The sequence below is a fragment of the Acinetobacter sp. YH12251 genome (assembly GCF_013417465.1).
Taxonomy (GTDB): domain Bacteria; phylum Pseudomonadota; class Gammaproteobacteria; order Pseudomonadales; family Moraxellaceae; genus Acinetobacter; species Acinetobacter amyesii.
Genome location: NZ_VPDZ01000020.1, coordinates 1 through 48,152 on the forward strand (window position 1 = coordinate 1; position 48,152 = coordinate 48,152).

The 48,152-nt window shown below is 36.3% G+C and carries 28 protein-coding genes and 5 pseudogenes; 26 read left to right on the forward strand and 7 right to left on the reverse strand.

Features of this window, described 5'->3' with window-relative positions:
• Window positions 1–635: pseudogene (locus tag FTV27_RS15360) on the reverse strand (IS3 family transposase); the annotation flags it as partial.
• Window positions 636–811: 176 nt separating this feature from the next.
• A complete protein-coding gene (locus FTV27_RS15365; RefSeq protein ID WP_104442428.1) occupies window positions 812–1,990 on the reverse strand; it encodes a replication initiation protein in 1,179 nt (392 codons plus the stop codon).
• Between the two features lie 943 nt (window positions 1,991–2,933).
• On the opposite strand from FTV27_RS15365, the gene FTV27_RS15370 reads away from it, so the two are divergent.
• From FTV27_RS15370 to FTV27_RS17390, 12 genes and pseudogenes are all read left to right on the forward strand, one after another.
• A complete protein-coding gene (locus FTV27_RS15370) occupies window positions 2,934–3,710 on the forward strand; it encodes a ParA family protein (protein WP_078194342.1) in 777 nt (258 codons plus the stop codon).
• Between the two features lie 11 nt (window positions 3,711–3,721).
• On the forward strand, window positions 3,722–4,633 hold the full coding sequence (locus FTV27_RS15375) for a ParB/RepB/Spo0J family partition protein (protein ID WP_104442427.1): 912 nt from the start codon (window positions 3,722–3,724) through the stop codon (window positions 4,631–4,633).
• A 233-nt stretch (window positions 4,634–4,866) separates the two neighbouring features.
• A pseudogene (locus FTV27_RS15380) lies at window positions 4,867–5,079 on the forward strand (IS5/IS1182 family transposase); the annotation flags it as partial.
• 33 nt (window positions 5,080–5,112) lie between these two features.
• A pseudogene (locus tag FTV27_RS15385) lies at window positions 5,113–7,526 on the forward strand (DUF2345 domain-containing protein); the annotation flags it as partial.
• 8 nt (window positions 7,527–7,534) lie between these two features.
• A complete protein-coding gene (locus FTV27_RS15390; protein ID WP_180079214.1) occupies window positions 7,535–8,599 on the forward strand; it encodes a hypothetical protein in 1,065 nt (354 codons plus the stop codon).
• Window positions 8,554–8,898: a hypothetical protein gene (locus tag FTV27_RS15395; protein WP_180079215.1), complete on the forward strand. Its 345-nt coding sequence runs from the start codon at window positions 8,554–8,556 to the stop codon at window positions 8,896–8,898. Before FTV27_RS15390 ends, FTV27_RS15395 begins: the two co-directional genes overlap by 46 nt.
• Before the next feature lie 146 nt (window positions 8,899–9,044).
• Window positions 9,045–9,356 carry a hypothetical protein gene (locus FTV27_RS15400; protein WP_180079216.1) on the forward strand — a complete coding sequence of 104 codons (312 nt, stop codon included), beginning with the start codon at window positions 9,045–9,047 and terminating at the stop codon, window positions 9,354–9,356.
• Window positions 9,357–9,640: 284 nt separating this feature from the next.
• On the forward strand, window positions 9,641–10,312 hold the full coding sequence (locus FTV27_RS15405) for a hypothetical protein (RefSeq protein ID WP_180047565.1): 672 nt from the start codon (window positions 9,641–9,643) through the stop codon (window positions 10,310–10,312).
• On the forward strand, window positions 10,309–15,360 hold the full coding sequence (locus FTV27_RS15410) for a tyrosine-type recombinase/integrase (protein WP_180079217.1): 5,052 nt from the start codon (window positions 10,309–10,311) through the stop codon (window positions 15,358–15,360). The genes FTV27_RS15405 and FTV27_RS15410 overlap by 4 nt, the downstream gene beginning before the upstream one ends.
• Window positions 15,361–16,154: 794 nt before the next feature.
• Window positions 16,155–17,810 (forward strand): HNH endonuclease signature motif containing protein, encoded by a 1,656-nt coding sequence (locus tag FTV27_RS15415; RefSeq protein WP_180036179.1) that lies wholly within the window; start codon window positions 16,155–16,157, stop codon window positions 17,808–17,810.
• Window positions 17,811–18,349: 539 nt separating this feature from the next.
• Window positions 18,350–19,582, forward strand: coding sequence for an ATP-binding protein (locus FTV27_RS15420; protein ID WP_180079218.1), 1,233 nt, complete (start codon window positions 18,350–18,352; stop codon window positions 19,580–19,582).
• Between the two features lie 35 nt (window positions 19,583–19,617).
• Window positions 19,618–19,722, forward strand: a pseudogene (locus tag FTV27_RS17390) (HNH endonuclease); the annotation flags it as partial.
• A 138-nt stretch (window positions 19,723–19,860) separates the two neighbouring features.
• Here FTV27_RS17390 and FTV27_RS15425 read toward each other — a convergent pair.
• The 3 genes and pseudogenes from FTV27_RS15425 to FTV27_RS15435 form a co-directional block, all read right to left on the reverse strand.
• A pseudogene (locus FTV27_RS15425) lies at window positions 19,861–20,022 on the reverse strand (DUF4236 domain-containing protein); the annotation flags it as partial.
• Between the two features lie 224 nt (window positions 20,023–20,246).
• Window positions 20,247–20,429, reverse strand: a complete 183-nt coding sequence (locus FTV27_RS15430; protein WP_180035932.1) for a hypothetical protein — start codon at window positions 20,427–20,429, stop codon at window positions 20,247–20,249.
• Between the two features lie 512 nt (window positions 20,430–20,941).
• Entirely contained in the window at window positions 20,942–21,691 is a 750-nt protein-coding gene (locus FTV27_RS15435; RefSeq protein ID WP_180035931.1) for a metallophosphoesterase, read from the reverse strand.
• A gap of 581 nt (window positions 21,692–22,272) precedes the next feature.
• Between FTV27_RS15435 and FTV27_RS15440 the strand changes: the two genes are divergently transcribed.
• Complete coding sequence (locus tag FTV27_RS15440; RefSeq protein WP_180035930.1) at window positions 22,273–23,907, forward strand: HNH endonuclease; 1,635 nt, start codon at window positions 22,273–22,275, stop codon at window positions 23,905–23,907.
• Between the two features lie 120 nt (window positions 23,908–24,027).
• Here FTV27_RS15440 and FTV27_RS15445 read toward each other — a convergent pair whose 3' ends face one another.
• The gene (locus tag FTV27_RS15445; RefSeq protein WP_180079219.1) at window positions 24,028–24,555 is read right to left on the reverse strand and encodes a hypothetical protein; all 528 of its coding nucleotides are present in this window, start codon (window positions 24,553–24,555) and stop codon (window positions 24,028–24,030) included.
• A gap of 134 nt (window positions 24,556–24,689) precedes the next feature.
• On the opposite strand from FTV27_RS15445, the gene FTV27_RS15450 reads away from it, so the two are divergent.
• The 5 genes from FTV27_RS15450 (at window position 24,690) to FTV27_RS15470 (ending at window position 28,415) form a co-directional block, all read left to right on the forward strand.
• Window positions 24,690–25,274: a class I SAM-dependent methyltransferase gene (locus tag FTV27_RS15450; RefSeq protein ID WP_180079220.1), complete on the forward strand. Its 585-nt coding sequence runs from the start codon at window positions 24,690–24,692 to the stop codon at window positions 25,272–25,274.
• A complete protein-coding gene (locus tag FTV27_RS15455) occupies window positions 25,267–26,274 on the forward strand; it encodes an HNH endonuclease domain-containing protein (protein WP_180079221.1) in 1,008 nt (335 codons plus the stop codon). The genes FTV27_RS15450 and FTV27_RS15455 overlap by 8 nt, the downstream gene beginning before the upstream one ends.
• A gap of 17 nt (window positions 26,275–26,291) precedes the next feature.
• Entirely contained in the window at window positions 26,292–27,305 is a 1,014-nt protein-coding gene (locus FTV27_RS15460) for a competence protein CoiA family protein (protein WP_168369579.1), read from the forward strand.
• A 241-nt stretch (window positions 27,306–27,546) separates the two neighbouring features.
• A complete protein-coding gene (locus tag FTV27_RS15465) occupies window positions 27,547–27,978 on the forward strand; it encodes a hypothetical protein (protein WP_168369578.1) in 432 nt (143 codons plus the stop codon).
• 8 nt (window positions 27,979–27,986) lie between these two features.
• Entirely contained in the window at window positions 27,987–28,415 is a 429-nt protein-coding gene (locus tag FTV27_RS15470) for a hypothetical protein (RefSeq protein WP_168369577.1), read from the forward strand.
• Here the strand turns inward: FTV27_RS15470 and FTV27_RS15475 are convergent.
• Window positions 28,412–29,593: a hypothetical protein gene (locus tag FTV27_RS15475; protein ID WP_180079222.1), complete on the reverse strand. Its 1,182-nt coding sequence runs from the start codon at window positions 29,591–29,593 to the stop codon at window positions 28,412–28,414. The genes FTV27_RS15470 and FTV27_RS15475 overlap by 4 nt on opposite strands.
• Before the next feature lie 143 nt (window positions 29,594–29,736).
• Here FTV27_RS15475 and FTV27_RS15480 point away from each other — a divergent pair, with 143 nt between their 5' ends.
• From FTV27_RS15480 to FTV27_RS15515, 8 genes are all read left to right on the forward strand, one after another.
• Window positions 29,737–32,103 (forward strand): class I SAM-dependent DNA methyltransferase, encoded by a 2,367-nt coding sequence (locus tag FTV27_RS15480; protein ID WP_168369576.1) that lies wholly within the window; start codon window positions 29,737–29,739, stop codon window positions 32,101–32,103.
• A gap of 11 nt (window positions 32,104–32,114) precedes the next feature.
• Window positions 32,115–33,428 carry a restriction endonuclease subunit S gene (locus FTV27_RS15485; protein WP_257230038.1) on the forward strand — a complete coding sequence of 438 codons (1,314 nt, stop codon included), beginning with the start codon at window positions 32,115–32,117 and terminating at the stop codon, window positions 33,426–33,428.
• A 56-nt stretch (window positions 33,429–33,484) separates the two neighbouring features.
• Window positions 33,485–34,663: a DUF4268 domain-containing protein gene (locus FTV27_RS15490; RefSeq protein WP_180079224.1), complete on the forward strand. Its 1,179-nt coding sequence runs from the start codon at window positions 33,485–33,487 to the stop codon at window positions 34,661–34,663.
• Window positions 34,664–34,702: 39 nt separating this feature from the next.
• Window positions 34,703–36,082 (forward strand): DUF262 domain-containing protein, encoded by a 1,380-nt coding sequence (locus FTV27_RS15495; RefSeq protein WP_180079225.1) that lies wholly within the window; start codon window positions 34,703–34,705, stop codon window positions 36,080–36,082.
• A 5-nt stretch (window positions 36,083–36,087) separates the two neighbouring features.
• Window positions 36,088–38,103, forward strand: coding sequence for a DUF262 domain-containing protein (locus tag FTV27_RS15500; RefSeq protein WP_180079226.1), 2,016 nt, complete (start codon window positions 36,088–36,090; stop codon window positions 38,101–38,103).
• Between the two features lies 1 nt (window position 38,104).
• On the forward strand, window positions 38,105–41,167 hold the full coding sequence (locus FTV27_RS15505) for a type I restriction endonuclease subunit R (protein WP_180079227.1): 3,063 nt from the start codon (window positions 38,105–38,107) through the stop codon (window positions 41,165–41,167).
• 132 nt (window positions 41,168–41,299) lie between these two features.
• Window positions 41,300–44,668, forward strand: coding sequence for an STY4851/ECs_5259 family protein (locus FTV27_RS15510; RefSeq protein ID WP_180079228.1), 3,369 nt, complete (start codon window positions 41,300–41,302; stop codon window positions 44,666–44,668).
• 1 nt (window position 44,669) lies between these two features.
• Window positions 44,670–48,029, forward strand: a complete 3,360-nt coding sequence (locus FTV27_RS15515) for a DEAD/DEAH box helicase (RefSeq protein WP_257230039.1) — start codon at window positions 44,670–44,672, stop codon at window positions 48,027–48,029.
• Window positions 48,030–48,152 lie beyond the last annotated feature (123 nt).

Sequence of the window (48,152 nt, forward strand, 5' to 3'; positions counted from 1 at the left end):
ATCCTTTGAGCAGATATGGATATTTACGGTGAGCTTGATTAGCCTGGCTTAAATTTGGTTTGCAATATAACGCCTGAATACCCATTTTCTTCATTAAAGTACGTGTATGACGTCGTCCTATATGATGCCCTTGAAGATTCAACAAATCACGCATCATACGACTGCCTGCAAAAGGATATTGCATATGTAATTCATCAATACATCGCATCAGTTTCAGATCTGATGAGCTAACAGGTTTTGGGCGATAATAATAACAACCACGAGAGACTTTCAATAACTTAGCTTTTTAGATACTGAAATCTGAAGTGAGTGGTCGATTAACTTTTGTGGTTGAAGCAGTCCAGTTTCTTCAACACACCTTCTAAAAAATCAATTTCTAATGCCTGCTCACCGATTTTTACATGTAACTTTTTAAGATCAATGGGGGGTTCTGATGGAGCTTTTGATTGATCGAAAGCTTGTGAGGAAGCTGAGATCAATTGATTTTTCCAGTCAATAATTTGGTTTTGATGAACATTAAACTCAGAACTCAATTCAGCATGTGTTTTTTCTGCTTTGATCGCAGCAAGTGCTACCTTAGCCTTAAAGTCGTTTGAATGATTTCTTCTTGGTCTACGTGCCATAAAATACTCCATATATTGATGTTTATAACATCATTTGAGGAGCAGAATATCAATTATAGGAGTTGTTCAAATTTCCGGATCCATCTCTGTTGAAATAAACGTTCAATATAACTGTTTTACTAATTAAAGTTATAAGTGGTTTCTTGAACTAAGAATAGCCGATAAAAGTGTAGCAAGTTGCTACACTCCTAGATAATATCCTTTCCGAAAATTTCATTTAGACGATCCTTGATGTCTTCCACAAATTTACTATCAGTTTTCAATTTATTTTTCATTTTTCTCTTAAAGTCACTTAAGCTCATTCCAACTTCAGCAAAATCCATTTGAAATAATGAATCATTGATAACAACGTTTGCTTGAGAGTCTGTGAGGCAACCTACAGTCTTAAACCACTTTTCAAGCTGTAAATAATTAGCATCATCATTAAAAATATACCATGAACGTACAGTGGTATCGAATTTTGCACCTAGATCTTTTACCTCAGCATTATCTTCAAATGGAACATCTAAGTAGATCTTTAATTTTTCGGCCTTTTTATTTTCAATTACAGGCTTTTCAAAACCACGATGATGTAGTTTAAATTTTACGCCTACAATAGGGCGTCCTTTTTTAATTGTTTCATATTCTAACTGTAGATCGGTGTTTTCATTAATTTCAGCTACAATTTTATCTAATACATAACGTCGAAAATCGACCCAACGGTCATATTTAGTTTCATTTATATCAATTAGAGCTTTGAGATTCTCTAATAATAATGGAACTTCGTAGATTTCTTGAGTCTTAAATTTGAATTCGTTTTTTATGAAATAGGTATAAAGACTCATACTTGCAACTGAATCTAGAGCAAATAAATGTTTTAGTTGGTATGTAGTAAAATTACCACCAGCTAATTGAGTAAAGTAAGGTAATACTTCACTGGTAAATCTGATTTGAAGTGCATTCTTTGAATCATCTTCCCATCTTAACTCACGGATAATAGGGACAACCGAGTGAACTCTTTTAGTCTTTTTCTTTATATCATCTACAGGTTCTTCAATTACAAAGTGCGCCACACGGGATGAAAGTTCTTTGTAAATTCGATCAATGGCTACATTAATTGAATTTCGCTTACTTAATCCCAGTAATTCAGCTAAATCATCTTTATACAGATAGATGTATGTTTGTTCACTAATCTCTTTATCGATATGATTCTTCTCACCGTAATTGGCAACAGCCATCGCATATAAAAGTGCTTTATATTCATTCGCTGACAATTCAATAGGTCGTATCAAACGATTGCTAGTACTTACAACCCCATTGTGACGAATATTACCTATGCAGTACGGGATTGAATCCAGCTCTTCTTTGTTATGGCTTAGTTCTGACATAAAGTGTATTAACTATTTTAAGTGTGCTTAACTTGATTATGCATGTTATATAAAAAAGTGGAAAAAGATTCAACACTTTCACCTAAAAAAACCTAAGGTGGAATACTTGTCACCAAATTTAGGTAAAAATCCATTAAAGTGGAAATGTATTTTTAAATTCCACTCCAAGATGACAAATACTCCACTTTTAGATGTTTTTGATTCTTTATAGAAATACGGATTGATGAATAAACACCCATAATGGATTTTAAATAATCAATTAACCTATTTCGATATGACAAGTTTTCCACCTTTAAAAACGCAGATCACTGAAAAAAAAATATCGAGTTTAGTCATAAGAACAAAATATCTGCATTCTAGGGTGAGTGCGTGAAATTCTTTCCACTCTTAGATCAATGAATATATCAAAAAAAGGTGTAGTAAAAAAAACCTTGCAACTTTATCCACAATATTATTTTTGTAAGTGATTTTTTTTCCACTCTTGCACTTAAATTCATTAAGTTATCAACATCATAAACAATTGTTTTATATATGTTTTAAATGATAATACATATATTTTATAATTAACAGTGAAAAACATTCCACCATAGTGACAAATACTCCACTTTTAAGTGACAAATACTCCACTTTACAGTGACATATATTCCACTTTTAAGTGATCATTTTTCCACTTATAGAAGACAACTCTTCCACTTTAAGATGACAAACCCTCCACCTTAAAGTTGATATGGTATTGTTTTTAAATGAAAAATATCAACTTAATTATTAATTAACTTAATTATTAATTACTATTAATTATTAAATAAGCTAGCTATATAAAACTTTAAATTTAAAATTGCTTTAGCGTTATACAAATGACTGTTTTAAATTTAAAAGGTGTAGTAACTTAGCCCAAAGTTATTTATATTAATAGTAATTTTAAATATAGAATGATTTGACAAGTATGTCTGCAAAAATTATTGCTGTTGCGAATCACAAGGGTGGTTGTGGTAAAACAACAACAGTTGTTCATTTAGCCTCTGAGCTAGCAAACTTAGGAAAAAAAGTGCTTGTGATTGATTTAGATCCTCAAGCAAATGCTAGCTTGCATATTGGTTTAAAACATCCAAGTGAAGTTGGAGTAACAACCGCTGAGTTATTAGTAGGTGATGTCTCATTACTTACTGACGCTTTAGAAGAAGATACTAATTTTGATAATGTTTCACTAATTTATGGTTCTCTCAATTTAGGAAAAACTGAGGACCAATTAAAAGAAGATGCGCCAAGACCATCAGAAGAACTCACTACAAAATTAGAACTATTAAAAGATCTTTATGATTTTATTTTAATTGACTGCCCTCCAAGTTTAAAACTATTGACGAGTAATGCTTTAGCATCTTCAACACATGTAATTATCCCGATTGAATCTGGCTCACAATATGGTCTATATGGTGTTACAGACTTACTTAATCATTTAGAAAAAATAAAGCGAATCAATCCGGAGCTACAATTATTAGGTGCACTACTTATTAAGCACGATGAGAGACAAAATGTTTGTAAACTCATTCGTGATGAAGCATTTAAGCAAGTGGGCTATATTATGGAAACGACTATTCCACAAAGTACAAAAGTAAATCAAGCCGCAATTATGCAGCAGTCTTTACTTAAGCTAGACAAAAGTGGAAAGGTTCGAAAGGCTTTTGAAAGTTTAGCTAAAGAAGTTTTAGCTAAAGTTAACTGATTGAGAATTTTATGGCAACTGCAAAAGAACTTTTAGCTCAAAAGCTGAAACAAAATACTCAAAAGCATCAATTAGCTCAAAAAGATAATATCAAGGAATTAAAGGAATTTAGACGAAATGTCCCCATTGAAGACATTTCACGGAGTCCTTATCAACCGCGTAGAAAATTTGATGAGCAGGAAATCAAAGAACTGGCTGAATCGATCGATGAAGTTGGTTTGTTGCAACCCATCACTGTTCGTAAACTTGAAAATTTAAAATTTGAACTGATTGCAGGTGAACGTCGATTACGTGCGCATGAAATTCTAAAAAAATCGACCATTGAAGCCATTATTATTGATGCAAATAATGAAGAAGCTTCACTACTTACACTAGCTGAAAATTTAAAACGCCAGGATTTAACAGACTTCGAAATCTATATTGGTCTAGTAGGTTTGGATGAAAATTTAAAGAAAAATAAACAACGTTTAGCGAAGTCTTTAGGCTTAAATCGCGAAGACATGTATAAATATTTATCTTTTGAAAAGTTGCCTAAAGCCATCTTGAATGATTTGGTAAATGAGCCCCAGTTATTAGGTCGAACTGCTGCAACAGCTTTTAAAAAATTTCTTGCAGATCACGACGAAATAAAACAACGTGCTGAAAAAGCATTGTTAACTGTTTGGACAAAAGTAAAGAATGGCCAACTTGAGCAAACTAAGGCTGTTGCACAAGCTACGAAATATCTAGTTCAAGATAATAACGATTCTCCATCAACATCGCTTGTAAAAAAAATTGAATATGCTGGGAAAGTTGCTGGAAATATTAAATTTAATGATAAGTTATTAAAGGTTTCTTTAAAAATTTCTCATTTTGATGATGCTAGTTTAGAAAAATTAGAAAATCTATTGAAAGAGTTGGTAGAGAAAAATCAAGAAGTGTAGCAACTTGCTACACTTCTTTTCTTTAAAATATGTCTGATAGTATAATCTTGGGGATACCTAGTAATAAAATTAATCTTAATTAAAAACAATTTTTTTATAATATATATTTATAAAAGTTAGATGCTGTTGACATTTGTTGTATAAAAAATAGTGAGAAAGTAAAATTCAATCGACAAACCACATACCTACTTGTTATGCATTCCAACAATGCTGGCGCATAATCAATGGTCTAAGTCTTTAAATTAATATCAAATGATGCAAATCAAGAATAGGTTTCTATTGATGCCTCTCATATGCGAGTGCATCAACATAAGGCAGGAGTGAAAGACCAAGCTATTTCTAATAACGTTGGTGGAAATAGTTCTAAAATCCATTTAGTTGTGGATGCGGATGGAAATCCTACTGAATTTATTATTAATGATACCAAGACCCATGATTTGAAAGTGCATCTGATTTGTTTGATGTTTTGGATTTAAGTGAAAAGCCCATTACTCGCTTCTAGCTTAACCTTAGATAAAAGCGGATTAAGCAAAAGCTATGATGTTCGTCCCTTCATCATGCAGAGCAATGAAACCGACTACGACTTTATTAAACGACTTTTAGCTTCTGAAGGTGTAACTACACTGATTGATGAAGCACAGCATCAAGTATGGAGTTCATCTGAACAGATCAAACCACAAAAGCTACGCTTAATTGATGATAATGCCCAATTTCAAGCATTAGATCGTCGCAATATTCGTTTTCATCGAAGTAGTGCTACAGAACGACAAGACAGTATCACAGCATTCACAGGATTGCGTTCTCTACAACCAACTGCGGTACACCTTCAAAGATGGCAAGCAGATGCTTTAGCACAAGAAGAAGGTGCAGGCTCGGTACTCACAAAACATCAGCATTCAGATAATCAAGATGTAGCAAGTTTAGGCTTAGAACAAGCCTTTCACATCAGTCCTGCATGGATACAAGACCTCAAAGGTGAAGATGGTGCAACTCAGTCTGGCAACAAACAAATTGAAAAACTGAATGAAAATTTAAGCAAATACTTCAATTCGCAAGCCAAGTACTTTAGTGTGACTTCAACAGTACGTGATGCACATGTCGGGTATTGGTTTAAGTTCAAAGAACATCCTGAAATTGATCAACATGAAGGTTCCGATCAAGAGTTACTAATCACCGCAAAGACTTTTTATAACCAAAATAATTTGCCTAAAGATCTAACTGACCAAGTCACCGCCTTACTCAAAGAAAGCCATTGGCAACAGCCCGAAATTCATACCAACAATCAAGATGAGCGCCAAGCCAATAACCTTATTTTACAACGTCGAAACATTGACATTGTTCCACCTTACAGGCCACTTGAAGATCGCCCTAAGACCCACCCACAACGTGCTAAAGTCGTAGGCATCGAGGGTGAAGAAATTCATGTCGATGAATGGGGACGGATTAAAGTCCGTTTTCTGTTTACTCGAACAGATGACCATATGCATGACAATGGTTCAGGCGCGAATAATAATGACACTGACTCAGCGTGGGTAGATGTACTCACCCCTTGGGCAGGAGAAGGTTATGGTTCACGGTTCTTACCGCGTATTGGTGAGATCGTGGTGATTAATTTCTTTGATGGCAATATCGACCGACCATATGTCGTTGGTCGCATTCATGAAGCACATCGTAGTCCAACTAAGTTTGATCAAAAAGGACAACTTCCCGATACCAAGAAGCTTTCAGGGATTCGCTCCAAAGAAGTCCAAGGCGATGGCTTTGGCCAACTTCGTTTTGACGATACGACTGGACAGATCAGCACACAACTACAAAGTAGTCATGGGGCATCACAGCTCAATCTTGGTAATCTTAGTCATCCGAAAGAGACAGACACGAGTGATGGACGTGGTGAAGGTTTTGAATTGCGAACAGATCAATGGGGAGCACTGAGAGCTAAGCAAGGATTACTCCTTTCTACCTATAAACAAGACAATGCATCAGGCAATCATTTGGATGTAGCAGAAACCAAATCGCAACTGGAATCCAATCTCAATAATTCTAAAGCCCTCAGTGAAGTAGCCAAAAATCAACAAACCGATCCTTTAGAAGTATTAGACAATCTGAAGCAATTTATAGAACAAATTGAACAAGAAAGTGAGGCTAAAGCAAAAGCCTTTAAACAAGCCATTATGGTATTAACTTCACCAAACTCTATTGCATTAACGACCAATGAAGATGTACATCTATCAGCAGATGGTCAAATCAGTCATAGCGCTGGTGATAGCATTAACTTGAGTACACAAAAGAGTCTACTTGCACATGCACAAAGCAAAATCAGTTTATTTGCAGCTCACGAAGGTGCAAGATTGTTTGCTGGTAAGGGTAAGATTGAAATACAAGCTCAGGGGGATGGAGCGGATTTGATTGCCCGTAAAGGGATTCAAATTATTTCAACAGAAGATACGGTTTATATCACTAGTCCGAAAGAACTCATCCTAACTGGAGGCGGTTCACAGCTCAAGATTAATGGTTCAGGTATATTTCCTACGACTAGTGGCAAGTTTGAGGTAAAAGCTGGACAGCATAAGTTTGTGGGGGGGGGAGTAAAACAAATTATGTTTTACCACACTTACCACTTACTGAAATCAAAAAGGATGACTTAGTTCTAGAATATTTACATAGTGATGGCTCACCTGTAAAAGGTGCTGAATTTGAAGTTTTACTTTCAGATGGAAGTCGAAAAAAAGGTAAATTAGACGATAAAGGCAAAGCTGTTGTTAAAGGTGTTCCAGCTGGTAGAGCCAAAATTCAATATGGAGAAGATCAGTCTGAAGATGACTTTCCTCCTCATGAAATTGATGATTGGTTTATTCAACAAGACTTAGAAATATCGAATAATAATGAAAATTAGAGAATAAAATGTCGACAGAAAATCAAGATTTTTGGAATAAAATTGCTAACCGTTCTACTGATATACAGCAACAGTTTTGGTACAGTGCTGAAAAACTTGCACAACATATTCAGGATAGCCCAGCTAACTATCTTACATATAGAGAATATGACACAAGTAAACCAGATCCGAATCTATCGTGGTGGGAAAAAATATTCTTTTATCAAGGTCAAGCTGCGATTAACGAGAGTGTGACAAATCATAATATTGCGGTGGCTGTAATAGATAAAAGTAGCTGGATTTGGGGAATGTTAAAGGGTGATTTCAATAAGAATCCTACGATGTCACAAATCATTGTTAGTGGTTTAATCAGTATGATTCCTGTGGTTGATCAGGTTTGTGATGTTAGAGACCTAATAGCGAATCTAATAGACCTTTCAAAAGAAAATGGTAAATCATCTGATAACTATAAAGCGTTGGCTCTTACTGCATTTGGAGTCATTCCTGAAATTGGTTCGGCTGTTAAAACCATTGTCAAAGCCGCAAGATCAAAGGAAGCTAATAAATTAAAAATTTTTAAATTGATGGAAGGCTTTGAGAGTGCCTTCAAAAAACTAAAAATAAAAAGCCCATGGAACAATGCTCCTGAAGCATGGCTCAGGTCTAAGCCATGGCAAAAGATGGGAAAAACAGCATTAAATGCATTAAACAAATGTATTGATCGTTTAATTCAAGCTATTAATGGTTTCCTCAATAAAGTTCGCGGTAGTTTAAAATCGGCTTTGGAAAAGTTCAAAGTTGAGATTACTAATGCAAAGAATGCGATAAAAAAATACATTAGCGATCTCTGCAATGAAATTCAGAGAAAATTTCAGGAATTATTACCTCAACCTCAATTGGGTATGGCTGGTGCGAATGGGGCCAACATTCCCACCGGTAGATATGATGTAAATATACAATCGGGTAAATCTACCTCAACGACTCATACCCAAAAAGAAAAGACACCCGATAAAGAAAAACCACCTAAAGATAAGGACCTTGATAAACCATGTATATTAAGACTTTATCACCCCATGATACATGTAAACCGTTAGGTAAAACTGGGCACCATGTTGTTCCAGACAGATGCTTTAGATTAGGTACTAGAACAGGGACGGGTAGAAATTCTTTACCAAATGCGATAAGTGAAGGTGATGGTTTAGTAGTATGTGTTGAAGGAGCTACACCAACTGCTACGAATGAACATGGTAGAATACACCGACAATACAGTATCTACGAAAAGGCGTTAAAAGGTATTCATATGCCAGAAGCTACGGCTCCCTTAGTAGAAGTTGAAATTGCAGGCGCGAAAGCTGTTTCTAGTGTTATAAAAAATGCAATGCCGCAAATTTAGCTACCCAATTGCGTGTCTATCATCAAGCAAAAGGATTAGCTGCTAATTATCGAGTTCGAGTTGATGTTAGAGGTAATACTGCTAGAACGTTACCTACTGGTGTTTTTGGATCACCTTTTAAATAATCTATGTCGAGATAAAATTTAATGAATAATTCATCTTTCACATTTGTTACTGGTTGTGCTATCAGCCAATCTAATTTTTATATAGCATCTAATCTTGATAATTTGGATACTTGGGACCTGTTTTCAAAAACTTTTATTTATAAATATCAATCCGATGATTGGATAGATATGGATTTAGATGGTTGGAGAGTTGTTTCTGTTGCTTATTTTGAAAATTCTGGAATCTTTTCATTACTTGCACTTGAACAAGATGGTGACTTAGGAATATTTCAAGAAAATAAGAATAAACTCGAAAAAATACGTGAGACAGACGACTCTAAAATACAAGGATGAACCGTACCGGGTTTGTCGGAGACATTTTTATTTAAGTTAGGCCACGTGACCTAACGGGTTAATCTTATCATAGTACATTGCTTCAAACTCAAAAGGCGATACATAACCCAATGCGCTGTGTACACGCTTTTTGATTTAGTATAAAAATAAGGTTAGTAAATAAATCATATAATCCAGATACTTATTTAGTAAATATAAAATTTATTTGATTTTACTTTGTTAATTTAGGGACTATGGTATTCTATTATTTTAACGCTAAAAATAATTTACCTGTGCAGAAAAAAATGATGACACCATTGCTCATTGATGCATTGACAATATCTGAAGGTAGGTTTGAAAAACCATGCCCAGCTTTAGTTTTGAAAATGATGTTACTCAATGGGGAAATAAGCAGTGAGTTTTCAGAAAAAATTAAAAATCAAGCATTACTACTGCTCGCGATATATCGTAAGTTATTGCTTGCTGTCGATAGGGATTTATGTAAGGTAAAAACTCTACAGGACAGTGTGAAAAGAAGACACTGGGGAAAAATGGATAAAGCACAGGACAAGATGGTGGTTGCAGACCAACTTCGGCTAAAGCGTTTAGATCCAGAAGAAATGATTTTATTTTTAAATACACAGGATTATCTAGATAAGCTGCCTATTTCCTTTGTAAAAAAACTGGTAGGTTGGGCACCACCAGTGGTGAGTGGTACTTTTTTAATCGAAAATGTTTTAGCTGGTTATATCGCCCAGAAGCTTTTGCCATTAGAAAGAATTAAAGTGAAAGAGCTGGGCAAGTCTGTGCAACCCTATTTTCACATAGCTGACTTTTTTGTGCTTTTACCTCAACTAGAAGAACTGTATCAAAAATATCAAAAGCAAATTGTTCGTTTGGCGCCAACGGCAGAAGTTGCTTTAGCTTTAACAGACTTTGGGAAAGCATGGATTTATCGTCTTAGGAGTAGGCTATGAATATTTATTTTCAGCAACTGCTAGAATGGATAAACCAGAATACCCCTATAGAAGAACAAAAACTCCTCCGAGCATTATTTTTATTACGTGCACATTATAGCTTAGCCGGTATCGTTGTCATTTGTCAGCGAATTTTCACCTTGATTGGTGATAATGAATTACCAAAATTTCGTGATGAGCTTAAGACTTTAGAGATCATTAGTGCATTAGAGTATTCTGAGGAATATTCACATTTTTTTTCAAAAACAACGGATAAAAATAAACATAACCCCACGCCGTTGCGCCCCTTTACTGGAGACAGTGGAATTTGTGATTTGCTCTTGCTTAAATCAGGAGAAAATCATAATAATGAGAGTTTTGATACTGTAATTATTTGGTTTTTAGAGCAAATTTTTCATTTTCAAGACAGGGTACATGCTCTTGAGCTTTATAGTAGTTATTTAAAGGGTGATGGAAGCATAAAGCTGAAAGACCAAAAAGGATCTCGTGTGTACAATGCCTTTTTAGCGATTAGGCTATTAGGTGATGCTGGTAATACACAGATTTTAGAAGATGTAAAAGCATCACTGCTTCAAAATTCCCCGAAACAACTGATTCAGTTAATGTCTGTTCATAATAAAGATGAACAATTAAATAAAATTTATTATGCATTAAAGCTATTTTTATCACAAATCTGGCAAAATAATCGGCAAAAAAATAAAACAAAACGTCGAGAATTTTTACACCGTATAGGTTTAAAGCATAGAAAACTGATCTTGCAACGATACGGCTCATTAAGTATTGCTATCCAACCTTTAGAGGATGTAGATGAAATTCATCGTGGTCTAGTCTCTGATGTATTTGAGGATGATGAGATTGAAGAAGATGAAACACCATTGGAGCCCTTGTTTAGATTTTTTTTGGCAGAACAATCCGATTTAATTCGAGGGCTTTATGCATCTAAGTCTACTTCTCAACATATTGAAGCTGCAAATGTTGGTTTAGTTTGGACCAAATCGCGATTGTCCTTAAATTCAATTCAAGAAGTATTTAGGCTCTGTCAACCATCTCATACTGATGCCAACTTAATCTTACGCGCAAAATTAGCTTTAATATTGAGTTTACTCACAGGACGTTCGGTTACTGAATTAACAGCGCCTCGTTTTAGTCAAAATGCAGATCAGAATAATATTGCTATTCAGTATAATCATACTTTATCTGCATATGTATTAAGTGTGTTTGCAGGGACACCGACACTCAAAAAAAAACCAGAACATTCTAAATTTCATGTGCCATGGACCAATGAATTACATTTGGTTTTACCAAGTGAACTCAATGATTTGGTGAGTCAAGTCAAAAATCTTGGGATTACGACCCGTCAACTGGCAGTTGAACGCGAAGTTAGAAGATTAATTAACAGTGTACCTCAAGAGCTAGAAGTCAGCCTCAAAAGCATTCGAGATATTCTTCCACGGTTGTTATATGAGCATAGCCAAGGTGATTTAGCTGTCGTTAAAGCAGTGACTAATGCATCAGGTCGAAATTATGATAACTTGATTCATTATGCCTCTTTTGAACAGAGGCAACTTGAGCAACTTTGGGCGGATTGTTTAAGAAAGCTAAATATTGATATTCCTGAATATAGACACTCTTCTAGTGGACGCGTGGGGAGTCCGATTGGGATAAAGATTATTGAAATAAAAAATGAAATTGCACGAATAAAAAATTATATATATCAAGCCAATGAACAGAAAGATTGGCAGATGTTCTTGAAATACTTAATGTCATATACGGAATTATGGATAAATCTTGCCACAGCTGGTCGAGGTATTAAACAACCCTTTCCAAAGTGGATCAGTCAGCAAGGCTGGGCCTTGATTCAAGATAAGCATCATCAAAATGAATCAACTGATCGTTATGTGCCATTGACTCCAGCATTGATCAAACAGATTCAAAGTTTACGTGGTTTGATGGGAATGTTGGGGGAGCAAATTGAGCTACGTGTTGATTTATCATCTTATGCTGTGCAACTGTATGATCCTCATCAGATTAAAGATTTAGTTAGAAATTGGGCACGGAAGTTGGTTCGCTCTGATCGTAATCAGTTACCTGGGAGGTTCAAGGACGCTGGACTTGGGCACTGGATACGGGGTCGTCATCCATGGGATATATTATCCGTATTTCCTGTATCAGTTTTTAAACAACAGTGGCTTGATGTACAAGAAAACCTGCAAAAACAATTAGGTTTCGAATGTCTTGAAGGTTTTGATTTTTTTAAAATCAAGCATATTCCAACATTTGTTTTAACCCAAGAGACTAAAACAGCTCAAGTAGAGACGAAGCCGAGAATACAATATTCAGAAAATGATGTAAAAGAATGGCTGAAAAACTCAGAGTATAAGTCCTATTGTCCGTTGATTTTTGGGGAAAATCCTGAGCCACAAGTAGCTTTAGAGCTTGGACATGTATTAGCTTCACATTTAGCTAAAAATACAAACATTGATTTGCCAGAAGCGATCAAGGCATATTGTGCTTATATTCGCGATAAAACGAAAATTCCTTTATTCGTTCAACTTCCTCAAAAAGCTCATCGTACATGGCTGACATCTGAAAATAGTTTTAGTACATGGGGTTATATTGAACAAAACTTACTTGATCATATTCAGAAGGATTTAGAACATTTACCTGAACATCAAAATTGTGATGTTGAAATAGGACGTTTGCTGGTTGTACTCTCGATGTATTCACAATTGTGCAGAGTAAGCCATTTACAAGCAATGTTAGAGTTTATTGCTTCTGATCAGCCTATAGTCGCTATGGGATATAGTCGGCTTATTGAGCTGGCAGTGAATAATGATAGATCTGTGACGAAGAAACGCCGTACAGTACTGTTAAGTCCTTATGTCTCGACTTTAATTTTAGTAGACCGACAATATCTACAGCCCCGATTAAAAGAGATTTTAGCAAAGTCAAAAGATCTACAAAGAAAGGATTGGCAAAAGTGTTTTAATACATATTTAAAACAAATAGGGGTTAAGTCAACTCTATCGTTAGCTCAATGGTTGAAAGCTTTACAGCAAAATGTGATGTTAAATAGCACTCCGTTGATTGCAGGTTATATATCAGGCCAAGTCCTGACTGAAGATCTTTCAATAAATGAATTATTACGCTTATTCGAATATGAAAAATTAACCACAAATTTAGATAGCACTGAGCCAGAAAGTGAAATAGAAATAGACGATGAGCAACTACATTTGTCTGATATTTTAGCGATGATTCAGCAACTAAAAGGTGAATCTAGATCAAGCATTTGGCTTAAACAGCTTGCCAATAATGAAACGAATCACTACTCAGTCAATTTATTAACGTGCTTTGTGCGATGGCTGATTTTACGCTGTGATGCAGAAGAGTTAAGTCTACAGAATCGAAATATGATTCATCTACATTTGGCCATCGTCAGTGCAGGTATATTGGGGTTTTCAGAAGATTTAACAAAAGATAGCCAGATTGATGAAGATGTATTTCAAAAATGGATGGAGTTGACGCAAGAGCATTTTCCACACCGCAAGCATCTCGCTGCGTGGAATCGCTTTAGAGATTTTTTAATTCAGTTAAATGATAATCGTATAAAGTTACACAAGCGTACAGCGCATCAAGCAAGTGCTAAAGTTTTTTCAAAAAATGAAGTGCAGCAGATCGTTCAAATATTACAATCTGTAGAATCTGGGGTGAATGATGCTGCTTTACGTCTAGAGATTCAGCGTCATTTTCGTTTATCTGCAGCGATGGGTGTACGCCGTTCAGAGACACTTCATTTACGGCCCTTAGATATTGATGAGGATATGCTCCGAATTCGTCCTTATGGTGAGCATCAGTTAAAAACACTTGGATCAGAACGTGTTGTTCCGATGAATTTATTAAGTCAGACGATTCAAAATGGATTAAATGATATTTATAAGAATAAAAAATATTCGATATTAATGTCTGATGAGAATAGTGAGCATAGGCCTTTTTTTGCTCAAATATCTCAAATATTAAAGAAAGTCACTGGAGATGTTGATCTCAGCTTACATCATTTAAGACATACGTTTGCAAGTACATATACTTTAAAGTGTTTGCAAACAGTGGTGGATTTTAAAGCGCTCACGATAGAATTGCCATGGCTACAAAATTGGATGCCATCGAATGAGCAATTTAATACGCTAGTAGGCAATGAAGGACAGGTTGGGCAAGGGATTAAGGCGATTAGTCGAGTGCTTGGACATTTACATGAATCGACAACATTAAAGCATTATGTTCATATCTTATTTCTGGCTACTTATGCCTATAGCATGCAACAACAGCAACCCAATTTACATACTGCATTTTTTAAGCGAGTCATGAGTCGGAGTAATTTATTCAGGCATTTCCAAGCGATTCATCAACAGAATGGTAATCTAAAATATGAGTTGAGAGACACCATCGAAAAATATGTACTCAAAAAAAGACAAAGTCAGAGGTGGGTCATCTATGCTCAAAAAAGAGGGAATTCGACTGGAAAAGTAATTAAACACGAATTATTTCAAAAGTTTGAAGATATTGAGCGGTATCTTATTTCTGGGCAGGGGCAGCCACGATTAGATATTGAGTCCTGGAAGAAAGCTTTAATTATGATGGCAAACATTCCGTCAGGTAAACGTGGTTCAAATATAGGAAGACATCCATTATCGACACAAGGAAAGTTAGCACGTTTGCCTGAATTACTCAGTGCTGTAGATTTTAATTCTGCACAAGAGATTTTAGAGCGATTTGATTATTTAGAACAAAACCAATCAGAAACTTATAATTGGTTAATAAAAAAATGGTTGTATGAAAGTAATGTAACAAAAGTATTGATGCATTTTACGGCAGAGGATGAACCTATGCTTTCAATCCTTACAGAACATCAGTTTTTTCCGATAGTGATGAAACATAATAAATATGATTATTTTAGAATTATGTCTCAACAAGCGTCATTAAGCGCCGTGCGATGGGTACTAGCATGGTTGAGTGTACGATATTTGGTGATTAGAGATCATATCAGAATTTAAGTAAATATGACTTACGCACGCTTTATTACATAAAGTTTTGAAAGACAGCGCTACCCTAATTGAGCTAAATTCAAGTGACAATTTGGGTATAAGTGCAGCCAAATTCTGTGAATTTGTTCAAGACAGCTACGTGTGCATAAATATCATTTACCTGACTACATCATACCTTGCATTTAATATGCTGCTAGAAGCCGTATAGCATCCTTCCTTGTGCAAATAGCCTAAGCATATATCGTTCAACCTAATGGGCCTAGGAATCAGCGACTTTGATTTGTTCTTTGCTTTCAATTTGATCCATATGTTATCGATTTATATTTTTTTATTTAAAAATGAATAAAAAAATTCTAATTCGGTTTGACCAAAGAAAAAGATACCCATATGATAATTACGTTACAGCAAAATCTGTAATCGGGCGTGGAAACCTGAAAATTACTACAGAAGCATTAAAACCGCTTTAGCGGTTTTTTGTGCTTATTATGCTTAGTTTGCCATTATGGTAGGCCAGGCAGGGCAGTCTATGACTGGCCGTCTTCTGTAGTGCGGTATTTCCACCCCTGTTTGGTCTACCTCCATCTCGTGGAAAAGATGGTTGTAGATAGTTAATTCTAAACTACAGGTACTAAACATGAAGATTTTATTATCTAATCCCCCCATTTCTCTTAGGTCTCTTTTGTTAGCGCTGACTGGATATTGACGGTCATTTAATTCACAGCTTTAACCAAATCGAACTATATACATTTTCAAATTTCGTACTTGAGCGAAAGTAGGAAAGTGTTGCCTGGAGAAAATAAGAAATGGGTTCTACACGACTATTGACCAATATTATTCAGCGTAAAGTCATGTTGCCAGAAGAAATGTCACCTTCAATGCAGCGTGACAATTTTGAAGTGGCACTGACTGATTTTGAAAAGCATCCAATCATCAAATGTTTATTTAAGGCGGATAACCAGCGTTCTACGGAATGTTGGAGCGTGCAAGAAATTGCAAACTTTATTGAGGATTGCACAGAAGATCAAAACATCAATTTATGCATTTTGTATTGGAAAGATATACACGGCAATATTTACATTATTGATGGAGCACATCGTCTTTCCTGTATCTATGCGTGGATTAATAGATATTTTGCGGATGAGCAAGTCACTCAATCACCTAATTTCAATGATCCACAAAAACAAGATATTCGTTACCTCCGCAATTATTTAGGAGATCTCGCTGATTTTCAAAAAATTTGTACTGATGCCGAATTCGCAGAAAAAAAATCGAAATTAGGCGATATTAAAATCAGTTTCAGGCAGGTACTGGGAACTCCGGAAGATGCGCGACGGGTATTTCAATCGATTAACTCAGATACTAAACGTTTAGATAAATATGAGGAATATCACCTAAGAAATCGCGGTAGTGACGCGTATTATGCGATCTATGCCTGTTGTTATATCAATGACAATAAATCTAACCTAGAAGAGCTCCAATATACACGTTTAAATGAGTTGATTGAGTTAGGGGAGAGGATCCACCAGCTACTTTTTTCGACCATTTTATTAGACAATGAAATGAGTCATGGCAAAAAAATTGGCTTGGTCAATGAGCTGATGAATATCATTGCGGGTGATCAGATTCATAATATTATGAGTCTGAATCAGGGGGAGCGCGTTGAAAACCTAATGTCGCATCTGTTGACTATTCTTTGCAGAATAGCGACGCCTGTAAAAAATGCTGGGGTTCCGAGTTTGGGCTTACATCCATACTTATATTTTTATAAGGATCAGCGTTTTCAGATTACTTCTTTTCTTGCATGGTTTTCAATTGTGTATGAAATTCATGAAAGCCGCATGCAGATTCATCATCGAACGATTAGTTTCAAGGACTTCACCCGGGTACGCCGTAGTATTGAGTTCTTGATCGCCAATTTCCCCGTGGCGACCACCGAAACGGTCGGCAAGTTCGGCAGTGGTATCAAGGGCTATGATCGGCTACAAATTGTCTATAAAGCCTTTATTTGCTTAAGCTTGGAAATGGATGTTGATCTTGATGATGAGAAATGCCTGAATACCTTTATTCTGTCCATGTCTAAGGCCTTCAAGTACATAAACTTTAACGAGTTCTATGTCGAAAGGTTTTTGGGTGGTTATGATGATGCAGTAGTCAAGAATGTGGTGGGATATGTGGAGTCGATTAGTCCAATTTCTCGGTCAAAGCCAAAGGCCTTTTCGGCATTAACCAAGAGTCTGCTTAAGCACAATTTTCTGGTGGGTAATCATAACTTTTGCCTCATTTGTGATGGATTGATCTATCTTGATTCTACTGAATCGGATCATAGGATTGCCAAAGCCGTAGGTGGGCAAGGCGTTCTAGAGAATGGCCTGCTAGTTCATCCCATCTGTAATAGGATGAAATCAGATCTGAGCCTGGAAGAGATTAGAGCGGATTTGTTTGGTGAATTACTGTATTGAGCAGCAGAGGGGGTAAATTAATTTTCTAAAATTTATCAATGATTTAACTTTTGATATATTCAGCCAATGTGGTTGTTTTTAATTCACTTTAGAATCACAACCAGAAACTAGCTGTAGTTTCTGAATGACCGTCAAGGTCCTTAGTTTCGCCCATAGATTCCCTCTGTGGGCTTTTTTTTGATCAAAAATTGTATAGATGCCCTAAAATAAACCTTTTAGCATTTCATAAGCAATGAGGATTAAGGCTGAGACCATCAGCACAACAAAAATGAGTTCCACTCTAGTTAACATATTAATTCCTTTTACTTTTCACTTAATTTATATAGCAGTTAACTCGTAGCATCAATGAAATAACATAACATGGAAAATAATCAAAAAGACAGAATTTGGATTTTGATCAGATCTACTGTTTGCATGCTTCAACAGTAGCTTTGAATGTTTCACTTAAACTTTAAATTTTTTTTAAAATTGAATATTTTTACATCTAGGTTCTAAACTTTGATAGAATTAATTAAAACTTTAGATTTCAAGTGTAAACAATGAGAAGCGCTAATATTCGACGTGATGGCTACTTAAAATTTCTGAATACATGGCAAGACCGTGATGTCATTAAAGTACTTTCAGGTGTGCGTCGCTCTGGAAAATCCACCTTATTGGCGATGTTTCAACAAGACCTAAAAGCACAGGGTGTACAAGCCGAAAACATCATTGCCATCAACTTCGAATTTATGGAATTTGAAGAACTCACCGATTACCGTAAACTACATGATTATGTATTGTCCAAAGTTGATAAAAGTAAAAAAAACTACGTTTTTTTAGATGAAATACAACATGTTACAAATTTTGAGAAAGTAGTCGACTCCTTATATGTTCGGGATTATATCGATTTATATATTACAGGCTCAAATGCATTCTTTCTAAGTGGAGAACTTGCGACTTTACTTACAGGACGCTATATCGAGCAACACGTTCTACCTCTGTCATTCCAAGAATTTAAACAGTGGCATATTGAAAATAATCCGATCATCCAACAATTATCCAATCGTGATTTGTATGCCATGTATACGCGCAGTAGTTTCCCTTATACGCTTGCCATGACTAGCCAGCAGGAAACTTATGATTACTTGCAAGCGGTTTATGCCAGTGTAATGTTTAAAGACGTTATTCCCCGTTTGAATACTGCCGATATTAACTCTCTCGAGCGTGTCGCAAGATATTTGGCAAGCGTGACAGGCTCACCTATTTCCATTAATAAAATTAAAAATACCTTTGTTTCAAGTGGGGTTAAGATTTCATTTGAAACAGTAAAACGCTATATTCAGGGCTTACAGGACAGTTTGTTATTTTATAGTGCCGCACAATTTAAAGTACGCGGGCGTGAGTTATTACAATCCTCTGAAAAATACTATTTAGTTGATGTCGGATTGCGCCGGATTATGTTGCCTGATGCTAATGCTGATCAAGGTCATATCTTAGAAAATGTGATTTATCTTGAGCTTGTCAGACGAGGTTATACGGTCTATGTAGGGCGGGTTGATGAATATGAAATTGATTTTGTTGCTGTCGATACTTTACAGAATTTAACTTATTATCAGGTGGCATTAGAAACGCTCAATGAGGAGACACTCAGCCGAGAGTTACGTCCATTACAGAAAATTTCTGATTCGTATCCCAAATATTTACTTACCTTAGACACGATAGGGACTGAAGCAAATTATAATGGTATTGTAAAAATGAGTGCTCTCGATTGGTTGCTATGTGAAAATAAGTAAAGTTGAGGGTAGTCATCGGCACTTCTATTTATTGATCAAAACCCAAAGACTTTTCAGCATTAACCAAGAATGTGATCAAGCATAATTTCTACTCCATTTGTGATGGATTGATTTACCTCGACTCGATTGAGTCAGATCATCATGATTGAGCTACAGTCGCTTACTGAAAGTAGCGAGAATTGCGCTGGAGTTTCTGAAGGATATTAATTGCATATTCCTTAGTTTGCCCATTCATCCGTGTGGGCATTTTTTTTGATTAAAATACAATGCTGTTCTTGCTAAAAAATGACGGCACCCACCATAAAACACAATATTCCAAAAATAATCCAAGGCCAGATCTTTGTCTTCGGTTGTTCTAAATTCTGAGGATTATATTCCGTGTGTTCTAGCGATGTCGGTTGTGGAACACGGGTCTTTTTAGAGTAAGGCTGGTGTTTAGAGAGAGGTGGTTCCACTTGTTTGAGATGAGTCTATTGTTCAATCCAGCTTATCTTCTACAAGCGATAGTAGATATCCTGCATGTGATGAATTATCAATGGAAACGGATGATAGAGATGTGTTGAAAGAAACTGCTGAAGCTATGTACGCATCTACAGGTGATACAATTTGGTTAAGCTTTTAAATATAAAATTCAAGCGCTTTATATCGTTTCAATGAGCAGAGTTCAAAATTGCTTGAGTACGTCATCAATTGATATTTCCTCTTCTACATAGAAAACACCATTTTGGTCTGCTTTCATTTTTTTAATAGTATTACCTTGGATTTTATGGATATCGAGTAGATCTTTAAGTATTTGATCTGCAATTTTATTCTTCCAATCATTTTCAGGATCTAAAGGAATCGACATGAGTTTCTCCTAGTTCGGATGTGGTATAAATTTCATTATCAGTATCACAGAAAATTTGAAATAAATTGATGTAGTGGAAAAAGTGGCCAAATATAGGTATGAACATTTAAACGTGGATAATGAGCTTTATTTATAGGCAAGCTTTTGTAGTTCATCTCTATGTTGATGAATTACACGTTTTAAATGATGTAGTACAATACGTTGTGTTGCTTGACTGTTGTCAAATGCCATAGGTATAACTTCAATAATTGGGCGTGATCTTTGTTCAATATTTTTAAAATCGATCGGTCTTCTCATTTTGCCATAAAACTTTATTGGTGTTATGTAATTTTATACTAATTCTAACTATGAGCTAAAGCTTAAAAGTCCTAACAGCACTATTGAGTACCAAAAAACATGTGACGACACTTATTTTAGGTTTTGATAGGACTAATGCTTCATCATTAATATTGCAGACAATTTTAAAATCGAGTTATCTGATGCTTTAAAAAGGTTTCAGAAAAAATATCTATTTAAACTTCGATGATCAAATTTTCTCTAAACCCATTTTTACCTTGCTCTGGTGGATAACCCAAAGGATTGATCACTAATCTACATCCATCGACTACAGTATCCACTGATGTATGCGTATGTCCTGCAATCCATAACTTAAACCCTTTTACATCTAGGTCATTAATAAAATAGGGATTGAGGGCTGATGCAACAGGGTGCGTACCCCAATATGGATCAAGACAAGCTAAATGAGGTGGAAAATGCGTAATAACGATCACATGATCTTGCCCTCTAAACTGCAAAATATTTTGATGATATTTGTTAAATAGTTTTATGTAGTCATCGGCGGTTATAGGTCTATTTTCATTGCTAATCATGATTTGATCAAAATCATAAATCGATTGTTCAGCATCTTTTTGGGACTGTAAAAGCACCTCAGGAGATATAAGTGGAGAATTGGAGCGAAAGTTCGTAAACAGCGTGCCACCTACAAATATTTTATCTTGAATTTTGATATGGTTGTCATCAAGTAGTGCATTTTTTGGGTAGTTTTCTTTCAAGAAATTCACGACTGAACTGTAGTTAGAGCTGTAGTAATCATGATTACCTAAAACAAAGATAAATTTTTTATTCAGAGATTTACATTTTTCGGCAAACTCAATTGCACCACTTAAGCGATTAGAAAAATCGCCAGCGTGAATAATGACATCAGCTTGCTCTGATATTGAATATTTAGAATTGTGAGTATCCGATAAAATTTGCAGTTTCAATCTACTTCCTTTATTAAATCACGCTGCTTAAATATATAGAGTTTCATTGCGATTAGTTTACAGCAACTAAATATTGTAGAAATTATAAGATACTTATCTGTATTCTTAAGCCTCTAAAAATATAGGTAATTATTTTTGAATCAATTGATTAAATATTGATCATAAAATTTGACCAATTGAATTTATGCACATAAGATAAAGATGTTACAGCAAAATCTGTGACCAGGCGTGGAAACCTGTTACTCAACGAACTAAAGAGTCGCTTTTAGTGGCTCTTTTGTGTCTACATGGCGCTTTTATGGTAAGCCAGGTAGGGCAGTCTTTGACTGGCCGTTTCGTTGAGCGGTATTTCCACACCCTATTTGGTTTGCCTCCATCTCGTGGAAAAGATGTTGGCAAACGACAATCTATCAACGAGGTTTAAAATGCATCTTTATATTATTTCTATCTGTTTTTTCTCTAGCAAAAAGATACTTCTGAGTTGATGAGTTTTTAATTCATTTATCACTGATTTTAATTTTAATTACTTCTAATTTCGTAATCTCACGAGATCTAGAGAAGTATTGCCTAGAGAAAATAAAATGGCTCGTACTAAGCTTTTAACCAATATTATTCAAAGAAAAATGATGCTGCTTGACGAAATGTCGCACTCAAATCTGCACCATAACTTTGAAATATCACTTTATGACTTCGCCAACCATGAGATCCTAGAAAAACTATATAAAGCAGACAATCAACGCTCCACAGAGTGTTGGAGCCCTGCTGAAATTCAGGAGTTTATTCTAAACTGTTTGAATGATCGTAATGTCAATTTATGCGTTCGCTATTGGAAAGATGCTGCTGGTAATATTTATATCATCGATGGTGGGCACAGGATTTCAATTATCTATGCTTGGATCAAAAGATACTTTATTGATGAGCAAGTAGCAGGAGCCCCAAAATTCACGGCACCACAAAAACGAGATATTCGTCAGATTCGTAATCGATTAGGTGGATTAGCTGATTTTCAAGAGTTATGTAACGATTCTGAGTTTCAGCAAAAATTAAAATCAACCAAAATTAATTTTATTGAAGTCATTGGGACACCTGAGGAAGCTCGAAAAGCCTTTTGTTCAATCAATTCGGATACGAAGCGATTAGATCCAGATGAAGAATATCATTTACAGAATAGGGGGAGTGATGCTTTTTATGTGATTTATGCGTGTTGTTATATAAACGATAATAAATCCAACTTGGCTGAACTGAATTACGATCGGATAAATGAAGTGATTACTTTGGGTGAGCAAATTCATGATCATCTTTTTAAGATAATACTTTTAGAGCCGGATTTAACACACGGTAAAAAAATCGGCTTGGTCAATGAACTCCTGAATATCATGTTTGGTGATACTAGTCAGAATACTGTGAGTATAGACCAAGGTCAGCGTGTAGAAAATTTAATGCTAAAACTTAGAGTTGTGCTGTGTCGTATCGCTACACCAGCAATTAGTATTCGGATTCCAAGTCTGGGCTTACACCCAAAACTATATTTTTATAAAGATAATCGTTTTCAAGTGACATCCTTTTTGGCCTGGTTCTCTATCGTCTGTGAAATTCAAGAAGACTGTTTTGAAATACAGAATAAAAAGATAGATTTTATTGGATTTACTCGAGCACGCCGTGGTGTTGAAAGTTTAATTGAAAAAATTCCTGTGGCGATCAAAGAAACTGTCGGTAAGTTTGGTAGCGGGATCAGATCACATGAGCGATTGAAAAACGTCTATCAAGCATTTATCTGTATTGGACTCAATATGGATTTAGATTTCGAAGATGAAGTTTGTTTGAACACCGTCATTCTTTCGATGAGTCAATCATTTGATTATATTAATTTTAATGATTTTTACCTTGAACGTTTTGGTGGTGATTATGATGAGACCATTGTGGATGATGTTGTGAGCTTTGTGAAATCAGTAAGACTAACAAAGAAGAAAAAACCTCTAAATTTTTCACTCGCGACCAAAAGAAATCTTTATCAACGTGAGGAAAGGAAAACATGGAGCTATTGCGAAGTATGTGATAGCGCTCTATACCTTGAATCGACTGAAGTAGATCATCGAGAATCGAAAGCAGAAGGTGGTTACGGTGTTTTAGAAAATGGAGCAATTATTCACCCGATATGTAATCGTTTTAAGTCAGATCGTGCTTTGGAAGAAGTAAGAGCAGATTTATTTGACTAAAAAGATAAGGGAGCAAATGCTCCCTTATTTTTTTGTTTTTTAGTAGACTGGGGTCAGTGTTTAGCCTAAGTGCAAAATCAATAAGTATTTGGACACCCATTCTTCTTTAAGTTGGACACTTTAATAAACGTATTCATTAATTTTGCAGTGTTCCTCAGTTGGTAATGTGAATACCATGCCACTCACCAACGAGCTAATACGATTACTTTCAGCCTTACGTTGCTTGGTATTCACCGACAGGGCATAAATGATCATTGTGTCCCGATACATTTTTTCAGGCTCAACTTTATAGTCAATTTCCGCAGCACAAACCATTTTTCTACTAACTTCGTGTGACGCTCTACGATAGACCTCACGATCATCACTAGCCAAAGTCAGCTTTCTTCGTAATTCTTGTGCATACTGCATATATACGCTAACAAATTCAGGGTTATTCCCATATTTGAGCTTTATGTATCCCTCAATATCATCACGCACACCATTACTATTTGCATCAATCCCACCAATGTTTTTTGTTTTATCTTCATTTTTTAGGAATTTTGATGTTCTCACTTCTTTTAGTGAATTCTGAATACTTGGATTAAGAAGCGAGGAACAGGCCATCAAAAGTATACTTAAGCAACTCACTGCAATAACCGCTTTTTTCATAGGAATCATTTTACTTTTTTCTTTTAAATTTCGTTTTAGATGCAAAGAGTGTCCAATTAAAAGAAGAATCTGTATCCAGTACGATATACTATTAAGTGTCCAATTGGGCAAGAATATGCACCTAAGCAACCAATATGAAAACAATAGACTATTACAATCAATACGCAGATCAATTTTTACAAGCCACGTTGTATGTGGATATGGAAAGCCTATACCAACCATTTTTAGCTGAGTTGCCAGATTCTGCACGCATCCTGGATTTAGGCTGTGGCTCAGGGCGTGACACTTTGGCTTTTAAAAATAAAGGCTATCAAGTGGATGCGACGGACTATTCTGAAGTATTGGTCGAACGAGCGACCCAATTGACAGGAGTACCTGTTAAGCAGCAAAGTTTTTATGAGCTTGATATGCACGATGTTTATGATGGGGTATGGGCATGTGCCTCTTTACTACATTGTGCTCGTAACAGTCTCCCTGATGTTTTAAAACGTATTCATGCTGCGTTACGCCGTGGCGGTGTTTGTTATATGTCTTTTAAATATGGAACAGCAGATAGAGTAAAAGGCGGTAGGGCGTTTACTGACTTAAATGAAGAGCAGGCTCATGAATTGTTAGATCAGTTGAATGGAGTTAGGTTGTTAAAACAGTGGATTACAGTAGATCAGCGACCTGATCGACAAGAAAAATGGCTGAATGTACTTTGGAAAAAACATGCCTGACTTTATTCCTACTGCACAAGAACAACTTAAATTTGTAAAAAATATTCAGCTGATTTTACAGTCGGGTAGTTTTAGTAGCACCTATAAATTTGCATTGCTGATTAGCCTAAGCCGATTAGCTATTGAAAAAGGTGAAGATTCAGGTGAAAGTCTATCACTCGAATATATGGATATCGCTGAGAAGTTTATCGAGCTGTATTGGAAGCAAGCAGTACCCTACACCTTTAATGATGAAGGGCAGCTGATTTTAAATCAAAACAATGGTAAACAAGCTGCCATTGTGAATCGCATTATACAGCTTCGGCAAAGCTACTCTTCTTTGGGGTTATTAAGACGAGATTCATTGGTGTGGTTGAAGCTAGTTAAAGATGTCGCTCGCACTGTAAAAGACATGCCAGTCCGCTACTTGCAAAACATCAACGGTCAAAATTTTGAGTTTTTATATCAGCTTGATCGGTGTGGAAAGCAGCTCATCCTTTTGCCTCAAGTCATGTTTTGCTTACGACAGTTCAGTGAAATCATCGAAGAGCTTTGCCAGAAACGTTGGATTGACTTTATCCGTAAGAACAGCAGCAATGCAGCCATCTTGAATCAATTACCTAATCTTGAACAATTCATGTTTGAGCCGAGTAGAAACCAGTTGAATGCGGTAGCAAATGTATTGGTCGAGCTGCAAGACTGTAAATGCTTCTACTGCAGTAAACCGATGCGAAATGGCAATTACGCCGTTGATCATTTCATTCCATGGTCTATGTATCCATCAGATACAGGGCATAACTTCGTATTGGCAGATTCAAGCTGTAATTCTAAGAAAAGTAATCTACTCGCATCAGAAGAGTTTTTGCATAAGTGGCAGGAGCGGAATGCAGAACAGGATATGATCATCGTCGATCGAATTTCTGTATTGGGATTTCTGACAGATAAAGAGCGGTCACATAAGGTGGCAGAGTGGGCTTATGCACAGGGAAAAGAAAATAATTATTTGATGTGGACGGGTTAAATTTATAAGGAAGTGAAATGGCACGTTATCAATATGCAAAAAATGAACATGGTAAAATTGTCAAAGCAGTTGATTTAGTCGGACAAGAAGAAAAATCTGAATACATTTGCCTGGGCTGTGACAATCCTTTAATTGCTAAGGTGAATGGCAAAATCAAGAAACCTCATTTTGCCCATAAGACTGTACTAGAGTGCAATGGTGAAACTTACCTACACCGTTTGGGTAAACGTGCTTTTTTTGAAACATATCAAAAATGTTTAGCTGAAAATGAACCATTTTACATTACTTTTCACGTGCCTAAGAAATGCCAAAAATTTAAAAGAACCATTCGCAAGTATTGTGATCTTGGCTATGCCGAGAAACGATTTGATCTAACGAGCTATTTTTCACAGATACAAGTCGAAAAAAGGCACGATCATTTTATTCCAGATTTATTGTTGACTCGCCAAACGAATGCTGAAGACTGCATTTATATTGAAATTGCTGTGACTCATTTTCTGAGTGAAAAAAAGGAAAGTTCAGGTAAACGGATTATTGAAATACCATTAGATTGCGAAGAGGATGTCGAAAAAATCTATAATGCAGATTTACAGCAAAGTGATGCTCTCTTTATTGGGTTTAATCAAGAAAGTACACCTATTGTAGATACTGACTGCAAATGTATGCACAAACGGTATTTCTTATTTCTTGTCTGGGATTCTGGTAAAGCTTGGTTAGGCTTGGAATATCTGTCAGATATAAAAGCAAAATTGGCCAAGTATCAGAACAAAATCGAATATAGCAATATTATTGAAACTGATTTGGAATTTGAGAACTCAAATGTGCTGATGGGTTATGCACATGGGGATATGTTTATTTCGCAGTTAAAACTTGCGGTTGAAAAGAAAGTACCTGTGAAAAGTTGCTTCTTGTGTAAATACAGCGGCGATAATTATAACTATACAGAAGGTCTACCTATCTATTGCAGGGCAAAAAAGAAAGCATGTAATTCAAATCAGGCTGCGGAATGTGATTGGTATAGGCTTGCATAGAAAAAATAAAAGAGAATGATGTGTGAAATTCACTTGTTTAATTTTTAATCTATATTACTGTGTTTCCGGCAAAATCAAAAAAATACTTCTACCATAATGTATCTATCAGCTCGATATGAAGCTGAATTTACATGAAATAAGGAGAAACATAATGAGTAAAGCAGGCTGGCCGAGTACAACAGGAAATCCTTCAGGTGGTGGCCGTGATAATAATCCACCACGTAAGTAAGGAGACAAAAACATGCACTTAAGTTTACAGGTCTCAGGTCCAAATGGTGACGGAATTTTTTCTCCAGCAACTGTTGAAGAGCTTGAGTCAATATTAGGCCAAAAGGTCGTACTATTAAAAGAATTACGTGCTGATTTAGGGCTAGGAGGTATCGTTAATGTTTTTAAAACAGCACATTTGCTCAATATACATTTAGATATTGGCGATAAGGATGATTCTTGGGACTTTCTTTTGTTGCCGTATAAACCTTTCGATAGATCAATATTGAAAATTTATAAGAATGAGGCACTTTGGAAAATTAGACGTAGTTATGAAGATTTTCCTCGATGGGCGCAAGCGGATTATGAAGATGCAGAGGCCTTTTTCAAAGAGATCTCAACGGTAGCAGGTTGGCCGAGTACCACAGGAAACCCTTCAGGTGGTGGTCGTGATAATAATCCGTAGGTAATATGATGATTAAATTATTGGTTTCTGAAGCGAACGGAAAATACCTATACGAGCCTAAAACTGTGGCTGAAGTTGAGCATATTCTAGGTGCTGTTGTTGTTCTATTAAGACAGCCGATTTATTCACTCGGTTTAGGCTGTGTGATTAATGTGTTTAGAACAGCCCAAGCTTTAAATATTGGGCTTGAAATTGGGGCAGAGAAGGATAACTGGAGTTTTATTCTTCGTCCTGAGCATAAATTTAACCCAAGCGCAGGGCGTGCATTTGAGGATAACGCTTGGCGGCAGATCAGGAAATCACATACCGACTATCCATTATGGTCAGAAATTGATTATGCGGATGCCATGGATTTCTTTAAAGAAATTCGCTTCGGAGGTGGTTGGCCGAGTAAAACCGGCAACCCCTCTGGCTCAGGACGTTATAATAACGTCTAAGGTACCTTAGCTACATCATTAAACTGCTTAGGCCACTGAAAAGTGGCCTTTTTCCCATTGTGTAGATGGAACATTTTCCATAAATCCATAAACTCACGAGTAGAACTCAATTCTTGTAAAACTTCGGGAGGATTCATTTTCTGTTCTTCGTAGACAAGGAATTGGAAGTAATAGATAAGCCATAGAGCATTCATTTCATTGAAGACAACGAAATCATCATCCTTGATGGTCCGTGAAAGTAGAAAACGAGAATTAGACTCTGTGATTTTTTCATATAGATCATCAAAAATCAGTTTAACTTGATCAAATGGTGTCGTAAAAAACTGGTCTATATCGGTTAAGTAGCAAAAGCGATCCTCAGCTCTCATTTTTTTTAGTAATTGACGCATCGCTTTAATACGTGGGTGTTCTGTACCATCATTGTTATTGTTATTGTTATTGTTATTGTTATTGTTATTGTTATTGTCATTGTCATTGTCATTGTCATTGTCATTGTCATTGTCATTGTCATTGTCAAAGAGTTCTGTATTCAGATATTTGTCAAATGAGCTGATCGTAGGAAGTTTCTTTAACGGTTTTTTATTTGCGTGTGAAGCCAGTGAATAGATGATGAAATCGGAAAAACTACAGGATGGGCCATAAGGTTTATTTTTCTTAAAACGAAACTTAAACAATTGCGTAAAGCACAATGGCTCCATATTACTGTCTAAGGTTAGGATTGCATCAAGATGAATTAAGAGCAGTATAATGAGATGAATAGGCTGTCTCATTTTCTCAAGGGATAGATAGGCGTGTTCATGACCTGAGCTGACAATGCTCTGAATAAAGCCATTTAATTCAGCGATACTTGCTTCTGAAAAACCATTTAGTTCAGCTTGGTCGAATAGTTCGACATGCTTATTCCAATTGTTATAGATATCATGCTTTAAAGGGTAGAGCGATAAGCATTTTAGAATATAGGCAAAAGTTACTTTTATATCTTCGCCCTGATCTGCAATTTGATTAGTGTAAGTATCTAATACCTTAAGCTCTAAAGCATCACAGAGCAGTCCTTTTAATTCAGACATGCTCATTTCTTTTTCAATCTGACTGGCTTTTTTGACCGCTTGTTCTAGGTTTTTCCCCATATTACGATCGAACTTCATTAAGATTTGAAAATTAAATTGCGTTAAATCCACAAGCCCCCCTTATTTTTCTGAAAAATTGATCCGCGACATTATTTGGCGTATGACCCTAAAGTATTCCATAGATACACTGCCGAAAGCACTGAAAATAGTGTTAAATAACCACATTAAAAATTTACACTTTATTTTGGGTTCTTATGGATCATTCAGTACATAACAAATTGGTTTCATTTATCTGGTCTATCGCTGATGACTGTCTTCGAGATGTCTATGTACGAGGTAAATATCGTGATGTGATTTTACCAATGGTAGTATTACGCCGTTTAGATACGCTGTTAGAGCCAACTAAAGATGCAGTACTCGAAGAAGTACGCTACCAACAAGTCGAAATGGAACTTACCGAGTTTGATGATGAGCCACTGAAAGAAGCATCAGGCTATGTGTTCTATAACACATCTAAATGGACATTGCGTTCGCTGTATACCGCAGCATCGAATAACCCTGAAATTTTATTGGCGAACTTTGAAGAGTATTTAGAGGGCTTTAGCGACAACGTTAAAGAAATCATCCAATGCTTTAACCTCTATACTCAAATTCGCCATATGTCACATAAAAATGTGCTGTTAGATGTGGTAGAGAAATTCTTATCACCATACATCAATTTAACGCCTGAAGATGCAGTCGATCCAGACGGCTACCGTTTACCTGCATTGACTAACTTAGGTATGGGTTATGTCTTTGAAGAATTAATTCGTAAATTTAACGAAGAAAATAACGAAGAGGCGGGTGAGCACTTTACACCACGTGAAGTTATTGAGTTAATGACGCATTTTGTCTTTGATCCAATTCAGGAAAAATTACCTTTAACCATCACTGTCTATGACCCTGCATGCGGTTCAGGTGGGATGCTGACTGAAGCACAGAACTTTATTGAAGAACGTTATAGCGTGGAAAATGGCAACCGTGATGTGCTTTTGTATGGTAAAGAGATCAATGACGAGACGTATGCGATTTGTAAGTCAGACATGATGATTAAGGGAAATAACCCTGAAAACATTCGTGTTGGTTCGACCCTGACCACAGATGAATTTGTTGGCACGAAATTTGACTTTATGTTGTCAAATCCACCGTATGGTAAGAGCTGGGCATCTGAGCAAAAATACATCAAAGATGGCTCAGATGTGGTTGACCCACGTTTTGTGGTGAAGTTGAAAGACTATTGGGGCAATGAAGAATCGTGTGATGCAACACCACGTTCAAGCGATGGTCAGCTTCTGTTCCTCATGGAAATGGTTAATAAGATGAAATCGCCTGAGCATAATGGCATTGGTAGTCGTATTGCCTCAGTTCATAACGGTTCAAGCTTATTTACGGGTGATGCTGGTGGCGGTGAAAGTAATATCCGTCGTTACATCATTGAAAACGATTTGCTCAATGCGATTGTGCAGTTGCCAAATAACCTGTTCTATAACACTGGAATTACAACCTATATTTGGTTGTTATCGAATAATAAACCTGAACATCGTAAAGGCAAGGTACAGCTTATAGATGCAAGTTTAATGTTCCGCAGGTTGCGTAAAAACTTGGGTAATAAAAACTGTGAATTCGCCCCTGAGCATATTGCTGAGATTATGCAGATTTATTTGGCGAGTGAAGATGTAGAGCGTCAGCTTGATGCTCAAAATGATCCTATCGGTATCGCAAGTAAGGTTTTTGATAACCAAGATTTTGGTTATTACAAGGTCAATATTGAGCGTCCAGATCGCCGTACAGCGCAATTTAGTGCAGAGCGTTTACAAGGTTTACGTTTTGATAAGTCATTGTCTGAGCCGATGGAATATATGTATAGCACTTATGGCGATGAGATTTATGTTTCAGGCAAGCTTGAAGCCGTTAAAAAAGATGTATTAGCATGGTGTGAAGAACAAGAAATTACGCTGAACAATAAAGCCCAAGCCAAGCTGTTTGATTTGAAGCATTGGGATGCATTAAAAACAGCGTTGGAAAATGCGTTAAGCATTATGAAACAGGTCGGCACAGACGAGTTTTCTGACTTTAACTTGTTTAAAAAGAAAGTCGATGAAGCGATTAAAGCGTTAAAGATTAAGCTGTCGAATTCTGAAAAGAACAACATTTTAAATGCGGTGAGTTGGTATGACGAAAACGCAGAAAAAGTGGTGAAAAAAGTCGTGAAGCTAAATGACGCTGAGCTTGCTGACTTACTTGCACATTTGGGTTGTACAGAAGCGAATTTAGCTGACTTTGGCTATTATGCAACGGCGAAAAAAGGCGAGTTTACGACTTATGAAAGCAATAGTGACTTACGTGATAGTGAATCTGTACCGTTAAAACAGCAAATTCATCAGTATTTCTTAGATGAAGTGAAACCACATGTGGCTGAAGCGTGGATTAATCTGGATTCTGTGAAGATTGGTTATGAGGTGAGTTTTAATAAGTATTTCTACCAACATAAGCCTTTGCGTTCTTTAGAAGATGTGGCTCAGGATATTTTAAGTCTTGAGAAGCAAGCGGATGGTTTGATTGCACAGATTTTGGGTTTTTAAGGGGAAGCATGATGTTTGAAAAATATGATGCTTATAAAGATTCAGGTGTGGAGTGGATAGGTGAGATACCAAGTGATTGGGAGATGATTTCATTAAAAAGATCAATTGACGGTTGTTTCAATGGTCTTTGGGGTAGTGATCCAAAAGCAAATCATGATGATATTGTTGTTTTACGGGTTGCTGATTTTAATAGAAATAAATTAGTCATTGATAATTCAAAACTAACATTTCGTAATATCAAAAAATCAGAAATTGGTAATCGACTTTTGAAAAAAGGTGATTTGTTAATTGAAAAATCAGGCGGTGGTGACAAAACATTAGTTGGTTGTGTGGTTCTTTTTAATGAAGACTATAAGGCACTTACATCTAATTTTGTTGCCAAAATGACACCAAAAATTAATGTAAATAGTTATTTTTTAAATTACTTTTTTGCAACCTTGTATGCAAATAACATTAATTACCAGTCTATTAAGCAGACAACAGGCATACAAAATTTAGATACAAATTCGTATTTAAATGAAAAGCTTGTATTACCTAGTTTGTATGAGCAGGAAGCAATAGTAAATTTTCTAAATCAAAAAGCATCTGAAATCGACCAAGCCATTGCTATTAAAGAACAGCAAATTGCTTTACTTAATGAACGTAAGCAAATTGTGATTCAAAAAGCTGTGACTCAAGGTTTAGATCCAAATGTCCCGATGAAAGATTCGGGTGTGGAATGGATTGGTCAAATTCCTGAGCATTGGGAAGTGATTAGAAGTAAATTTTTATTTACTCAGCGTAAAGAAAATTCCAAAAAAGACGATGTTCAGCTATCTGCTACTCAGGCATATGGTGTAATTCCTCAGGAAGAATATGAAAAGAGAACTGGAAAGTCGGTAGTTAAGATTTCATTACATCTTGATAAAAGAAAGAGAGTTCATCTTAATGACTTTGTTATTAGTATGAGAAGTTTTCAGGGTGGGCTAGAAAGAGCATGGGCAGAGGGATGTATCCGATCGTCATATGTTGTTTTGAAGCCTCTAAAGCCTATTGATCCAGACTATTATGGGTATCTTTTTAAGACACCAATGTATATCAAAGCTTTGCAAAATACTTCTAATTTTATCCGTGATGGACAGGATTTAAATTTTGGAAATTTCTCGCAGGTTGATTTATTTATTGTTCCGTTATCTGAGCAAAAACAGATTGTGGAATACATTAAAAGTCAGCTAGGTGATTTTGAAAAGCACCTAGAGTTATTAAATCAACAAATCGAAAAGCTAAAAGAATATAAAACCACACTCATAAATGATGCTGTGACAGGCAAAATTAAAGTGGCATAAAAAATAAAACCTAGCCAACTTTGGTTCGCTAGGTTTTTTAATATTTCGGGGGGAATATGAGCTTATATACAGTAGACACAACCAATAAAAAACTGAAACCACTAGACGGTACAAAACTCAGCGAACAACAGCTAACCGAGCGTTATGACTTGCAAGAATGGTTAGTGAGCCATCCTGAAGCATTGGGCGAAGAACTACTGATTATCCAAAAAGAATTCGATGGCTTTGATGGAACGGGTGAACGGCTTGATCTTTTGGCTTTAGATACCAAAGGACAACTTGTACTGATTGAAAACAAACGCGATGACAGTGGACGTGATGCCGTGTGGCAGGCACTCAAGTATGCGTCTTATGTTGCGCCGTTTACCTCAGATGACATCGAAGACGTCTTTGCAAAATATTTAATGAAAAATAAACCTGTATGTGCAGATTTAGATGATCATGCCTTTGATGCCGACCAAGTCAAAAACACTGCCAAAATACTGATTGAACGCTTTTTAGAAGAAAATCAAGAAATGGGTGTATCGATTACGACACTTAATCCACGCAATAGCCAACGAATTATTTTAGTGGCGGGAGAGTTTCGAAAGGAAGTGACCAATACCGCATTGTGGTTGCTTGACCGTAAGATTGATGTGAAATGCGTGAAAGTTTCGCCATATAAACTAGACGAACAATTGTTGGTGGATATTCAGCAAATTATTCCTGTTCCTGAAGCATCGGAATATATGGTGCGTTTAAGCCGTAAAGATGCGGAAATCAAAGTCATTAAAGAAAGAGAAAGTTCACTTGGACAATTGAGAATAGCCTATTGGACACAGTTGTTAGAGGATTTTCAAAATCGGAACTTTGACCTTTTCCGCAATGTAAATCCAGTTGGTGCAGGATGGCGTAGTGCAGGTGCAACAATTGCACAGTGTAACTACAACTTGATTTTCGCCCAAAAAGAACTCCGTGTAGAACTTGAGTTTGCAACAAGCAATATCGAAAAAAATAAAAAGCTCTTTGATTTCTTCTATGCACGTAAAGCAGAAATTGAGCAAAGTTGTGGTCTACATTTAGATTGGCGTAGATCAGAAGATCAAAAATTATCAAAGATTGTGGTTGTTAACGCCGTAGAGGGTTATAACAAAGCATTTTGGCCTGAATATATTCAATGGCATTTTGAACACGTGCAAAAGTTTGAGCAGGTGTTTAAGCCGTATATGAAAGATGCGTATCAAGTGATTAAGTAAGAAAGCATAGATCTAAGAATTGAAAATTGAGGGTAGGTTGTGTCAGAAAAACAAGGGTTGATTAAAGTGGCTGTGTGCAATGTGGCACAGTTGCTCAGTGGTAAACGCATTAAAACAGAAAATCAAAGATATATTCAGGGGCAATTGAGCATTCCTGAGTATCAGCGCCCCTATGTGTGGGGTGAAAAGCAAATTGATAAACTGATTGAAGACCTTAAAGATCATCAAGAACAATTTACTGACAGCCCTTATTATCTTGGAAGTGTGATCTTACATGCACAAGATGGATATTTAAATATTATTGATGGGCAACAGCGCTTAACTACACTTGCTTTACTGGGCTATCTAAATGCTGAGCTTGATGATGTATCACTCACTTATCAAGCAAGTTTGAGTATTCAGCATATAAAGCAAAATTTACAGTACCTTGAAAAAAATCGGAGTAAATGGGAAGACTACATAAACTTTGAAAGTATTGTTGTATCACTTGTAGTCACTGAATCTGAAGATGATGCTTATAAGTTTTTTGAAACACAAAACACAGGTGGGGTAAGGCTCACAGGACCAGATATTATTAAAGCGCATCATTTGAGAGCTGTACCTGTCGATTATAGAAATCATTATGCGAAAGAGTGGGAAGATTTAGGTGAGTTACAAGGCATAGTCATGACGCTATTAAGAGGGCGTTATTGGAATAGTCTGAAAGGGCGAACAGTTCCGTTTTATCAAGAAAAACAAAAAATTCGAGATGAAGTAGTTGAAGAGTTTGCCAACCGAACCCTAAAACATCAAGACGATGTTGCTTATGGTCTTATGCGCTTGACATATACACCCATGACCAAACAAGCAAAGCAAGATGTACAAAATAGTTACCAGCTTAGACAGCCGTTAAATGAAGGTATTAATAGTATTTCCTATATGGAATACTTTCAAAATTTATACAGTAAATATTATAAAGATTTAAAAGTCAGCTATTTACCAGAGTATGCTAAATTTATTGATTGGTTAAAAAATCTAGAAGGCTGTCGTTTTTTAGAAGAACTTTTCGTCACTGGGTTGATGTTATACCTCAGTCAATTTGGTGAATATAAGCTTGATGCCTTCGCTAAGAAATTGTTTAGGGTGGCCTATTCAAAACGTGTCAGTAATAAAAAAGCAGTAAGGGCAGATTCAATACCGGAGTTTTTGAAAGGCCATAAAGTGTTAGATCAGATCGCTTATAGCTTTACAGCAGAACAGGTTTTTGAAAGTTTAGATTGCTTTGAACTAAAAGTAGATGAAGATGGACTCAATGAAAACACTGTCAAAAGACATTTTGTTGAGGAAACAAATGCACACTTTGAATTAGGAATACGCCCAACACAGTATGCTGAACAATTTGCAAAACAGTTGAGCCAAAAGATACGGAATTTGGGGTAATAAGAATGAATCAAGCAGTAAATACAGAGCTTTTATGTTTAAAGCACGTTGTAGATGAGAACTATCAATTCGTTATCCCTAGCTATCAACGTCCGTATGTATGGAGTTCAATTCATATCGAAGATCTGCTCAATGATATTGAGGAAGCATTCAAAAATGATGAACCTCACTATTTTATTGGTACAACATTGTCATCCAAAAAAGATCTTTCAACTTATGAATTAATAGATGGGCAACAGCGTACAACAACATTGATGTTATTTGCTTTGGCTTGCCATGATTACAAAGATTCAGTGTTAAAAGGGCATTCGATACTAAAAGTGTCGACTTATGCTAAAAAGCCAAGATTGCATTTTGAAATTCGGGAAAGAATTGAATCCTATTTAGGTTCTCAAGCTGGGCTTGATGGATTTGGTCAGCCATCGCAAGATCAACTGGCTGAAGATGCTTATTTGAAGCATATACATGCAGGTCTCGAATACATAAAACAAAGACTAAAAAAGATTAGTGAGAGTGAGGTAGAACTTAAGGAATTTATAGACTACATCTTTGAAAATGTAAGATGGATTAATAACATTATCCCTGAAAAGACTGATTTGAATAAACTGTTCTCGAGTATGAATACTTCGGGAATACAGTTAGAGCCAGTGGATATTCTGAAATCCAAAATTTTTAAAAAAATTACGAAGAATAAGAAGCTTTATGAGGCAATTTGGGATGCTTGTCAAAATATGAATACATATTTTGAACGGGTGTTACGTAAAAAGATTGAAGCTTCATCATGGAATAAATTGAGTTATGAGGATCTTGAGCACTATGATGCAGAAAGCATGGTGTTTGAGGTTGAATCTGAAAGTTCTAAAAAGTCATTTTTGAAAGGTTTATCTATTCAAGAGATAGATAGTAAACGTAATATTTCAAATTATGAAAATGATAGTGAAAAAGAAACAGAACATGAAGATCAGATAGAAGCAGATATTCCGGAGGAAAGTAAAAATCATTGTCGATCTTTTATTAGCTTCGAGTTGTTATTAATTCATGCATTGCGTATCTACAAAGTGTTAAACGATGAGAATGATATTGAAGAGCGTTTGATTGCTTCAAATTTACAAAAGATTTTTAAAAACTTTGTAATTCAAGCCAGTGAGAAAGAGATAAAAGATTTTTTAGATGTATTATGGCAAGTGCGATATCAATTTGATACGTGGTGTGTGAAGTGGCTAGAGAATGAAGATAGTGGTGGTGAGGAATTACGTTTAACTTCGATAAATCGACAGAAAAAGAAAGAAGCTAAAAAAGCATATTTTAATAGGACAAAGAAAGAACATTCTGCTTTAGAGCTTTTACAAAGTGTGCGAATTTTTACAGGTGAACGTAGTGCTCAGTATTGGTTAACGCCATTTTTAATTGGTTTAATAAATGCTGATTCTTCTTTAGACCAAGATGATGTCGTTGAGTGGCTAGAGAAAATTGATAATGATTTATCTTTGGCAGTAGATGACATCACTCAAAAAGTAGCGAGTTATCAACTTTGTCTTGAGGATGAAATAGGAACAAAAGACTGGCAAGAGCTCCAAGACTATCTAGAAAGTCAAAAAGGGACTTCTTTTGAACATTACTGGTTCCAAAAATTAGAATATGTTTTATGGAAAAACTATGGTCGTCGTACGGAGAAAAAATTTAGAAACTATCGTATCACTGCAAAAAACTCAGTAGAGCATGTACATCCACAAAATGAGAGATTTGGGGCTGTATTGACGGAGTCATATTTGCATGCTTTTGGCAATTTGGTTTTACTCAGTCCAGGACAAAACTCAGAATATAGTAATAAGCCTGTGACGGTTAAATTGGCAGAATTTGAGAGAAAGCCATCATATGATTCGTTAAAGCTTAAATATTTATTTGATACTTTTAAGAAATCAGAAAGTAAAAATTTAACTAAGTCAGTTATTCAGATGCATCAAGATCGAATGATTGAGTTGCTAAAAATGCATTATTGTGGGGTTGAGGGTAATAAATAAAATGGTCAGTTTAACCAATGAACGTGCTTTAGAAATGGCAATTGAAAAAGCGCTGACTGGAACATGCCTCGAAAATATCAAAACAGGTTTAACCGATATTTCTCTACCTCATCATGGCTTTGTATCAGGTTCACCTGCAAATTTTGACATGTTGTATGCCTTAGATACCCAATATTTCTGGCAGTTCTTAGAACAAACACAAGCTGATGAACTGGCAAAGATTCAAAAATTTAATCCACACGATTGGCAACGTAAAATCTATGAACGCTTTGATCGAATGATCCGAAAGCATGGGGTGATTCATCTACTGAAAAAAGGTCTCGCCGTAGACCAAGCACATTTTCAGTTGATGTACCCAGCGCCTTTGGCAAGTAGTTCTCAGAAGATTAAAGACCGATTCAAGCAGAACATTTTTAGTGTAACTCGCCAATTACGTTACTCAAAAGCTAATCCACTACAAGAAATTGACATGGTGGTATTTGTAAATGGTATTCCAATTATTACTTTTGAATTAAAGAATGATTGGACAGGGCAAAATGCTCGTTATCATGGGCAGAAGCAATATAAACAAGATCGTGATATCACACAGCCCTTATTGAGCTTTGCTCGTTGTATTGTACATATGGCTGTCGATACCGATGAAGTCTATATGACCACGAAATTGGCTGGGGCGAACACCTTCTTCTTACCGTTTAACAAGGGACATAATGCAGGTGCAGGCAATCCGCCAAATGCTGAGGGGCATAAAACGGCATACCTTTGGAAAGAGCTACTTTCTAAAGAAAGTCTGGCAAATATCATTCAGCACTTCGTGCGACTAGATAGTGATGAAAAAACCTTATTAGATAAAAGGAATCTCTATTTCCCACGTTATCATCAACTCAGCGTGGTACGCCGTCTTATTCATGATGTCTCAACTCATGGGGTTGGTCAAACTTATCTCATTCAGCATTCGGCAGGTTCGGGTAAGTCAAATTCGATTACGTGGGCAGCATTTCAGTTGATCGAAGCTTACCCAGTAGAAAAAGACATTCCAGGAAGTCGAGGGCTAGAACACCCATTATTTGATTCAGTGATTGTGGTGACGGATCGCCGTATTCTGGATAAACAGCTTAAAGAGAATATCAAGGAGTTCTCTGAAGTTAAGAATATTATGGCACATGCCCATAAGTCATCAGAGCTGAAATCTGCTTTAGAAAATGGCAAAAAGATCATTATTACCACGATTCAAAAATTCCCTTTCATTATCGATGGGATTGCAGATTTAAGTGATAAACGTTTTGCTGTGATCATTGATGAGGCACATAGCTCTCAATCTGGTGTTGCACATGACAAAATGAATGAAGTCATGGGTAAAGCCAATGAAGACAGTGATGGTGTAGATGCTCAAGATAAAATCTTAAGTGCGATGTTGGCACGTAAGATGAAAGGCAATGCATCCTATTTTGCTTTTACTGCAACGCCAAAAAACACGACTTTAGAAAAGTTTGGTGAAAAGCAAGCAGATGGCTCGTTTAAACCTTTTGATCTGTATTCGATGAAACAGGCGATTGAAGAAGGGTTTATTCTAGATGTCTTGTCCAATTACACGACATATAAGAGCTTCTATGAAATTGAGAAGTCGATTCTAGACAATCCATTATTCGATACTAAAAAAGCGCAGAAAACCTTACGAAGCTATGTGGAGAAAACACAACAGACCATTGATATCAAAGCTGAAGTAATGTTGGATCATTTCATTCAACATGTGGTAAATACCAAGAAATTAAAAGGCAAGGCCAAAGGGATGATTGTGACTCAAAATATTGAGTCTGCAATCCGTTATTACAAAGCGATTGACCGACTGCTTGAGCAAGCAGGATATCCATTTAAAGCCATCATTGCTTTCTCTGGTGAGAAGAAAGTAGATGGTATTGAATATTCAGAAGCGATTCTCAATGGATTCTCTGATAATGACACTAAAGATATGTTCGATCGTGGCTATGTGGGTGACAAGAAGCCTGTAGGCGTGAATGAAGATCAGTATCGCTTACTGATTGTTGCCAATAAATACCTCACTGGATTCGATCAACCAAAGCTTTGCACGATGTACGTTGATAAAAAGTTGGCGGACGTCCTGTGCGTTCAGGCACTTTCTCGTTTAAACCGTTCTGCCCCTAAATTGGGTAAGAGAACAGAAGATCTATTTGTGCTTGATTTCTTCAATGAAATAGAAGATATCAAACAATCATTTGATCGTTTCTACACGTCGACTACGTTGTCACAAGCGACCGATATTAATGTACTCAACGAACTAAAAGATGAGCTAGATACTGTTGGAGTATATGAATCATCGGAAGTCGAAGACTTTGCCACAAAATATTTTGATTCAGTAGATGCAGAAAAATTAAGTCCAATTATTGATACTGCCGTTGCACGTTTTGATGCTGAGTTAGAGCTTAGCGCTGAAGATAAAGCTGATTTCAAGATCAAGGCAAAGCAGTTTGTGAAGATTTACGGACAGATGGCTTCAATTTTGCCATACGAGGTTGCAGCTTGGGAAAAGTTATATTGGTTCTTAAAATTCTTGATTCCTAAACTCAAAATTGAAGATCCAGAAGCAGATGCTTTAGACGAGTTGTTAAATTCAGTTGATTTAAACTCCTATGGTTTACAGCGTAAAAAACTGAATGAGCAAATTGAGTTAGATGCTGAAGAAACAGTTCTAGATCCGACAAACTCGAATCCTCGTGGTGCTCATGGCGGTGAAACTGAAGAAGATCCATTAGATGAAATCATTAAAACGTTTAATGAACGCTGGTTTGGAGGTTGGGCTGCAACGCCTGAAGAGCAAAAAGTAAAATTTGTGAATATCTTAAAACAGATAAAAGAACATGCTGATTTTGAGAGTAAGTATTTGAATAACCCTGATCCGCATACCAAAGATTTGGCTTTTGACAAGATTATGAATGAAGTGATGTTACGTCAAAGAAAGATTGATATGGATATGTATAAGCAATATTCAAAAGATACTGCCTTTAGAATGTCATGGAAATATAGCCTGCAACAGGGTGTTATGAGGTAATTCTTAAAATATGAGTGAAATAATGAAAATTAACCCATATCAGCGACACTTTCTGACGCCTTTAGGTTTATATAGGTCATTGAATCAATTATATTATTTAATTTGAAGTAGAAAATAATAATGGGGGGCATTATGGAGTTGTTAGCATCTGATATCTTAGGGGAGCAATTGAGTGCTAGACATATTCTTAAGCGAATTTTTGAGTCGCGTAAACTTACTGAGCCAACAAGTCATCCCCTGTATACCTATCATATTACCCTAGAAGAATATCAAGACCTAAAGCGTACGCTGAGATATAGCCAACAAGATCAAAAAAGCCATAAACCTGGTCGTGAATGGTGTGCAGTTTTTACACTATTTGTTTCGGAATGGTTTCGTCGAGAGTATAAAAGTGGTTGGAGTTGGGGGCCTGTATATGATGCACTGGGCTTTCAACCTTTACATGATATTCGCTACGTAGTTCAGCATGGCTTAGAAGGTTTTTGGAAACGTCCGATCCTTAAATTTGAAGGCTCAAATCATACCAATTATTTAGGTTCTGTATTTAAAGAAGGGGGATTCCCTTCAAATCTTTTAATGGAGCAAGGTAATCATTATCAGGCAGTATTTAAACGTATTGTGGCACAGTTTAGTCACTTTAGACATTATAACCCTGAAATAAATGACCAATTGATTCAAGCGTATACTCAATATCTGCCTCAAGCATTCAAGGAGCATGAAACACGAGTGCTTATTTCAGATATGGCAGAACATCTTGTTCATTTAGTAGAAACACACCAATTGGATAATACAGATAATCCAGCAGCTTATTTATCCGTAAATTTCCCCAAGTGGAGGGAAGTATTTCCTCTACCATTAGAAAGTAGTGTGGCGGAACAGTTTTTAAATCAGTTACTCGTTACTTCTAGTACTGAATTGAAGCAAATGAAAACAAAGCAGGATGCTTTATCCTGTGCGAATTTTTTTAACCGTAATTCTAATCAAATATTAACTGAAGTTTTCCTGCCGAACTCACTAGAAATCACTTTGGAGGATGTTCAAGGGATTCCTCCTCGTGTAGAAATTGTGTTGTATGAAGCACATGAACCCTTAGCAAAGTTTGGCACTGCCACGTTTATGGCAAGGCCTGAGGCTAAGAAGCCAGTGAATATACGTATAGGTGCACAAACGCGTATTATCACTAGGAAGAATTATCAACATGGATTGATTCTGGCACTACAAAATAAAGATCAAATTCTTTATCAAAAAGAATTACCTCAAACTTGTTTAGAAATCGGTAGTGTTCCTGTTGCATTTGCACAGGATGAAGGAGAGCTTTGTCCATTTATTGGGCAGGCTTCATTCAAGACAGCAGAATCGGAAATTATTTTACTCTTACCGCCATCATATCAATTTACTTCTCAGGACTGTGTCACTGGGCATTTATCAAATGCTTTTGGCCAGCATGTTTATAAGGCGAAAGGCGACATTGAAATTGTTGGTGATGATCAAGAAAAATATCAGATTCAATGCTCTAAATATTTTGACAAATCAGAACTTGTAGATCTTTTTGGTAATAAGTTTCCTTGGCATACTGTACCTGCATTGGCTTTTTTAGGAAGACCTAAGGCACGTTATATAGAAACTGGTTTGCAGTCAAAAAATGATAGTTTAGCTATTTATGCAGAACAAAAGCTTTTGGCTCATCATGTGGGTTCTAGTGGATATGGTGTAAAGACTTTAAGCGTTAAAAATGCAGCTCAAAATGTGGTGCTACGTCGCAAGGTTGTAATTTTCCCTGAAGACCTAAAAATAGAATTATTGGCAGGAGATACGCCTAATGAAGCTGATATTCGTCTACTAACCAAAAGTAATATCATTTGTTTAGGGATCACCGCTGATCATCAAGCAGTGAGCTTTAAGTCGCGTAAACTGAATGATGATATACATGGGCAATATGGTTATGAGTACCATCTAAAATGCAATGAGCATCCACCTGAAAATATCAAACTTAATTTGATGCTGAATTTGGGAGATCAACTAGATTTATTACTACCATTTCCATCACATGGTGCAACGCTCTATAACGGAAATCACCAGCCAATTAAACAAAAAGTATTAACTGTAGACGATTTGCTCGGTTCAAGATTATGTCTATATGCACCAGAGGATAAGCTGACCAATTTTCGGATGACAATCAGGCTGAAAAGCACTCATATTCGTGATATAGATGCCCCTTATTACAAGTGGCAGTTTTTGGTGAGTGGAAAACCACATCAAGAATCACTTATTCATTATCGAGCTGAAATAGAAGAATTATTGGCATTAACAAAAGACTTAGATGCACGGATTATTCTCGAAGTCACTGGTGGGAAACAATCTTTAAATTATGAGATTAAACATTATCAAACCGAGTTTGAAATAGATGAACAAGGTCATTATTTTTTAAATGGTTTGAATCTTTCAGGTTCACAAGTGGTTGATCCAGTCATCATGGTTTTAAACCAACCTGAACAGGCTGTTTTACCACTCGAACCAGTTACAACTGAAGGTGTTGAAACAGGTAAGTATAAATTGCCAAGATTGAGCAATGTGGGTCCTTGTTTAATTATTCCTAGAGATGAACAATCGATTAAATTTAGACCGAAATTCATATCGCAGCAGATAAAAGAAGATTCATTGTCTTTTGAAACTGCGGATACCTTACATACTGCCGTACGTGATTATCATCCAACATTTAACCCAAATAGTATTGCAGATTACTTAGAACTTATGGCGAGTGATTTGCAAAACTCTGGATGGCTGTATCTTTACCACTTATATTCGAAGTACAACCATTTACCGTTGGTCACATTTCAAGTGTGGAAGGATTTGGTAAGAAATCCATCATGTTTGGCACTGGCGATATGGTTACTTGATTTTGAACATGATATTTATCAACGCTTCGAACGAGAATTCGATTTAGTATGGGAATTAATCCCTGCTAAAGCTTGGAAAAATGCAATCTCTAAAACTTTTGAACTTTATGTGAGTCAAGGTATCCCTGAGGCCATTGTTAAAAAAACGCTGAAAGCGAGATATGCAAAGTTATCTCAAGACATTTCAACGCTAAATCAAAGTTTAGAAGCTTATTATTTTGATGAGCCGGTTCTAAATGGATTAACGCAGAATCAGTTGAATAATATTGTTAACGGTCATTATCTTCAGAATTTATTGAGATACCAGCCTGAAGGCGAATTGTGGCCAATGTGGTTCCAGCAACAACTCACAGCGTGGTTTGAAAAAGATAATCTAAATCTTCCATTAAAACCTATGGTCAGTTTGCCACAGCATGCATCAGTTATTCTTTTGCCAATTTATCTTGCGCTAAAAAATGTAGGTCTAACCAGTTTTGTGCTTGAAGATAAATCAAATAGTTTAACTCATCATAAGATTCGTCAGATCCGTGATTTTGACCAGTCTTGGTTTAACTCAATTTTTGAAATAACAACATCTTATTTATTAAATTTAAAGGCTCACTAATATGCAACCTTATTATTCCGATTTATTAGAACAAGCATGTCAGCGTACAAAAGAATCAACGTTAAGCGTATTAGGGATCAACGATCCTGAGTTAAGAGAACACCTTGCTGAACAAATGTCTCAGCTTCCGGGAAGCAAATTTTCATTTTTAGCTCCACCTGTTTTTGAGCATACTTTTGCTTGGAAACAAGCACCTGTGACGATGACAGAATTAAGTGGAAAATTATTAGCGAAGTCAGTTGTAAGTGCTTTGGATTCGCAGAGTAATGGTCGCTATCGCTTTGGGGCAGAATTTAAGCCTTTTGAACATCAACTAAAAAGTTGGAAAAACTTATTAGCGGATAAAAAATCAATTGTTGTCACATCTGGTACAGGTTCAGGTAAAACAGAATGTTTTATGGTACCAATTCTGAATGATTTATTTGAATTAAGCGAAAATATCAATGCGCCGTTGGAAGGTGTGCATGCTCTATTCTTATATCCGCTTAATGCGTTGATTAATTCTCAAGAAGAGCGGTTAAGTGCTTGGACTCAACATTTTGGCGGAAAACTCAGATATTGTTTGTATAACGGGAATACCCCTGAATCAGAGAGTTCAAATAGAACATTACAAAAGGACCGTCCTTATCAAGTTTTATCACGAGAATTGATGAGAAAAAGTCCGGCTCCAATCTTGGTGACCAACGGGACGATGCTGGAATATATTATGGTGCGTCAAATTGATGCACCGATTATTGAAAAATCTAGGGCAAAGAAAAGCCTGCGTTGGATTGTTTTAGATGAAGCTCATAGCTATGTTGGATCACAGGCAGCAGAGCTTGCCTTGCAGTTACGACGTGTTTTAGAGGCCTTTGGTGTTGAGGCCAAAGATGTAAGATTTGTCGCAACTTCTGCAACCATTGCTGACAGTAATGCAGAACAACAATTAAAGACCTATTTATCTCAGTTGGCTGGTATTGAGGAAAGTCAAATCGAAGTGATAGGTGGCCGGCGTGCAGTCCCACAATTAAAACTTGAAACGAATCACAATAAACTCAGTTTAAAAGAATTATCTGAAATTGAGAGTGATTTAGAAGTTAGTGCTAAACGTTTTGAAGCATTAGAATCGAATCAAACAGCACGAGCAATTCGGGAAATCATTGTTCAACAAGGTACAGAAAGTTATAAGCCATTAACATCTTTGGAAATTAAAGAAAAATTAAATGCCGACTATGCTATTTCAGTGGATCAAGTCGAAATTATTGCTTGGATTGACTTACTAACAAATACAAAAGCACAAGAAAAAGAAGAGGCTTTCCTAAAAGTACGAGCTCACTTCTTACAAAGAATTACGCATGGCTTGTGGAGTTGTATTAATCCTCATTGTAATCAAAAAGAGGGTACAGCATTAAAAAAATGGCCATACGGTAATGTATATGCGACGTGTGAACAAAAGTGTAAATGTGAATCACCAGTCTTGGAGCTGACATTTTGTAAAGAATGTAATTCACCACATTTATTAGGGCAACTCGTTGACGCTAATGATGGTATTCGTCAGCTTAAACAAGTTGGGGAAGTCAAAATTGATGAGTTTTCGCTGCTAACTGAAGAAGATGAAATTGAAGAAGCCGACATTAATAATAGCTCGAACAAGTTAATAGATTACAATCAATCAATATTGCTAAGTGTAAATGATAACGGGGAGATGCTGAATCTAGATCGTGGAGGCTTTGAAAAATATCCAGGGGAAGAAGAATTCAATCTTTTTGCGACATCAAATAAATGCCACTACTGTGAGCTAGAGACGCAAGAAGGTTATTTGCCTGTAAATAGAAGCATTCTTGGTGCACCTTTTTATGTTACTAAAGCAATCCCGACTATTTTAGAATTTTGTCCTGATATTACGATTAAAGAGTTAGAAGAAAATGGTGTTACGAACATTTCACCTCAAAGCTTACCTTCATTTGGACGTCGTTTAATTACATTTACGGATAGTCGCCAAGGCACCGCAAGAATGTCCGTACAGATGCAACAGGAGGCACAGCGTTCACGATTAAGGGGTGCTGTGGTGGAAATGTTAAAAAAACTACCTGATCTATCGAGTGGGGAGATGTCTCGAGAGGAAATTGAGGAGCAAATTGAACAAATAAAACATGATCCAAAGATGAAGATGTTTCTGACATTGCTTCAACAGGAACTATTGAAATTAGACACCTCAGACGAAAGTTCGATTTCATGGAAAGAGATGATCGAGAAGCTTACAGCTTTATCCGATTTTAACTTTTCAATACTGAACGCAATGAAGTATTACTCTCCGGAAGTTTTTGGAGATCAAACTGAAGGGTCACATAGATTGATCTCAATGTTATTGTTGAGTGAATTTAGCAGACGTCCACGTAATCGAAATAGTACTGAAACGTTGGGATTAGTAAAAGTTGGTTATAGTGGTTTAGAAAAAGTTAGCAGTGTTCCTTTATATTGGGAATCTAAAGGCCTTAACTTACAAGACTGGAAGGACTTTTTAAAAGTCGTTCTAGATTTCTATGTGCGAGAGTATTACTACATTCATATAGATAGAAGTATTTCAAATTGGATGGGGAGGAAAATTGTTACAAAACGACTATTTGGACCTGATTCAAAATTAACAGAAGATAAAATTAGTAAACAATGGCCTTTAGCTTCTAAGCGAAAGAATAATCGTTTAGTGAAACTATTAGCATTAGGTGGGCAATTAGATTTAAATGCTCCAATTGATATAGATATCGCCGATGAATGGCTAAAATGCGCTTGGAAAGTTTTGACTCAAGATATAGCTATTTTAGAAAGTGATAATGGTCAATTTTTCATTAGACCACAAAAGTTCAAATTTTCATTGAATGAACACGTATTTATTTGTCCCGTCACTCATAGATTAATTGATACTACCTTCAAAGGTATTACGCCATATCTACCGACGGGTATTCCAAAGAGTAAAGAGGCTTTCATTTGTCAAAAGACAAAAATGCCGAATTTGAAGGTGTTTAGTTCCAATAAAGATCATCATGACAACATTCAATACATCCGTGAATTAATTGCTAATGATGAGACAATTAAGGAGCTACGCTCTTTAAATTTGTGGAATGATCTTTGTGATCGAATTATTGAAGGTGGCATGTATTATCGAGTTGCAGAACATTCGGCACAGCAAGCAAGTGAGCGATTACAAGACTACGAAAAGCGATTTAAATCAGGTGAAGTTAATGTAATGAACTGTTCAACCACCATGGAAATGGGGGTTGATATCGGCGGTATTTCAGCAGTGGTGATGAATAACGTACCACCGCATCCTGCAAATTATCTACAACGTGCGGGTCGTGCGGGTCGTAGTAAAGAATCAAGATGATGTGTGCTGAATTAGCAGGAGACTTTCACTTGGGAGATTCTAGGCAGCTAACCGATAAAAGTCTTCTGCCATTTGATTTGGTGTCTTAAAATCCAAGCCTTTTTGAATTCTTCGCTGATTATA

Bases quoted from the DNA above. Each gene is read 5' to 3' on its own strand.
- FTV27_RS15400 (WP_180079216.1), top strand. From the start codon at position 9,045: ATGAATAATTCATCTTTCACATTTGTTACTGGTTGTGCTATCAGCCAA.
- FTV27_RS15415 (WP_180036179.1), top strand. From the start codon at position 16,155: ATGGGTTCTACACGACTATTGACCAATATTATTCAGCGTAAAGTCATG.
- FTV27_RS15460 (WP_168369579.1), top strand. From the start codon at position 26,292: ATGGCACGTTATCAATATGCAAAAAATGAACATGGTAAAATTGTCAAA.
- FTV27_RS15395 (WP_180079215.1), top strand. From the start codon at position 8,554: ATGTATATTAAGACTTTATCACCCCATGATACATGTAAACCGTTAGGT.
- FTV27_RS15500 (WP_180079226.1), top strand. From the start codon at position 36,088: ATGAATCAAGCAGTAAATACAGAGCTTTTATGTTTAAAGCACGTTGTA.
- FTV27_RS15505 (WP_180079227.1), top strand. From the start codon at position 38,105: ATGGTCAGTTTAACCAATGAACGTGCTTTAGAAATGGCAATTGAAAAA.
- FTV27_RS15490 (WP_180079224.1), top strand. From the start codon at position 33,485: ATGAGCTTATATACAGTAGACACAACCAATAAAAAACTGAAACCACTA.
- FTV27_RS15515 (WP_257230039.1), top strand. From the start codon at position 44,670: ATGCAACCTTATTATTCCGATTTATTAGAACAAGCATGTCAGCGTACA.
- FTV27_RS15465 (WP_168369578.1), top strand. From the start codon at position 27,547: ATGCACTTAAGTTTACAGGTCTCAGGTCCAAATGGTGACGGAATTTTT.
- FTV27_RS15450 (WP_180079220.1), top strand. From the start codon at position 24,690: ATGAAAACAATAGACTATTACAATCAATACGCAGATCAATTTTTACAA.
- FTV27_RS15405 (WP_180047565.1), top strand. From the start codon at position 9,641: ATGATGACACCATTGCTCATTGATGCATTGACAATATCTGAAGGTAGG.
- FTV27_RS15390 (WP_180079214.1), top strand. From the start codon at position 7,535: ATGTCGACAGAAAATCAAGATTTTTGGAATAAAATTGCTAACCGTTCT.
- FTV27_RS15420 (WP_180079218.1), top strand. From the start codon at position 18,350: ATGAGAAGCGCTAATATTCGACGTGATGGCTACTTAAAATTTCTGAAT.
- FTV27_RS15510 (WP_180079228.1), top strand. From the start codon at position 41,300: ATGGAGTTGTTAGCATCTGATATCTTAGGGGAGCAATTGAGTGCTAGA.
- FTV27_RS15430 (WP_180035932.1), bottom strand. From the start codon at position 20,429: ATGTCGATTCCTTTAGATCCTGAAAATGATTGGAAGAATAAAATTGCA.
- FTV27_RS15440 (WP_180035930.1), top strand. From the start codon at position 22,273: ATGGCTCGTACTAAGCTTTTAACCAATATTATTCAAAGAAAAATGATG.
- FTV27_RS15485 (WP_257230038.1), top strand. From the start codon at position 32,115: ATGTTTGAAAAATATGATGCTTATAAAGATTCAGGTGTGGAGTGGATA.
- FTV27_RS15470 (WP_168369577.1), top strand. From the start codon at position 27,987: ATGATTAAATTATTGGTTTCTGAAGCGAACGGAAAATACCTATACGAG.
- FTV27_RS15410 (WP_180079217.1), top strand. From the start codon at position 10,309: ATGAATATTTATTTTCAGCAACTGCTAGAATGGATAAACCAGAATACC.
- FTV27_RS15370 (WP_078194342.1), top strand. From the start codon at position 2,934: ATGTCTGCAAAAATTATTGCTGTTGCGAATCACAAGGGTGGTTGTGGT.
- FTV27_RS15375 (WP_104442427.1), top strand. From the start codon at position 3,722: ATGGCAACTGCAAAAGAACTTTTAGCTCAAAAGCTGAAACAAAATACT.
- FTV27_RS15445 (WP_180079219.1), bottom strand. From the start codon at position 24,555: ATGAAAAAAGCGGTTATTGCAGTGAGTTGCTTAAGTATACTTTTGATG.
- FTV27_RS15365 (WP_104442428.1), bottom strand. From the start codon at position 1,990: ATGTCAGAACTAAGCCATAACAAAGAAGAGCTGGATTCAATCCCGTAC.
- FTV27_RS15480 (WP_168369576.1), top strand. From the start codon at position 29,737: ATGGATCATTCAGTACATAACAAATTGGTTTCATTTATCTGGTCTATC.
- FTV27_RS15455 (WP_180079221.1), top strand. From the start codon at position 25,267: ATGCCTGACTTTATTCCTACTGCACAAGAACAACTTAAATTTGTAAAA.